This is a genomic window from Clostridium sp. (genome assembly GCF_036646415.1).
Classification (GTDB): domain Bacteria; phylum Bacillota; class Clostridia; order Clostridiales; family Clostridiaceae; genus Clostridium_J.
Window position 1 is genome coordinate 57,672 of sequence record NZ_JAVXMF010000006.1, and the last position, 57,671, is coordinate 115,342.

Consider the following 57,671-nt stretch of genomic DNA (forward strand, 5'->3'; position numbering starts at 1 on the left):
ATAACAGATCTTAAAAGACAACTTAAATTTGAATACTTTGGTGTTTCTAGAGCTTGGAAGTAAACTAATGTGTTTAAGTTTATTCCAATTACAAAGTAACTTACACTTCCTATTCTAAGTGCTGTATATGCAAGTTTTGCAATTTCAGCATCTACTGTAAATATACCTATAAGGGTTGGTCCAAATAGAAAACTTATTACAACAAATAATCCACTGATTGCTAGAGATGATATACATGTTATTCTAAAGAATCCTAACATCTTTTCTCCATCCCTTTTCCCAAAATTATAACTAATAAGAGGTTGTACACCTAACGTTAAGCCATAAAGCACCATATATGTATTGGTTGTTATGTAGTTAAGTATGCTATAAGCTGAAACTCCTGTTTCTCCAATAAATTTAACTAAAACAATATTATGAAGTAATACTATTATTGAATAGCTTCCTTGTGCAAAAAACGATGGAAATCCTATGAGACAAAATTCTTTTAAATCGTTTTTATTTATTTTTACATTGCCAAATGTTAAGTTGCCTTTCTTCATTATGAAATGTGGAAGTAACACAGATACTGTAACTATTTGACCTAGCCCTGTAGCTATTGCAGCTCCCTTAATGCCTAATCCCAATTTAAATATAAATACATAATCTAATATAATATTAGTTATTGCTCCTGCAATTGTTGATATCATTGCAAGTTTTGGTTTCCCATCATTTCTAGCAAAGCTACTTAGTACTATCCCTATCAAGTTAGGAATACAAAACATTGCATAAAATCTTAAATAATCTACTGCTAATCCCTTTAGATTTGCTGTTGCACCTAGTATAGTTACTATTTCCTCTGTGAATATGATACATACGATACTTATAATACCACTGACTATTAAAAGAAACTTAAACACTTGTCTAAAACTACTTACTGCTTTATCTATATTTTTTGCACCTATGTTTTTAGATACTAAAGCTCCTCCACCTATTGCAAACATTGAAGCTAGCCCAAATAACATAACTGTAAATGGAAGTACAATATTTACTGCCGCTAATGCTAAATCGCCTACACCTTGTCCAACAAATATTCCATCTATTACTGTATATAAAGACGATATAAACATTGCAAGCGCAGATGGTACTGCATACTTGAAAAATTCTTTTAACATACTTTCTTTTTTCATATTTTATTCTCCTTCATTATCCTTTTTTCTTTTATGTTGCTGTTCTTTTATGTCACCTTTTCTATGATAAACTCTCTTCTTAGTATAGAGTCAATAGTTAATTTCAATATATTTGATTTTTAGTTTATCTAAGGCTTTTAAATTTCTTTATTTTTAGGTTTTATGCTTTTTTATTTCTCATTTTCTTTATACTTTAGGGCAATAAAAAAGGACTTACTATTAAGTAAATCCAATTCAATTATACAAAAATACCTATAGATCAAACACTTTTTATAAGAGTCTAATCTATAGGTATCGTAATGTTCTACTTATTGCATTGACCCTGACTTAAACAACCTTTGCACCCGCTGCAACAAGAGCCACCTTTTTTCTTTTGTGTATATGTGTAGTATGCAACACCTGAAAATAATCCAATTACTATAGTTCCAATAATTGCTGTTGCCATAACGCTCCCCTCCTTATTAGTGTATACTATCTTGTATGCCAATCTTCCCAATATCATGTACATGTTCTGCCATATGAATATTTTTCAATTTTCTAAGCCTCTGTAGTTCTTTTTAGAACCCTTTGACTACTGTATTGATTTTTATAAGGTCTAATCACCATATATAGAAGTCCAGCTAACACCACAATTGCAACTGCTGTACCCATGCTGAATCCTTTTCCTGTAAATAATATACCAAACTGATATACTATAAGTGAAACTGCATAAGCAAAACCTGTCTGATAACCTACTGCTATAAGTGTCCATTTAGCATTTCCCATTTCACGTCTAATTGCACCGATTGCTGCAAAACAAGGTGCACAAAGCAGATTAAATATAAGGAATGAGTAAGCAGAGATTACTGTAAATGACTGTGCAAGTGCTGGCCAAATTTCCGTACCATTTTCTGCTACTTCTGCAAATCCAAATAATACACCAAATGTACCAACTACATTTTCCTTTGCAATAAGACCAGTAATTGTTGCAACGGCTGATTCCCATGTTCCGAACCCTAATGGGGCAAAAATTGGAGCGATTAACTTACCAATAGCCGCAAGCATTGATTCTGACGTCTCTACCATCTGCATACTAGCATTGAAAGTGCTCAAGAACCAAATCACCCCACATGATAGGAAAATAATAGTACCGGCTTTCATTATGAAAGATTTTCCTCTGTCCCACATATGAATTAGCACACCTTTTGCGCCAGGAATATGATATGTTGGAAGTTCCATTACAAAAGGAGCCGGATCACCTGCAAAGCCTTTTGTTTTCTTTAGGATAATTCCTGAAACAATAACTGCAGCAATACCAATAAAATAAGCTGATGGCCCTACCCACCATGAGCCATTAAATAACGCCCCTGCAATAAGTGCAATTATTGGAAGTTTTGCTCCACAAGGTATAAAACTTGTAGTTATTATTGTCATTTTACGATCTTTTTCATTTTCAATAGTACGTGAAGCCATAATACCAGGCACACTACAACCTGTCCCAATCAACATAGGTATAAATGACTTACCAGAAAGTCCAAACTTTCTAAAAATCCTGTCCATGATAAATGCAACACGTGCCATATATCCGCAATCCTCGAGGATAGCAAGGAAAAGGAATAGTACAAGCATCTGTGGCACGAATCCAATTACTGCACCAACCCCTCCTACAATTCCATCAAGGATAAGTGAATTTAGCCATTCAGCAGTGCCTACTGATACCAAGAATGTCTCTATAGCTGGAGGAATAATATCGCCAAACAGCACATCATTTGTCCAGTCTGTTACCCATGTGCCTACAGTAGAAACGGAAATAAAATAGACTAAAAACATAACTGCTGCAAAAATTGGGAGTGCTAAAAAGCGATTAGTTACTACATGGTCAATTTTATCAGAAGTGGTTGTTTTGGACTTATTCTTCTTTTTAACACACATTTTGATAACTCCAGTTATATATGTGTAACGCTCATTTGTTACAATACTCTCACCATCATCATCTAACTTGTCTTCACACTCTTTTATTATTTCTTCAATACCATTATTCAAAACCTTTAACTGCTCCATAACCTTCTCATCACCCTCAAATACCTTGATGCCGTACCAACGAAGATTATCAATTTTATTATCCTCTGATAAAATTATTTCAATATTCTCAAGTGCTTTCTCAACATCCCTTGAAAAAGTATGCTGTGGCACAGTTTTCACTTTATTTTCCCCTAGGGCAATGGCTTTTTCCACCACTTCCTTACATCCTTCACCTTTAAGTGCAGAAGTTTCTACAACCTTACATCCAAGTGCTTTAGAAAGCTTTTCAATATCAATAACATCCCCATTCTTGTGCAATATATCCGTCATATTTAGGGCAATAACAACAGGAATACCAATTTCCATAATCTGTGTGGTCAAATATAGATTACGCTCTATATTTGTACTATCTACAATATTAATAATAACATCTGGTTTATCATTTAAAAGATAGTTTCTAGATATTACTTCTTCCAATGTATAAGGCGAAAGAGAATAGATACCTGGTAGATCTATAATTTCAACCTCCTTATTTCCTTTAAGCTTACCACTCTTTTTCTCTACTGTAACTCCTGGCCAATTTCCAACATACTGTGAGCTTCCTGTCAGTTCATTAAACATAGTTGTCTTACCGCAGTTTGGATTTCCAACAAGCGCAATTTTTATATTCATGTATTGTTTCCCCCTTCAATTATTTAGCTTTTACTAACTTACTCTTCTAAAATATTCTTCTCTTAATAGCTGGTAAAAATCTATTTTACCTCAATCATTTCGGCATCTGCTTTTCTAAGACTTAACTCATATCCACGAACATTCACTTCAATAGGATCACCTAATGGTGCCACCTTACGAACTAAAACTTCTACACCTCTTGTGATTCCCATATCCATAATTCTACGCTTTATAGCACCTTCACCATGAAGCTTTACAACTGTAACTGTATCCCCGCATTTAATCATTTTTAATGTATTCATACATCTTTTCCTCCTATACTAAAATTCTATTAACCATACTCTTATCCAGTGCAATACGAGTATCTTTTATCTTTAAAATCATATTTCCAGCTATATCTGAAATAACAGTAACATATGCCCCCATTACAAATCCGAGACTTTTCAGAAATTTACGTGTTTCATCTGTACCTTTAATCCTCTTTATAACAGTGGTTTCACCTATTCCTACCATGGTAAGTGGCATTTAAATCCCTCCCTTTATTTTCAACCTAAGCTAAGCTTATTTTATTTATGAATTATTATTTTAAATTCTAAATATCTTGTTTTGCTTTCTTTTAAATTTATTCCTTACTTTAAACCTTTCTTATGATAATGATTATCATTACTATATGTATACTATATCTCAATTGATATGTTAAGTCAATAGCTTTATTGATAAATTTACTAATCTTTGTAAATTCACTTCCATTAAATAGTCACAAATCTAATGGCAATAAAAAACCTGATACACTAAAATCATGTATCAGGTTCTAAATTTTTCTATATATCTTATCTATGTTTGTAATGGGTTTATTCTTCCCACTCACCTATTAATTCTTTATAATATTTATCTGTTTCTTCCTTGCTTTCACCATTAATAAAAACATATTTATCTTCCACCTTAATAGCAATGTATGGAGAATTTCCTGTGTATACATATAACTTAGACTTACCATAATCTTTTATATTATAATTTCCTAAACTATATCTTGCAGTTCCAATTCCATTTGTTCTCACCATTATTGAAATATTGTCTACAAGTTCTATATCCTGAATATCCTTTATTTCAAAGGATGTGCCATATACTGGAGCAGATATTTTAACTACTTCATCTTCTATAGATAAATTAAACTTACTAAAATCAAAGATAAAGAACATGAATAGCAAAACTGCAGGAATAATTATAGCAATTGCGTATGAACCATAGGTCATTATCTTTCCTTTTTTAGTAGCTAGATTATATTCAAAGCCATATCCAACTCGCTTTTCTACCATTGTCCTTTGATCATTTGGATTATTATAAACATTATTCTTCCAATACTCATCATTGTCTTTATATATACCTCTAAACCATTCCTTCTCTCTCTTTAAATCCATAAGTTTTCTATTGTACTTAATGAAAACTTTATTACTACCATAGATTAGAACTATAATCCATAAAAATAAATATAAAAATTGAAATGAATTATATGTTATGAAAAATGTAGGTATAAAAGCTATACTACCAATTACCACAAATTTTATATTTTCTCGTTTATATGAATCTACAATTACCAATACTTCTTCATTTTTAAGTTCTGAATAGGGAAGGGTTATACCAATCAAAATATCATTTTTAGCTTTAGCTACACTGTTATTATTCACATAGATTGAAATTATAAAAATCAACCCTACAAACCCTAAAATTATTCCTATGACTAACATATATAATCGCCCTCTTCTTTATATACTTTATATTATATATTATAGTGCAAATTATACATATTTTATATATTTTTCAATAATTTTCTTAAAGAGCTCTAAATTATCATCCCTTGATTTCTTTCAAATTTATGTCTTAATATACTGGACAATTTTACATGTATATTTCCAATTAAAATATTATCAACTGTTTGAGATCTTACATTATCATAAAGATCAAAAATAGTTTTTGCTTTATGATATTCGTTATATACCTTCCAATATCCACAGCCTAAACACTTCTCTTCTGTACAATCAATAAAAGCCTTAACATCATCAATAGGATATCCAAGAAATACACCTAATTCATGAGGACAATTATGTACCCTATATCTATCTTTTAATTTCATCACTATTTCTTCTAATGTAGACTCTTCTTTATACCCTATCGATGTTAAAAAACTTAAATTCTTTGGCTTACCTAATACCCTCTGTAATAAGTACTCATCATATATGAATAATATTAAAGAATTGTGTGTTTCCCTTAATTCTATATATTTTAATCCTAATTCATCTAAACAACCGTCTCCATAAGTGTTCCATAAATAGTATGTTTTCTTTTTATCATCTTTTTTTATGTTTAAAGTAATTGATGGTTTTAGTTTTGCACTTATTAAAGCAATATTATAAGATATAAATGTTTCAAGGTACTCTCTATTTTCTAATTGATTTAATAATTTATAAAAGCTACTTAACTTCTTTACCATCATTTACTCCTCTATTCTTTACTGATTTAAGAGGTAAACTTCCCTCTTTTTATATTTTGATAATGATTATCATTACCATATTTATAATATATCTCAATTGATATATAAAGTCAATGAGTTTTTAATTTCTTTGGATTAACATTCCAAATGAATTCTTTTACCCATAAGATTTTTCAGTTTTCAGCGCACAAAAATAGACACCATTTCTGATGCCCACCTATTTCCTCCCAACCAGGACCAATTACAAAATGACATTCCCCTTTTCTAAGTAGCTTCCACATAACTCATTTTTCATAAAAACCTCTACCCCATACCCATCTCTTCTTATAAGTAATTCATGGTACTTAGGACAGTAAGTATTATTATTCACACCACTTTATGGTTCAAGATTATTCACCTTCCTTGTACCTTATAACTTCAAAATAGTATCTATTTACAAAATATAAAGGAATCATTGTACCATGATCTAGCTCATAGCTTCTATTAAATTTTCTTAATAAATCTGAATCAACAACACCTACACTGATATATTCTTCATTTGATATAGCTATAGTATCGCTTATAAATTATATAGCTCAATATATTATTTACTACTTAACATATACTTATCCAAAATCATTCCCATCAATATTCCAACTGTATAACATAAGATATCACTCCATAAAAATCCAAACCCCAAGACTAATCCTCCAAGGATAGTACTTCTTATATTATCAATCCAAGGAGAATGATACAGTTGACTTAATTCAATCCCATATGAAAATACTATAGAGCAAACAGCAATAAAAATAGTTGATTTTTTATTAAAAATAAAAGCTATTACTAGAAAAACCATGAGAGCCCATAGTACATCCCCTAAATAGGTTGAAATAAATATTGGCAAGTTATTCAATTTTCTTGAAAGCAATCCCAAACCCATAACTACTAGGGTAAAAATAAAATATATATACCTATTCCTTTTCATTTTTCCTCCTTTATACTCCTTTTTCAAAGCTTCTAGTTTATTTTACATTTTTACTTATTATATTTACATATATTCCAATAACAACAAGTAAACCTGCCAATATTTTTATAACAGATATAGACTCACCTAACATAAAAAATGCTAATATCATAGAAAATACAGGCACTAAATTTATATATAAAGAAGTTTTAGTGGGACCAATTTTTTTAATAGACATTTGTTGAATTAAATATCCAAATATAGATGGGAAAATCGCCATATAAATTACAGACATCCAACCATTAATAGTTGTTTTAGGAATGTATACCCATGGCTTTTCCATTATAACTAAAGGCAATAACATTATTACACAAGTTAAAAATGCATAACTAGTTATTTTTATAGGTGAATATATTTCAAGTGCTTTTTTAGAGAGAATACCATATACTGCCCAACACACAACAGCTATCATCATTAATATATCCCCTATATTAAATTTAAAATTAAGTAATACATCTATGTTTCCATTAGTAATTATAAGCATAACTCCAAACAAAGATATTATTATACCAATTATGTTTTTGTAACTTATATTTTCTTTTAAAAATATACATGCTAGCACTGTAGTTACTATAGGATTTGTTGCACCTATTAATGATGAATTTGTAGCTGTTGTATATTTTAATGATAAAAAGAAAAACACATGATAGCCTATCATTCCTACAACTCCTAAAATTAAAAACATTTTTAAATCTTTTTTAGTTATTTTCCAATTTTCTTCCACTTTAATCATTATTGAAAATATTATTACTGTTGCTATTAAAAATCTGAAAAACACTAAAGAGAATACTGGGAATTCTTCAATTGAAAACTTACCAGCTACAAATGCACCTGCCCAAAATATAGTGGCTAGTAACATCATATATTTATCAAGTTTTTGTCTAAAATTATCTTTCATCATAACCCCTCTTTCTTTTGTAACACCTACAATAACAATACCATGTTTAGTTATTTATTCAATATTTAAACTTACAAAAAAAGTAGCTAGTAAACTTTTTACCAACTACTTTTCTATAATTATAACTATACTTTATTTAATCATCATAACTGCTAAACCTTGAACTATACCAATTGCAGCTCCCAAGATAAAACCTAAAACTTCAATATGCTTTAATTCCTTTTTAGCTACATCTATAATTATTCTTTCAAGCTCTTGCAAATCTAATTCATTTATTTTTTCTTCAACCATCTTTTGAATATCTACTTTATCCTTAATATGAGCAATAGCTCCATTCTCCACTTCATTTAAAGCTCCATCAACCTCTTGCTCTATGATGCTATCAATGGGGCCTTGTACCATCATTCTAAATGGTGCTGGCACAAAATCCATCTTTCCAGCCACTAAAGTTCTTATTTTGTTTTTAACTAATGCACTAAACATAAGCTTGTCATCATCTGTAATTGCATTGTTAATTATATCATCAATTGATAATAATTCCTTTGCCACTACCTCACCAATATTTTTTGCTATTTCATTTTTTCTCTTTGGAATTAACCCTACTATTTCAAAATTTATTACTGGAATTCTAATTGGGTTTATTGGTCTAAACATAAGCTTTATAGCTAATATGTTTGTTACCCAACCAATTAATCCCCCTACTATTGCTAATAATGCTACTACAACTAAATTATTCATGATTGCCTCCTATGTATTATAAAATTACTATTAACATTCTACACTATTTCTTAAATAAATAAAACTAGTACCTATTTATATTGATTCTATATATTTCATAATTTACTTGTTTAAAACCTGAATATTATTACTCCATGACCTATAAACTTTAGTTAAAAGCTTTCGCTGAACTTGCTACATACATTACAGAAATATAGATATACTACTATTATTATAAATTTTATATCAATATAAGGTGGTAATAATATATGAAAAGAGTTTTAATTACTGGTTCTGGTACAGGTCTTGGAAAAGATGCTGCTATTTCATTAAGTTCTAGAGGTCATTATGTATATGCAACTACTCATACTTTAGAGGAAGCCGATGAGTTAAATAAAATATCTAAAGAAAATCATCTTCCACTTGAAAGTTTTAAGTTAGACATTTTATCTGCTAGCGAAAGATCTTTAGTTGATAATTTACCTATCGATGTGTTAATAAATAATGCAGCCATTGGTGACTCTGGTTCTGTATGTGAAATAAATGTTGATACATATAGACAAACTTTTGAAACTAATGTATTTTCTAGTATTGAATTAACTCAAAGAGTTCTTAAGAATATGATTAGAAAAGGCTCTGGTCGTATTATTTTTATATCTTCCTTATCTGGAAGAGTAACTTTACCCTTTCTTTCACCTTATACAGCTACTAAGTTTGCTATTGAATCAATTGCTATATCTTTAAAGAAAGAATTGAGAGAGTTAAAATCTGCAGATATAGATGTAACTATTATAGAACCTGGAGCTTATGCAACTGGATTTAATCAAAAGAATATATCAAAGCAATTTACTTGGATGAGAAAAGGCTCCTATTTTGGGTCAAATATTGATTCTCTTGAAAAAAAGCAATTTAGATACTTTCAATTAAATGAGACTGAAAACACTAATTCCATTATTAATGAATATATAAAGGCTGTTGAAGATACTAAAGTTAAGGATAGATATGTGGCACCCTGTATTCAAGGTACATTTATTCAGATTAAAAGAATTTTAGGTAAATGATAAAAACTTCTTCCCGTGGTTTTTGTTCAAAAAAATAATCCACGACAATTGTCGTGGATTTCATGGTGGTGCGAATCATACCCTTTTGAATTCATTACATCTCTTTATTTCAAAGATAGTTACATCATTTACTAATCATAATTTCTATGTTTTATATCTATGTTTAAATCCTACTAAAAAGCACCTCTTGACTTTCTAGAATATGTATTGCATTAACTTCAGCACTTACTAAAGGGAAAACTTCCATAGATTTTTTGTCTCTTTCATAAAGATATCTATATCCCACTTTTTCTCACTTCGAATTTTACTATCTGAGTCATTTACTATTATTTTACCATCATCAGTGATTCCTGTTAATAGTATATAATGCCCTGAATCTGTAAATTCTCCTGGTCCCATAGTCGCAATTATTGGTTCTCCATTTCTTAAGGTTGATAAAATAACTGATTCATCTAATGGTAACTCCTTACTTTTTAACCCAAATTGTTTTGCTCCTTCACTCATAAGTTCCCAACTAGATCCTATCCCATTAACATAATAGCTATTTTCATAACTAAAATCTGCCACAGATTTAGGATTAATATCAGTATTACCAGTTAATCCAACAGCAACCATAGCGAGTGATGTGGGTCCACACCCATTAATAGCTATAAAATTATCTCCATACTTTTCATAGCCCCACCTTTCATCCCATTGTATAAATAAAGGAAACTTCCCCTTTTTATTTTCAAAATTTCCTGTCTGTTTAGTACTTTCACCATTATCCCTTGTAGCATAATTATAAACGAAATCTATTGTTTCACTTTTCTTTTCAGCTAGTTCAATAAGACTCTCAGGATATATATCCTTATTAGATAAAATTTCATTCAGTTTATCTGAAGTACTCATTTGACTACTCAAATCTTTATCTTCACTTTTATAGCTAATTTCATTTGTTTCAATATTAGAAATCCTATAAACTATTATAAGTGATAAAACTATTAGCATTCCTCCTATAACTGTCACTAATACTCTCTTTGTTTGTTTTCTTCTTCTGTTAAAATAATTCATTAAACTCGTCCTTTCAAAAATATCTTTACTTTATAACTCTAATTATATACTACTATTTTATATTAAATACTATATATATGTAACAAAGTTGTAAAAACTAAATATGCTTCCTTTAAATATGATTGTAGAATTCAATAGAAAAACCCTCGACAACACATCTCTATATTGTCGAAAGTTTGATAATTGGAGTGAGTTGTAACTATTAGTACTACCCCCTAAGATCTTCTAATTAATTATGAAAGTTTTAATTTGTTATTGCAATTTGTCAAAAATTAATTTTGTATCATCTTTTTAAATTGTAAATATCCATTTTTACGAAGTTTACATGATGGACATTCTCCGCAACCATTACCGACTATTCCATTATAACAAGTTAATGTTTCATTTTTTACAACATCTAATACTCCAAGGTCATAAGCTAATTTCCAAGTTTCTGCTTTATCTATCCACATAAGTGGTGTATGAATTACAAAATTATAATCCATAGAAAGATTTAACGTTACATTTAAAGATTTAATAAATACATCTCTGCAATCTGGATAACCACTAAAATCACTTTGTGAAACTCCTGTAACAATATTACTAATTTCTTTTTGTTTTGCAAAAACAGCTACAAATGTTAAAAACAGCATATTTCTACCATCTACACAAGAATTAGGAACACCGCCTTCAGGCTGTTCTTTGTCTACCTCTATATCCGATCTTGTTAATGAATTTGGGGCAAGTTGATTTAATAAGTTTAAATCCATATTATAATATTCTACATTATGATTTTTACATATTTCCTTTGCACATTCTAATTCTTTACTATGCTTTTGCCCATAATCAAAAGATACGGCTATTACTTCCTTATATCTTTTTTTTGCCCAAAATAAACAAGTTGTACTATCTTGACCGCCACTAAATACTACTATTGCTTTATCTTTATTTATTGCTTGTTTCATATCCTATTTCCTCCATAAGTTATTATTTGTATAGTTGTATTAATTTATTATAAAGTTTATCTTCTTCTTCGAATTTCCCTCTTAATGTTGTTGTAATAGTTTTAGTCCCTGGTTTCTTTATTCCTCTAGTAGTCATACAACCATGTTCACCTTCGATTATTACTGCAACATCTTGACTATCAGTTATATTTTGCACAATTTCTGCAATATCATTACCTATTTTTTCTTGTAGTTGAAGTCTCTTTCCAACCATCTCTGCTATTCTTGCTATCTTACTTAGTCCAATAATTTTTTTATTAGGCAAATATGCAACTGCAACTTTCATGTTGTACATTAACGCTAAATGATGTTCGCAATAAGAAAATATATCTATATCTTTCACTAAAACCATATCTTTTCTTTTTTCATCAAAAAATATATCCTCTTCAAATGTTACGTTGAACATATTAGCTATTTCATCATTTGAATATTTAATACCTTCAAATACTTCTTCATACATATTAGCTACACGCTTTGGCGTATCCTTTAACCCTTGTCTATCTGGATTTTCACCTATTGCCAAAAGTATTCCTCTTATATGTTCTTCTATTTTTTCCTTATCTATTGGCATTTTAAACACCTCTTTCATCTTTATCCCATATAATCTTATGAAGTTGCATTTGTAACCTAACTTTATTCATTTTATTTTTTTTCATAAACTCTACAATTTCTTCCATATCTATTTGATTATATACAGGACTTAAATATACGTGACATTTATTAATCAACTCATATTTATCTATTAAGGTTTTTGTCTTATTTAAATCAATAGTACTTCCAACAACAAACTTAACTGTATCATTAGAAGTTAAATGATTAAAGTTATCAAGGCACATTTTATCTTCCATATTACTTGAATCTAATTTATAATCCATTGTAAAACTTAATGATTCATGTCTATTTTTATTATATTCCTTCAAACTTATACTACCATTTGTTTCGATTTCAACTTCTATATCATCATCTTCACAAAGTATATCAATCAGTGCTTCTAAGTTATTTTGTAATAATGGTTCCCCACCTGTTAAAGTTACATTTTTAACCCCTGTATCCTTAATATAATCGTGTATTTCATTTTCATTCATTAATGTGAATTTCACATTATCTTTATTTGCCCACATTGTATCACAGTAACTACATCTTAAATTACATCCAGCAAATCTAATAAATATACTTAGTTCTCCAGACTTTAATCCTTCCCCATTAACACTTACGAACTTCTCTACAACTTTAAAATTCATCTACTCTGCTCCTTACTCTTCATATGTGGCACAATTAGTTGGTGTTTCATAAACAGAAACTGTTTTTACTTTATGCCCTTTATTTTTCACTAGATTGTAAAAATAGTAAGAAAAGTTTTCTGCTGTTGGTCTGAAATCAACTTCTATAACCTTATATTCATCTTCTAATAAGCACTTTAATGTTTCTTTTCTCATAGTATCTTTCTGAATAATAAGTGCATGATCATGAAAATCTATTATCTCTTTTAGATCTTTCTTTAAATCTCCAAAATCTACGATCATTCCATCTTGTTGTCCACCTTCTATAAGGTTATCTGACTTTATCTCAACTATGACTCTCCATCTATGACCATGAATATTAGAACATTTCCCATTATATCCACTTAAAAAATGAGCACTGTCAAAACTTTGCTCTGCTTTTAATATAAACATCTAACATCCTCCTTAATATCTACTTCCATAATAACAACATCCTATTGCTCCATTAAACTGTGGTTCTTTAACCGATATAATCTCTTTATAATCATTAGTTAAATATTCTTTTATTGCATGATTATGAGCAACTCCACCAGTTAAAACTAGCTTATTGCCATTAAACTTTGTTAACATAGGTTTTAATCTTTTATACAATGAATAATTTACACCTGCACATAATCTGTCCATATCTATACCTTCTGCTATCTTGCCTATTAGTTCAGACTCTGAAAATACTGAGCATGTTGAATTAAGTTCAACGGGATTATTAATATGTTTTGAAAGTTCATCTAAAGGAACCTCTAAAACATTTGCCATATTTTCTAAGTATCTCCCACATGATGATGCACACTTTTCATTTAACTCCAAATCCGTAGTCAATCCTTTTTCAACTTTAACAACTTTAACGTCTTGTCCACCAATATCTAATAATATAAAATCCCTTAATTCTGTTTGAAAAATAGCACCATATACATGTGCTTTTATTTCGTTAATAGCTTCAAATTCATTTAAGTAAGTGTTATTTTTACCATAGCCTGTTGAAATAGCTTTATCAACTTCACCTAACTCTAGTTTATCTAAATCTACAACTACCTTTCCATCGTATTTACAATAATCTCTATAGAAAGTCATAGTTCCTATTTTTTTCTTATATATGACTTGTAAATCTTCCATTAAAACGATTTTAACTTCTCTACTACCAAGATCTATTCCGAGTACTCTCATTAGAAACCTCCTTGTAAGTCATAAATCATATCTAAAAACGCTTCTATTCTTAACTTTGTCCTAGCATCAAGGGTGTTTAACTTATCTCCCTCAATATTTAAAATAGGTACATCTATTTTTTGTTTTAATATAATATCCTCAGCAGCTTTATGACAAAAAGCTTGTGTATAGTGGATAATTGCATCTATTTTTCTTTCCTTTATTTGTTTTTGTATCTCACCAATTCTGAAATTAATGTCATATGGATAAGTATAATCATAATATTGATCATAAATATTTTTAGCTTTACCAGCCCTTGGAAACGCAAACTCTCTTTGAACTTCATTATAAATAAATCTTGAATCAAAGTTTTCTACAAAGTCAAATATATCCCCTGTCATTGGAGGAACTCCAATATATCCAAGTCTTATTTTTTTTCTATCAGATTTTCTATTTTTTATTTCATCAACTTTTTTTTCTAATAATGATTTATAATTTTCTACATCTCCATCAAAATCACTTACACAAAGCTGAAATAAATGATTTTCAAATCCTGTAGCTTTATAATCAATATAAGTTAATTCATCAAGTTCTTTTGCCTTTTGTCTTATTTTATTTATTTTTTGTCTTACTTCTTCAACTTTTTCTTCACTTATATCAAAGGATCTCATAAACTTTTTTATTTCTTTCGTTACATCTTCCTTTGTATGACTATGAGGGAATGAAAATGGATAAGTCTTAATGCCTCTATTTTTTAAAATTTCTACCAATACCTTTGTATTAGAACAATCTCCCTCCATTACCCCAACTATTTCACTAATATTATTCTCTATGCATGCTCCGTAAATGCCTTTTATCCAAGCACACATACTTTTAGGAAATCCATCTTTTTCAGCTATATCAATATATTTTAAATAATTTTCAGAAGTTACAAATATGTTATTAAGATCAATAGGAGTATATCCTGCTGCTAATAACACTTCTATGGGTACTGTTGTAGTCAAACCTATTTTTCTCATTTTTAACTCCTCTCAGTTAATAAATTTAAATAAATCATCTATATCAAGTATTTCATTTCTTATTCTCTGTATTTTTCATGCATCTTATTTTTCCACGAAAAAAAGGGCGTACCTGCCCTATAAACGAAAAAAAGCTACTTTTAGACATAATAATCCAAAGTAGTATGCCCTGGTTTTGTTTATAGACAGGATGGATTTCGAACTGTCTTATTTTATTAGCGTAATTATATCATTTAAATAATTACTAATCAATCTAATCATCAAAATAAAAATTGGTATAATTTTCTAATATAAATACTAGTTATAGTTCTTATATTGCAATAATGAAGACGAGGGTTTACTTACCCCAAAAACAAAACGCCAACAGCATTACATTTTCGTTAAGCTGTTGACGTTTTATAATTTCTTACACCGAAAGAACTACCTTCTCCGTCTCTATGTCCTTATGCTGAATGCTATTTTCTCCACCCTCAAGATTTTCTCTTGCAATGGCTAGCATTAATTTAATCCTATTTTCTTGATTTACTCTTGTGGCACTTGGATCATAATCTATTGGTACAATATTTACCTCATGATGAAGATTCTTTATTTTTCTTACCATGCCTTTACCTACAATGTGATTTGGTAAACATCCAAAGGGTTGGGCGCAAATAATATTCTTATAGCCTAATTCATTTAATTCTATCATTTCCGCGGTAAGTAGCCATCCTTCACCCATGTTGTTTCCTAATGATACCACATCTTTAACTAAATCCTTTGTTTTTAAGAATGATGGAATTGGTATTAAGGTGGAGTTTTCCTCCACGGCTGCTATGGTTAAAGCTTCAATTTTAAGTAAATAATTCATAAACTTCTTAACCAAGAATTTATTTACTTTACTGCCTCCATAACGGTCTATATTATCAATCCTCTCATAGGTACAATAAAATATAAATCCTAGAATTCCTGGAATCATAACTTCGCAACCTTGAGATTCTAAAAATGCTTCAAGATCGTTATTTCCTAGACTTGCATATTTAATATATATTTCTCCTACAATTCCCACCTTTACTTTAGGTGTTTTATTAATTGAAACATTAGCGAAATCTTGAGTTATTTCCTCCATGTTACTTTTAATTTTCTTAAGTGAATATCCTTTGTTATCCTTGAACTGTGCTGTTAATTCCTCTATCCATTTATTTATTGTGTCATTGCTTTCACCTTTATTTATTTCATAAGGTTTCACTTGATTGCTTAAATGCATTAGAACATCTCCATATATAACAGCTGCAAGAATTTTGTGTATCATTGGCAAGGTAATTTTAAAGCCACTTCCTCTTTCCATTCCAGAAAGATTTAGTGATATTACAGGTACCTGTCCATATCCTGCCTTTTTCAAAGCCTTTCTTAAGAGAAATATATAGTTTGAAGCCCTACATCCGCCTCCAGTTTGTGTGATAATTAATGCCGTTTTGTTTACATCATATTTACCACTATTCAAAGCATCAATCATTTGACCAATAACAAGTAAGGCTGGATAACAAGTATCATTATGAACATACTTTAAGCCTGCTTGTACTACCGACTCCCCTTTATTAGTTAATAGTTCTACATGATATTTACTATTTGCAAATACATTTTTAATGAGTTCAAAGTGAATTGGAGCCATCATAGGCATCAGTATAGTATAATCCTTGCTCATTTCCTTAGTAAATGTGACTTTAACATCTTTATTCATTACAATGGTCATCCCCTTCTTGATGTATTGCTGAAAATAAACTACGAAGCCTAATCTTTACTGCTCCAAGATTAGTAATTTCATCTATTTTTATTTGGGTATATATTTTATTTGATTCTTCTAAAATATCCCTTACTTCATCAGTAGTTATTGCATCAACGCCACAGCCAAAGGATACTAGCTGAACTAAATTCATGTTAGGTTTCTCTGTGATATACTGTGCAGCCTTGTATAATCTAGAATGGTATGTCCATTGATCTAGAACATTAAGTTTTACTTTAGGAACTCTGTCACAAATAACATCCTCAGATATAATTGCAGCACCATAGCTACTAATCAGCTTATCAATGCCATGATTAATTTCACTATCTATATGATATGGTCTACCAGCTAAAACAATGATATCTCTATTTTCCTTCTCTGCCTCAGCTATAATTTCATTTCCTTTCACTTTTATTAAAGCTAAATATTTATCATATTCCTCATAGGCAAGTTTAGTAGCCTTTTTAACCTGGCTGAGAGATATATCTTTAAAATATTTTGATAACATTTCATGGAGCTTCACTGGTAAATCCTTTGGTCTATGAATTCCTACATAATCATAGATATAGGTCACCTTTGAGATATCAGCCATATTACCCTCAATAACTTCAGGATAATAGGCTACTACTGGACAGTTATAGCAATTTTCACAAGACTCTTCCTTAATATTATAGGTCATACATGGATAGAAAATTGTTTCTATACCTTTATCAATTAAGGATTGTACATGTCCATGGACCAACTTTGCTGGAAAACATACTGTATCTGAAGGTATTGTATTTTGACCATTAAGGTACAATTCTCTTGAAGAAATATCCGATCTTTCAACTTGGAACTTTAAAGCTGTAAAGAATTTATACCAAAATGGATATAGTTCATAGATATTAAGCCCCATAGGTATGCCAATTCTTCCACGATTACCGGGAGCTCCCACATAACTATCTAATAATTCTCTCTTATACTCATAAATATTTAAAGATTTTTTATTTTCCTTTTTATTTGTAGGTCTTTCACAACGATTTCCACCAATATATCTACGATTAATACCAAATTCATTCACAGTTAATCTACAGTGATTACTACATAAACCACAGTTCATAACTTTTACATTCTGGTGAAACTCTTTCAATTCCTTTTCTTTAATAATAGAACTCTGTTTTTGACCCTTACTTTTGGCAAATAAAGCAGCTCCATAGGCACCCATAAGCCCAGAAATTGTTGGTCTAAGAACATCCACCTTTAACTCTTGTTCAAAGGCACGTAATACTGCATCATTTAAGAAAGTTCCTCCTTGAACCACAATGTTTTTTCCTAAGGATTCTGTGCTACTTGCACGTATAACCTTATAAAGAGCATTTTTAACAACACTAACGGATAATCCTGCTGAAATATCTTCCATGGTTGCTCCATCCTTTTGTACTTGCTTTACTGAAGAATTCATAAACACAGTACATCTTGAACCCAAATCAACAGGATTTTTAGAAAATAACCCAAGGCGTGAAAACTCCACCATGGAGTAACCAAGAGCATTTGCGAAGGTCTGCAAGAAAGATCCACAACCGGAAGAACAAGCTTCGTTTAGAAATATATTATCTATTGCTCCATTATGTATTTTAAAGCACTTTATATCTTGTCCACCTATATCAATAATAAAATCTACACTAGGCATAAAATATTTAGCCGCTGTAAAATGTGCCACTGTTTCAACAATGCCATAGTCAATTTGGAAAGCATTTTTTATCAAAGTTTCTCCATATCCAGTTACTGCAGCTCCATCTATTTTTAATCCTGGATATTTAGCGTATAAATCTGTTAAATACGCTTTTACAACTTCTACTGCATTTCCACTGTTAGGTTTATAAAGAGAAGATACTATTTCCTTTTTCTCGTTAATTGCCACAATTTTTATGGTAGTAGATCCAGAATCTATGCCTAAGGTAACTGGGTAGTTTATATCTATATCTCCATCACAATTTATTTTATTTTTTTCATGCCTTTCCTTAAATTCTTCATACTCCACCTGATTTTTAAATAGTGGAGGAGCCATGGTGTAGTTATCCTCAACCTTATAATTATCTAATATATTAATTACTTTATTTATATCTATTTCTTCACTTGCATAATAAGCAGCGCCTAAGGCAACATAGTATAAGGCCTTACTTGGACATACCCCTTTTAATTTCAAGGTAGTATCAAAGGCTTTTCTAAGCTCTGAGTTAAAAGTTAATGGTCCACCTAAATATAGAACATTCCCCTTAATCATTCTTCCTTGTGCAAGACCTGCAATTGTTTGATTTACAACTGCAAAGAAAATACTAGCTGATAAATCACTTTTTATTACCCCCTGATTTAGTAGCGGCTGAATATCCGACTTAGCGAAAACTCCACAACGAGAAGCAATGGTATAGATTTTATTATAATCCTTTGCTTCTTCATTCATTTCCTCTGGGGACATGTTTAGTAGTGTTGCCATCTGATCAATGAAGGAACCCGTGCCCCCAGCACATGACCCATTCATCCTAACCTCCATACCATCATTTAAAAATAGTATTTTAGCATCTTCTCCCCCTAGTTCAATAATCACATCTATATCACACTCACAGTGAGTGGCTGCAATTCTTGTAGCATACACTTCCTGCACAAATGGTATCTTACATATCTCTGCCATCTTCATTGCAGCAGACCCTGAAATACTAATCTCCATAAATCTTTCTCTAGGGAATTTTTTAATAATCTTCTTCAGTACCTCGGATGTTTTTTCTGTTATCCTACAGTAGTGACGTTCATAGGATTCATATACAACATCTCCATAATTATTCAAAACTACAGCTTTAATCGTTGTTGAACCCACATCAATTCCTGCCTTCAAAGTTCTCCCCCCCATATCTAACCCGTTTAATATATATTTTGTAATCACCCTTGTACATAAATACTAAATATAGCATTTAAACCTTGTATAGTTAATACTTTACAAATTATATTATAAACTCATTTAATACTAAAAACAAAAGAAATAAAATAAATTTATATAGCAAAATATACTTAATGTAATACCTCTCATTACATTAAGTATATTTTGTTAAGTTATATATAATACCATTAATTAACCCTACTCCAAAATTCTTTTATCTTGTTAATGTCATTACTTTTATTTTTTATTGGAAGCGAGTTAAATACTACATATTTATATCTGCTTCTTGAAAAATCTCCAATCCTTGAATCAAGTATTGCTACAATACCTTTGTCCTCATGCTTTCTAATTAATCTACCTACCCCTTGTCTAAGTTTAACCACCATAAGAGGTACACTTACCTCCATTAGAAAATCCTTTGAGTTATTTCTCTTATACTCAATTATTGGATCTGGCACTGGGAATGGCAGTTTAAATATAATCAAGTTAGATAAAGCTTTGCCTGGTACATCTATTCCTTCCCAAAACGTTCCCGTAGCTAATAATACTGAATCCTCATCCTTTTTAAATTCATCAAGAATTTCATCTTGGGAAGAGGTAGCCTTCTGCCTCAATAGTTTATAGGGTAAGTTTTTATCTTTTAGTATTTTATAAACTTCATTTAAATCTTTTTTAGAGGTAAATAATATTAATGCTTTTCCCTTTGTAATGTCTAAAAGACTCACAATCTCTTCGGAACCACGCTTTATAAAATTTTCTCTATCCTCAGTTGGGTGAGGCATATTTTCTTTATAATATATAATAGCATTTTCATCATAGGGAAATGGTGAATATTTTTGTGGTGAAAGAAATCCCTCCTTCACAGGGAATCCTGTACTTTTAATAAAGTACTCATATCTTTCCTCTTCTGTGCCATAATTCTTATCTGCAATAGTTGCTGAGGTTAGTATTGTTGTCTTCATCTTATCAAAATATAATGATTTTATTTCACTATTCATATCCTTAGGGCAACCAAATATTTCTATGTGTCTCCCTTTCTCTAGCCAAAATAAATTGTTACTCCTTGAAGATTCCATTTCTCTAAAGAATTCCTTGATATTTTCTATTTCATCTATAATATCATCTGAAATACTGCTATCACTACATCTCATAATAATATTATATATGCTCTTAATCACATCTGCTGATTTTCCTACTAAGTCTCTAATATCATAAAGATTTATAAAAAACTTCTGAATATCCTCTGACATATAATTATTTTCTAACTGATATTTAATTTGTTTATCTAGATTATTAAAGATCTGATTTAACATATTCGTTAGACTTTTAATTTGCTGAAAAACATCCTCTCTCAACTCTTTATCTTTAATACCATCCTTAGCCTCCATAAGAATAGCTCTTATTTTATTCTTATTATAGCTTTCTATCAAAGAACTTCTAACCTTTTCTTCTAAATTGTGAGCCTCATCTACCACAATCAAATCTACCTCTGGATTTAAAAGTCCCTTTTGCCCTCTTCTAAGCTTCTGCAAATGTACTGTAAGTAAATCCTGATTACAAAGTATTACTCCCTCAGTATTTAGCATGTCCTGTCTAAGCTCCATGAACCTACAACTTTTAAAGTATTTGCATTTACTATGGTCTGTGATTTCTACATTTACGTCACTCCAAAGCTCTTCATCTATATCCATGTTTATATTTTTTCTATCTATTTTCCCACCATATATGTATCTATAAAGAGTCTCTGCATCCTCATCAAGACCCTTATTAACCTTAGGTTTTAAATATTTATCAGCTTTACTTTTACAAGCAAAGTGAGTCATACCCTTAGCAAGAACTATCTCAGGTCTATGGTTTATGTAGGATGATATCCTTCTTACATCTTGAATAAGCTGCTCCTGAAGAGCTATTGTAGATGTTGCAATTATTACTGGCTTATTAAAAAGTTTATTATAATAGAGTAGTGGAACTATGTATGCATAGGACTTTCCAATTCCTACACCAGCCTCAACTATAGTATGCTGTCTATCTCCTATGGAATTGCATATATCAAGAGCCATGTCTTCTTGTCCTTCTCTTTGCTCAAAGCCTAGCCTTGGAATCTTCCCCTTAAAAAAATCCCACACTAAAGTCTCTAACTCATCATACTTTGTGAATTCCCTCACAGGATTCTTCTTTTTATCTTCTGAAAACCAAAACATCTCCATCCCCCCTCTAATAATTCTTAACACTGATATTCTTTTATTCTTACCTATATTTTAACATACTTTGTTATTAAATTTACCTATTAAAAGAACCAAATAATATAATTTTTACATTATTATTCCATAACCTTAATCCTTTTTTATATGTTTCAATTCTTACTTCTATATATCTAAGAATTCCTCATACCCCTTCTTCTTCATTTCATTCTTAGGGATAAACTTTAAAGCTGCTGAGTTTATGCAATATCTAAGTCCACCCATTTCCTGTGGACCATCACAAAACACATGTCCTAAATGAGCATCTCCAGTTTCACTTCTAACCTCAGTTCTAATCATATCATAGGTTTTATCAACCTTCTCTTTTATAAATTCTCTGCTTATAGGTTTTGAGAATGCTGGCCAGCCACACCCTGAATTAAACTTTGAAGTTGATGCAAATAAGGGTTTACCTGTTGTAATATCAACATATATACCCTCCTCATAAAGGTCACAATACTCATTGCTATATGGACGTTCTGTTCCATTTTCTTGTGTTACACTATATTGCTCCTTCGTTAATATCGCTTTTAGCTCTTCTCTTGATTTTTTAACATGTTTATTTTCCATATTTATCTCCTTAAATTTAATCCTTGCTTTAACTCAATCTTTAATATTATAAGCAAAATTAAAAACATAAATTATTACCTTAACACTATTATATACCTGATTAATTTATTATTACCAATTTTAGTTTAAATCATAGCTTAGGCATCTGAAAATAAATAATAAGTCAAAGATGTGAAGGATATTTTGAGTTAGACAAGGAAACTAATTCCGCTGATAGCATAGCTATCTAAGGGTTCTGTTGACGCAGTATAACACAAAATAGTCGAACATACTGACTTATTTGTTTTTTGAAGATGCCTTAGTTAATATATACTTCAATTTCTCTATAAATAATGAAAAATAAAAAGGATGTCACCTTTTACATCCTTTTACCTTTTAATTATTAAAATTATTCTCAAATTATAATTATAATTAAGATTATGACCAATTTAAATATAATCTGCAGCTACTATAATAAATTCTTCTATATCCTTTAGATTATTGTTTATGATATCATATACAATCCCTCTATCTAACTTCATATAATCATGGACTAAAATATTTCTAAAACCAGCCATATTGCTTAAATTTCCTTTTAAGTTTTCATCTATTATTCCATTTTCATTTAATATAATAAAAATATCCCTATTGCTCTCGGGTCTTCTTAATCTTAAATCTGATATTAAATGATTTCCTATATCCATAACACACTCAATAGATAAGTGTAAAAATCTTTCACTTGATCCATATATTAAAGGACTGTTAATATACTCTTCTTCAGTGTATTTTTTAACATCTTTTAAAAATCCAATGTATTCCTTTAATTTATCCACTCTACTTATAACTAATTCTCGTTTAACCATAGTTACCCTCCAAAATATTCTCCACTTTTTATACTATCTATAATTGCCTTATCATATATATCAGTGTAATATTTAAAATCAAAATACATCCTTAAAGACAATGATTCAAACTCAGCTCTTTCCACTCTATCAAATACTACAATTCCATCTGTTATTACTTGATACTTCATTAAAAGAGATGAATTATTTAAGGAAACTATATCTACATCCTTATGAAAAAATTCTTTACCCATTTCCATTATATTACCTCTTATTAGAGCCTCATTAAAACTATCATACTTATTCTCAAAATATATTCCTATATCAATATCACTATCATCATTTGCTTCACCTCTAGCTTGAGATCCAAACAAATATGCAAATTTTACTCTATATTCTTTATCTACTAATACTAAAAATTCTTCAATCTTACTCACTAGCTCTTTCAAGGTACCCCTCCTTGTTAAGGTTTATTTAAAATGATTATATCATTAAATATCTAAATAGGTTAATACCTCCATACAAATGTTTTATAGAATCCCAATTTTCAATTCTTCAATAAACTCTCTTGCATAATCATTCATTGCTTTACACAACGGAATTGTTTCTGTCAAATAACAATGGTTACAATCAAGTATATTTTCTTCCATGTATTTAATTGTTTCTTTAAGTGTCTGACCCCGTACTGATCCTGTAATCAATGACTTTGTAATTAAGTAGTTTTTTCCACCTTCTAGTACATGAGCATCGTGCAAAATTTTACTTTCAAGTGACGTTGGAATTTCAGGTCTCTGTGATTCCCATGCAATAGCTATAATTTTTTCAATTCTATCTTCATTGTATTTTTGCAATTTCAGCCACTCACGAATTTGTTTCTCATCCGAGTATATAAAACCATGAAAATATGTTCCTAATACTAATGCTTCATAATCAATTTGATACTCTCCTATACTAATTATTTTATCAACCCATTTAAGCATAAGTTCAATATGCCACATATTATGCATAATATCCTTATTTTCATAATATGGATTTATAAATTCAATTAATTTTTCCATATTCATTTTCACTGTCTCCTATTCTCAAAACTAATATTTCTTCTCTACCTATGATTCCAAGTTCTTTTTTGTTCAGTTTAAATCACCTTTATATATCTATATTCCTTTAATATTTTTCCCACTCTTTTGTTTATCCATATTATAACATATATTTAAATATAGTTCTGTTGGTATTTAGATAATATTATAACTTCTCCTTTTGTATCAATCCCATCAAATTTATAAATATTAAATATTCTTCTGATATTGATTCAGATTACTATTTACTTAAATCACTAATTAGAGAATATTATAAACTTAGAGATGATTGTTCTCAATATAAGAAACGACTATCTGCTGACTTAAGAGTTATATTACCAAACTATAGTAGTATATTTAGAGATTCAAACTCTAAGGCTTCATTAGCTCTTCTAAATAAATATCCATCACCTTCATTAATAATAGCTGCACCAAAAGAGGATATTATTGAATTACTTAGGAGTAATGCTAAGAGAAGCGTTGAATGGTGTGAAAAAATTTATTTTCAATATCAAAGACTTCAACAGAATAGTTAAAATCACTAAGAATACTAGCCTTCTTTTCTAAACTTTCTTCAATATTATTCATTCCCTCATTAATTCTGCTTTCAACATTATAAAGTTGATTCTTTATATCTTCTACACTTTGTTGTGTATTTTTTATTATTGCATAGTTCCAAAAGTTAAATAAGATTAATATGGCAATTATTACAGATAACCATTTAATTATTCTTCTTTCGCTATCTTTAAAGTTTTTATCTTCCATTTAACGTCTTCCCCCCATGCTATAAATATTTTTCAATAAATCTTAGAAATTTCTAATATATAATTATTCTAACATTCACTTTAATATTAAATTATTAAACCCATTATCGCTTAATTCAAAGATCCGATATTAAAATTTTAATGTGAGTGACTATGATGAATATCTTGTGTGTGTTTGTGTGAATGAATACATTCTTTATGATTATGAATATGATTATGAGTTCCGATAATAGCTTTATCATGAATATGGTTATGATGACCATCATCATGGCTATGACTATGTTCATGAGTTACCACCATATGCCTATGCTGATGATTGTGTTTTTCTGTGGAAGCAAAGTATGTTCCTATAATCATAATGACTAAAGCAATAACAAAGGACAATATTGGGATTTCTCTAAAAATTATTAGTGATAATCCAACTCCTATAAATGGTGCTATTGCATAATAGGTACTTGTCTTTGCTGCTCCTAAATCTCTTTGAGCATAAATATAGAAAAATATACTTAATCCATAAGCAACAAATCCAAGTAAAAGAGCTGCTATCATGTAAGGTATATTGGTGATTCTCTCCCCTATTATAAGAGCAATTATTAGTGCCCCAATTCCTGAACCAAATCCCTTAATTACTACAACTTCTAACGGATCTTTTGCAGATAATTTTCTTGTACAGTTATTTTCAAGACCCCAACATATACATGCTAACAATACAAAAATTGAACCAAATGAAAATGAAAAACTACTTATGTCTTCTACTGATAAAATGATACTTGATAGAGTGATTAAAGAAATTGCACCCCATAATCGCTTACTAATAGATTCCTTGAATATTAATAGAGCAATTAAAGATGTTGCAACAATTTCAAAATTATTAAGAAGTGATGCATTAGCGGAAGTGGTCATATTAAGCCCAATCATTAGAAATATAGGTGCCGCAATATCTAATACCACCATTCCAATTGTGAATGGAAGTTCTTCTTTAGAAAGCTTTGCTTCAGTTTTCTCTTTATATTTCTTATGTTTAATAAATCCAACAATGGACATTCCTAATCCTGCTCCAAGATAAAGAAAAGATGCCATTAGTGTCGGTGGAATTTCATTTAACAATAATTTAGACACAGGTGAACTAATAGCATATAATGCCGCCGCTAGTATAGCAAAGGAAGTTGCCTTGTATTGTTTAATTTCCATTATAAACACCTCTCAAATATTATTTTATAAATTTATCAATATCACTTATTACTTATTTAGTACTTTTTATAGCATTTATATATGCTATAATCATATTAACAAATAATTTATATTATGTAAATATATTGAATTAAGAGGTTTTACAGTGAACAAATTCCTTAAATCAAAAGTCATAATTATCACAGTAATAATATCAATTATTTTTGTGATAGGTTATTTATTCCTAAGAGATAATCCCTTAAAACCGTTGAAAGTTTTGTAACTCAACACTATACTATAACAACTAATGATGTTGATATCTATAATGATAAGGATACATATATGTACCATTATAAAGAAATCATTTCACAAGAAAAAATGGACTTACAATTAAGATTATCTAATGAAAATGGCAAGTGGAAAATAAACGAATATAATAAATCCTATTATATTCTTAAAGACTTAACTATAGTAGGATTTTAGCAAAAGGGGGACTGTCTCATATTATTTTGAGACAGTCCCCCCTTTTACTGTTAATTAATTTTTATAATTCAGCTTCAAGCATAGCTAGAAGTTCATCAAATCTGTTGATAGTATCTTCTAGTGGCTTAGGTGTAGTCATATCAACACCAGCATTTTTAAGGATTTCTATTGGATAATTACTTGATCCAGCTTTTAGGAATCCTTTATATTTTTCTACTGCTTCTTCACCTTCTGTTAGAATTTTTTCATAGAAAGAGTTCGCTGCGGCAAAACCTGTTACATATTGATATACATAGAAATCTCTATAGAAGTGAGGTATTCTTGCCCACTCAATATCTATTTCACTATCAACTACCATTGTTTCTCCAAAGTATTTTACATTTAAGTCATGATAAATTCCACATAAATCATCACTAGATAGAGCTTCTCCTTGCTCCATTTTTTCATGGACAATTAGCTCAAACTCTGCAAACATTGTTTGTCTAAACACAGTTGTTCTAATGCCCTCAAGTTGTTGATTTATTAAGAATAATCTCTTCATTTTATCTGTTTCATTCTTTATCATATAATCAATTAATAAACATTCATTGGTAGTAGACGCCACCTCTGCACAGAATAATTCATAATCTGCATAGGTATATGGTTGATTCTTTTTTGAATAATAAGAATGAATACTATGACCCATTTCATGAATTAAAGTTGATACATCATTAACTTGATTTTTATAGTTTAATAAAACATAAGGCATGGAAGTGTAGCTTCCACTAGAGTAAGCTCCTCCTCTTTTACCTTTGTTCTCATATACATCAATCCAATCATCATTAACACCTTCATTGAATATATCTAAATACTCCTTACCCATTGGCTGTAGCGCACTTTCACATAACTTTAAGCCTTCTTCAAAGGAAATATCAAACTTTGGAGCATCAATGATTGGCACATATAGATCATACATGTGAATTTCATCTACTCCAAGTAATCTTTTCTTTAAATCTACATATTTATGAAGTGATTTAATTCTGTTATTAACAGTATCAACCACATTATGATATACCTTCGCTGGTATTTGATTTGGCTTTAAAGATGCTTCTACACATGAATTGTATTTTCTAATCTTAGTTTGAAAAATAAAATTCTTCACTGAAGCCGTATAGGAAGTTGAAATTGTGTTTTCAAATTTCTTATATGTTCCAAAAAGTGCCTTAAATGCAGCCTCCCTAATCTGTCTATTCTTATTTGTTATAAATAAAGAATAATTTGAAGCCGTAAGTTCTACATCATTGCCTTCCTCATCTTTAATGGTTGGGAATGTCATATCAGCATTGGTAAGCATAGTAAAGATGCTGCTTGGAGCTCCTAGACAATCACTAACTGTAGCTAAAATATTTTCCTCTGCTTCACTTAGAATATGTGGCTTACCATGAAAAACCTTCTTTATATATATTTCATAATGCTTTAGACCATCAGTGCTTTTAATTAATTCCTCAACTTTTTTTTCATCCATAGATAATAACTCTGGTAGGAAGAACGATGTAATTCCACTGAATTCTGCTCCAAATGTAGATATCTTATCCATCATAACTTGATACTTTGAATTTGCTGTATCTTCATCACTTCTCAAGTGAGCATATACAATTAAATCTTCATATAAACTTGTTAATTTCTCACTATTAGTTAAATATCCTAAAAATTTTTCTCCCTGGGAAAGTTGACCTTTAAATTTTAATAGACTACTAACATTTTCTTTTAACCACTTAAAATCTTCTTCCCATTTCTCATCTGAAGAATACATCTTCTCTACTTTCCACTTATACTTTTCTTCCACTTGATCTCTTGTTTTTAATTTTTCTAACTTCGCCATATCTGCACCTCCATATTAATCTATCTATTGTTAAGTTTTTCCTATTTACTATTATACCCTAATTTAATTGTCCTTTGTAAACCTTTTATATAATTTTATTAATACATTCTTTTGCTTTAAATATAGCTTTAATACTGTTTTATTTCAAAAGTAGTTAATCTCATCCTAACTATTTCTATTGCCTATTCAAAAATTCAACTTAAATATGAATGCTACTTTACTTAACATAGAAACCCTTGCTATTTTCAATAACAATCATTCTAATTCTTTCTTTTATATATGTATTTTTATAAACATCATCTGAATTAAACCTACAGCTATTCATTAAACTTATAAAAGTAATTCTTTTATTTCCTTTAATCATCCTTGCTATAGCCCTATCTATTCTTTGATTTATCACCTGAATTTCTTTTGTATACTTAATACTAATTAGAATATATTCTCTTAACTCTGGATACTTAAACACTGTAATGTTGCTTACATCTCCTACTTTAACCACACTTGCAAAAACTAATCTGCTACCTTTAGAAATTATATCTTTAATAGCATTATCAATTTGAATTTTATACTCCTTCAGTTTCTTTTCTCTATCTATATCACTATAAAAATCATATTCTTTTGTTATATAGTTTTCCATATTTAAGCTCCTTATTATGCCTTGATTTTTATATTAAATTTCTTCATCTTATGTCCTATAAACCATCATTTTTCTATATAATTTTACATATTCCTTAAAAGTTATTATATCATACTAAAAAAATTGTTTAAATTAAAAAATATAGTTATTTATTTAAACACACCTAGATATATCTTTACCACCCTTGAACCATATTGAGTAAACTTTAATACACTAATAGTAAACAATAACATGGAGTATAATTATGAGTAACTTAAATAAATGTAATATAAATCTATATCCCGCCATGGTTAACACTAGAGATGGTAGGTTTTATGGATACATTAATTCTAGTGGAAAATTTATTATAAATCCTAAATTTTCTATGGTTTACGACTTTAATGAAGATGGCATTGCTGTTGTATGTGAAAATAATCATTGTGGTGCTATTAACTTAAGAGGAGAATATATTATTCCTCCTATATATGACTCACTACAACCCTTTGTAGAAAAAAGAGCAGTATTTGTAAAAGATAATACTATGGGTGTAATTAACGAAATAGGACAAGTAATTACTAATAAGCCTTATAATTTCATATCTAACTATAGTGATTCCTTGGCTTTAGTAGGTATTTCAAATTCCTCAGGTGAGTATTTATATGGTTATATTAATAAAGATGGAGTTGAAGTTATTCCTCCAATTTTTATTAATGGAAATGACTTTCAAGACCACCATGCCTTAGTTAAGAATAAAAGTGGAATATATCAAGTTATTGATAAGTCTGGAAATATTTCTACTAGCTTCCCTTATAAATATGTTGGTAATTATGGTGAAGAACTATTTACCTTTTCTGAAGAAATTGGTGGTCTCCTTGGCTATGTGTCCATAGATGGGCGTGTAGTTATTAAACCTAAATTCACCTCTGCTCTAGCTATGCAGGATGGATATATGATAGTTAGCACTTCCCCGAATTATATTGGTGATTATGGAGTCATAAACATGACAAACCACATTATATACCCTTTTATTTATAATGATATAAATTACCTAGGAAATAACAGGTTTGCACTAGGTTTATCTAGAGGAACCCCTGATAACTTCATGAATAGTGTTTATGCAATTGGAACTGGTAAAGGTGCTACACTCACTGATTTTCTTTATCTAAATGTGGAAAAATACGAAAATAATATAGCTTCTGCCTATGACCGTATAAATACATTTTTTATAGACATGAGAGGTAGTATAATAAGTAATTTACCTGTTGTTACAGGCAGTGGAACTTTAAGTATTAAGTGCAACTTAATTTATGCAAATATAGATTTTAATCCATATTATCTTTCTAAATCTGGGGATATTATATACAAACCTAATAATAAAATCCCTTTAAATAGCCAATACACATTAATTAAATTTAAATATAAGCCCAATGTAGATTATTTAGTTTATTACCCTCAAATTCAGGGAATTAAATACCCTTTAGTAGAAGAGAGTATAAATTCAAAACTAAAAGATTTATCTAATCTTAAAAGGGTTTGTGAAAATCAAGTCTTAAATTACAACTTGTATGGAAACTTCGAAATCCTATTCTTTAAAGAAAATCTATTAGTTCTAGAAATAAATACCTACAATTATCCCTTTGGTGCTGCTCACGGATTGACTACCAGAAGTACTCCAAATATTAATTTAGTCACAGGAGAATTCTACACTCTTAATGATTTATTTAAAGGTGGAATTTACTGGACAAATGAACTAAATAAAATTATAGAAGAAATGATAAAGACTGATTCACAGTACAGTGGTGTATATGAGAATGGTTTTAAAGGTATTTCAGAAGACCAAGGTTTTTACGTAGATGCAGATAATTTATATATCTATTTTAGTCCATATGATATTGCGCCTTACTCTTCTGGCTTTGTTACTTTTAAAATACCTTTTGAAGAAATCGACCCACTTATAAATAAAAACGGAAGTTTCTATAAGTCATTTAATTAATAAACACCCTAAAATTAGTGTTGAACTTCTTAAATATACAATTAGAGGATAGATTAATCTATCCTCTAATTTGGAATAATTTTATTTATTAAAAACAGAGCCTAATATAAATACTTATATACTACTTTTCAGTGCCTGTGTAAATAAAGATTGCATCTCTTAAAAAGGCTGCCATTCCAGGTTGTTTTACATCATAGTAAGCTGTAAATCTTTCATCATCTACATACATCTGACCAAGTCCTGCATGAGCTTCTTTACTGTAACTACTCCAGTAGCAGCATATCCACTGACGGTGTAAATCTGCAACCTTTTGAGCCTGTTCCCCTGCTGGATCTCCTGTTTTAAATGCTTCCTCCAGGTTTTCCATAATTTCATTTGCAAGTTTTGTAACTTCTTCATACTTTTCTTCTGTCATACCTTTAACTTTTTCATTGGATTTATTAATCTGTTCATCACCGTATTTTTCACGAATTTCCTTACCATATTTCTTTTCATTATCATCTATCATCTTCTGTTTAAACCCTTCAAATTTTTCTTTATTACTCATTTTAATTCCTCCTTCTTGGGAAGCTATTGTTTTATCAACATTAGCTATCAACAAATCTAGTTGCTGTCTTTTTTCAAGAAGTTTCCTGCGATGCTCTACTAATGCATTGAACCCATCAAAGGAAGATTCAGTTATTATTTCTTTTATCTCCATTAAGCTTACTCCAAGCTCCCTATAAAATAATATCTGTTGTAATCTATTAACTTCTGCTTCCCCATAAATACGATATCCTGATGAATTAATCCTTGCCGGCTTAAGAATTTTTATTTCATCATAATATCTAAGGGTTCTGGTACTAACTCCTGCTAGTTCTCCTAGCTTTTGCACTGTATATTCCATGCTCTCACTTCCTTACAATATTAACTATACAGCTTTACGTAGCGTTAATGTCAATAACTTTTTCATATTAAAAAGTTCAAATCTATGAAACTATAGATTTGAACTAATATAAATATATTAAATCACTTTAAATTCATTGTTAGCTTGCTAAACTAATTTCTAACTATAACACCTTATTATCTATAGTTTTTCCATGTTCAAGTGTAACTATTTTATTTGCAAGTGCTTTTGCATCTTCTTTATCATGAGTAACAAATATAGACGTTATATTAGCCTTTTGAATTATATCCTTTAATTCAGTTCTAAGCTTTGACTTTAAATGAGCATCTAAGTTGCTAAATGGCTCATCTAACAACAGAATTGATGGACTTGGTGCTAATGCTCTAGCTATAGCTATTCTTTGTTGTTGCCCACCACTTAACTCATGTGGATACTTATTCTTATGTTCTTCTAAATTAACTAATCTCAGCATTTCTAACATTCTTTTTTCTCTTTGATTTCTATTCATATCCTTAAGTCCAAACATTATATTCTTGTCTACCGTCATATGAGGGAACAGTGCATAATCTTGAAATACCATTCCTATACCTCTTTTTTCTGGCTCCACAAATTTATATTCATTAAAAACTTCATTTCCCCCAATTGTTATACTTCCTTTATATGGTTGTTCAAGGCCTGCTATAATTCTTAGCATAGTGCTTTTCCCACTGCCACTCTCACCTAAAATAGCAACTATCTCACCTTTTTTTATATCTAAATTAAAATCATCTATATTATCAACTTTTGAATTTTTATATTTAAAATGTAATTTATTTATTCTAAGCATGTTCATCCTCCTTATCTACTACTTTGTACAAAATGAAGATAGCAATAAAACTTACAAATATTATTATCAACGATGGTACAGAAGCTTCAACCATCATCTCATCATTAGCATATTCAAATACTTTTGTGGCTAATGTATTAAAGTTAAATGGTCTAAGTAAAAGAGCTAACGGAAGTTCTTTTATTATATCTACAAATACTAGAGACACTGCACTAAGTATTGCTGGCTTTATCATGGGTAAATCCACTAAGAAAAATGTTTTAGTTTTTGAAAACCCCAGGGTTCTAGACGCTTCATAAAACTTCTTACCAATTTTATCAAATCCACCTTCTATACTTTGATATCCTACCGCTAAAAATCTTACCATATATGCAAATATAAGCATAACCAAACTCATACTTAGAATTAAAGTTGGAGCATTAGGATCAAATATTTTATAAAGCCATCCCAGTTTTTTATCTAAGTCTACAAAGAATAAAACCATAGTTATAGCTATAACAGCACCGGGTATAGAATATCCTATTAAAGTTAGCTTAGAATATAATTTAGATAAGAAATTATCATTTATCCTAGTATAATTAGCTATTATAATAGCAATAACTACTACTAACAAACTAGCTAACAGAGCTATCCATAATGAGTTATATATAAGTGTAAAGAACTCTACATTCAGTATCTTTCTATAACTCATAAATCCCCATTTAAAAAGTTGTGCTGTAGGAATTATAAATCCTAGGGCAAATATTATGCCGCAGTATAAAAATGCTAAAGTTCCATAAAATTTATTAAATTTTTTCCTACTTAAAGGTCTTATTTTAGTATTTGTGGAACTATACTTTTTTCTTCCTCTTAAAAATTTTTCACTAGTCATTATAATAAATACTGTAAGTAAAAGTATAGATGCAAGTCTTATAGCAGAATCTATATCTCCCATAGAAAACCAACTTTTAAATATAGCCGTTGAAAATGTCTGTATTCCCAAATAAGAGACTACTCCATAATCACTAAGTATTTCTAATACTACTAGCGTAACTCCAGCTACTATAACTCCTCTACTTATTGGTACTACTACTCTAAAAAATACTCCAAGAGAATTTTCTCCAAGTAATCTTGCATTTTCTATTAGTGATGCTGATTGTTTTTCTAAATAAGCTCTTACCACCATGTATACATATGGAAGTAAAAATATGGTAAATATAAATATTGCACCAGGAATACTCATTATATCAAAGTACTTTTGGCTTAATTCTAGACCTAAACTATTTCTTAAAAATGATTGTACAGTTCCTGTATAATCAAGAATACCTGAATAAGTATATGCTGCTATATATGGTGGTATTGCAAGGGGTAATATTAATGCCCATCTAAAGAATTTTCTCATTGGAAAATCATAAGCTGATACTAACCACGCTAAACTTGTGCCTATTATCATTGTAAGCATCGCTGTAGATGTACATATTATAACTGTGTTAATTACATAATCCCTTAATAAATATTCTTTTATATGATACCAAGTTTCATTTGGCTTTTGAAACAAATGTAATACTACATCTATATTCGGAATTACTATCATAAGCATAAAAATTGTACTTAGTATAGCCCATCCATTAAATCTTATTTTTTTCATATTCTCTCCCTTCCTATAACTAATAACCTATATTAGATAGGGTATTTTTCATACTTTAACTATAGCCTAGAATTAAAATAGGACTCTAGGAAAATCCTAAAGTCCTATTTTAAAGTACAAATACTTTTAATTATTACTTAGCTACTTCAACTACTGCAGTTTCAGTTTTTCCCTCTTTAGCATATTGAATTGCCGCCTCTGCTAAAGTCTTAAAATCACCCGCAGAATTAGTTGCGCCGGTTATAGTATCAATTGTTGTTGGGTCTTGTTTCTTTACAAGTTCAGCAGGATATTGAGATGAAAATTCTACAGGCCCTATTCCAGAAACTGAAGTCATTTTCTCTTGGTATTTAGCATCTTTACTTTTTAAATCTCCAGCTTCATTTACATAATCAAAAGTAGACTCCTCAATTTTACCATCAGCAACTGTAATTGCAACCTGAGCTTTCCATCCAAGGTCGTCAAATTCATTAAATTCAGCATTGTAACTTCCGTCTTTCATTCCTTTTGAACCACACCCGACTAACATTCCTGAAGTTAAAATAACCATTCCTAATAAAGCTATAACTTTTTTATTCATTGTAAATCCCCCCTAAAAATTATTATTTCCAACCTATTTGGTTAAATATTTCAACTGCTTTCTTGTTGTATTCTCCAATTTTTGTTATATCTATATCTTGTGGTTTAAACTCTCCCCAAGATCTTAATAATTCACTAGCTTCTACACTTGGATTTGCTGGGTATTCATAATTGCTGTCTGTCATAGCCTTTTGAGCTTTTTCTTCAGTCATAAATTCTATAAATTTAGTAGCATTATCTTTGTTTTTAGAATGTTTACTCATAACTACACCACTTATATTAACATTAGTGTTCTCTGGGAAGAAAACTCCAACTTTCTCTCCTGCTTTTACTTCCTCGCTATCCTCTGAATTTAACAGTTTACCTATATAGTAAGTGTTTATTATAGCAAGTTTGCCCTCTCCTGAGGCAATAGCTTTTACTTGGTCTCTATCATTTCCTTGTGGTTGTCTAGCCATATTATTAACTATACCTTCAGCCCACTCTTTTGCTTTATCTTCACCATTTAGCTCTATGAAAGATGCTAATAATGACTGATTATAGGTTGAATCTGAAGATCTTACTAATATTTCATTTTTCCACTTATCACTTGTTAAATCTTCATATGTAGATAACTCATCAGGGCTTACTTTTTCTTTATCATAGGCTATTATTCTAGCTCTTGTTGTAAGTGCTACCCATTTATTATCTTCTCCTCTTAAGTTTTCTGGTATGTTTTTATCTATTGCTTCTGATACAATAGGTTGAACTAAGTCAGCCTCTACTGCTTGATAAAGATTTGCTATATCAGCACTTGCAAATATATCCGCCTCCGTATCTTTGTCTTCTCTTTTTAATCTTTCAAGTAGTTCAGCCTCTTTGCCTTCCACTACATTAACTTTGATTCCTGTTTCTTCCTCAAATGCTTTGTATAACTCTTTGTCTACATCATAATGTCTAGCCGAATATATATTAACTACTTCTTCACCTTGATTTTCTGTTGGTTTATTAGAAGAGCTTGAAGCGCACCCTGTTAAAATTCCTGTTGTAAGAACTGCTATTCCTACTAATGATGTTATAGATTTTTTATTAAAAGCCATTTTTTAAATACCTCCATCTTATTATAATTTAATTTGAAGATAATGATAATCACTATCATCATCTAACTATTCATATAATACGATATCGATTATCATTTGTCAATGATAATATTTTTCATTTACTCTTTTTTTAACTAACTTATTATTGATCTATACTTTAATTTTAACTTTAAATCAAATTGGAATAAATTTTTCAATAAAATCTTATTTTGTTATTTAGTACTCATACAAATAAAGTAAAAGCAAGGGAATTTCAAATTCCCTTGCTTTTACTTTATTATTAATATTTATTTGAATTTATATAGATTAAGTGAATTCATATCTATATAAAAAATTTCTTCATATTTTCCTCACTCTAATTCTCACTATTTAATCTCTCTATCTCTGCTCTTTGCTCCTCTATAATCCTCTTATAATCTAATTCCTTTTCACACCATTCCTTACTAAGACCATTAATTAAAGACGCCATTTCATCTGCACTTCCTATAATTCTATTAAATAATAGAAGATTTGACTTTAGTATTTCAGGAATTTCTTTGTGTGAATACCTAAGTCTATGATCTATTTCTCCATAGCCTTCTTCAAAAATTGTCCTAACCTGTATCTCTGCAATAACTCTTTGGTTTGTTGGATAAAACTCTACTAAATAATGCACAGAGCGATATCCTGATATTCTCGGTCTTACCTCTATGTTTAAATCATCAAAAATCTTAGTGTTATCTCCATCCCTTACATTTGCAGTTATCTCAATAACATTCCAAGTATTTATAATAAAATCGTGTATATCTTGCCACTGATCCTTCAATATATGTATAACTCTTATTCCTATTAAGTCATTTATTTCATCTTTATAATTATCTACAGTAAAGTGAAACCCCTTGTGGTACTTACCTTTTCTATCCTCAGTTTTTCTTATTACCTTCTCTATTAATCTATCTGGTTCCTTAATCCTTGATTTAACGGAATGTACCATGCCATGAGAACGTAATATATTAGCTATAAAGCTTGCTTGATTCTCATAGGAATCTTTAGATGATATATAGTCATCGTATATTTCCTTAAGATTTTTATCATTGATATTATTTTTTTCAATTTCTTCCCTTACATATGGATACTTCAACAAAAATTCATCTATATTAAAACTCTTCTTCATCTGTACACACTCCTTACAACCTGCTGATATTATTATATATCATTTTCGAATGTCTTACATATAATATTTATTCAAAACCACATGTTTAGAACAAATATTTACCCCTTACATATATGAGTTTAAACTTAACTTCAGATCGAATATTAGATATACTATATATTTAATAAACAGCTCTTAATTTAACAATCAAAAGATAAAAAAAGTTCAAATCTACACTTATATAGATTTGAACTAAAATAGACTTATGAATTTAATTTTTTCTTACATAAGTAAGCTGAAATTATAGCAGTTATGGGAACTGTTAATATTATTCCTATACTTCCTGCTAACCCTTGAATTAATTCTGTTCCTAATACATCTAAATTAAATAATTGATTTGCAGTCATACTTGAAGAGTATATTAGAATTAATGTATTTAGTGATCCTCCCGCAAAGGCTAGGATTAATGTATTTGACATGGTTCCTATGACATCTCTTCCTATATTCATTCCACTTTTAAATAATCCCTTTATACTGATATCTTTATTTAATACTGATATTTCAAATATCGATGAAGATATTGACATTGACACGTCCATTACAGCTCCTAAAGCTGAAACTAATATTCCTGCAAACATTATTCCTTTTACTTTAAGTCCAGTTGTTTCTGCTATATACATAATGCTCTCTGAATCTGACATATTTATTCCCGAAAGATTTGTGAGTTCTCCAAATATATAAGCAAGAATTCCAGCTATTAGTACTCCTGTTAGAGTTCCAAGTATTGCGGAAAAGCTTTTTCTATTTATTCCTGAAACTAGTGTTAAGGTAGCTGTTATACTTACTATAGCTATTATAATTGCTGATATTATTGGACTTACTCCTCGTAACATTAAAGGTAACATTAAAAATACTACACAAATCATGGTAAATACTAATGATACAATTGATTTTAACCCCTTAAGTCCACCCACTAATAGTATTACTAAAAAGAATAGCATAGCCATAACCCATAGTATACTGCTTCTTTTAAAGCTAGATATTGTAACATCCTTTATTACTCCATCTATGAAATACATACCTATTATTACCTTACTACCTTCCTTAACTTTCATATTATATAATCGGCTTACAGTATTGGTTATTTCATATTCTTGCTCACTATAAGGGCCATCTAGTATTTTTAATCTTACTTCCTGATACCCAAGTTCTACATCATCTATATATTTATCATCTTGAAGATTTTCCCTTAATATATCTTTTACTTCTGCTTCATAGTATTCTACTCCCTTGTTTTGTTTATCTTTTAAAAATCCACTATCAAATATTAAATTTGATGAAATTATAATTATTACTCCTAAAATGATTGTAACTAATAATGGTATAATATGATGCTTGTACATTTTTGTATTCATAGAAAATTCTCCTCTTCTGATTTATTATTTTTAATCTAAGGGCACCTTAGAAGTTGAATTTACAACTAAAATGCCCTCTTTGTTATACTACTGATTTTATCCCATGTATAGCTATTCTAACTGTCTCTCTGAATCTAAGAATAACTTGTTCCTACTAGTCTTCTTTCTTCTTTCTTATTAAGAATACTCCTCCTGCAACAGCTATTACTCCTACAACACCAATTACCATTGCAGTACTTGATCCGCCTGTTTTAGGAAGACTTGGTTTGCTTGGTTTATTTGGTTTATTATCTCCAGTGTCAGGCTTAACTGAATCTGGTTTCTCTTTGCCTGGATCTGTTGGGTTCACTGGATCTACTGGCGGATCTACTGGATCTACCGGATCTACTGGTGGATCTACCGGATCTGCTTTTTTTACTAATTCAATTTCAGAAGTATTTCTTACTCTTAATCTAGCACCCTCTGGATCCATAGATGCAAGTCCAACTACTTTTACAGTATCTCCAATTTCAATTTCTGAATTCCATTTACCCTTCATAGTTTCATTAATACCATCCCAAATATAACCTTCTACATAGGCTCTTGAGATTCCACTACCATCATTGATATAAAGATTTGATTCATCCATATCTACAACTTTACCTTCTACACTCACAAGTTTTCCACCGTTAGCCTTAACCATACTGTCTCCTGTTGATACTTTAAAAGGATTTAATTTATTAATAGTTTCATCTATTATCTTCAGCTGTGCATCCTCATCTGTAATTGCAATTTCAAACTCGCCTTGATACTCATCAACTACTCCAGTAATTCTAACCTTTTGTCCAACTTGTAATTGAGTATTAGAAACACCAAACACACATATTCCGCCTGTTTCATCTTCCACATAAATTACCTCAAAGAATGAATTCTTTGGAGATACTGCTTCTGATTGAGAGGTAACTGTACCTTCAATTGTGAATTCTTGTCCCTTTAAATCTGGAACATTATCATTATCTTCATCTAATCTAATGTCTGCAATGTTTACTGTTTGGGCTACCTTCTTTGGCATCATCCAATCCATAATATTATTTGTAAGTTTTTTATTTGAATAAGTGTCACCACTGGTTCCATCTATTTCAAAATCTGAGAAAAAGGTATTACCAGCAACTATAACTTTACCGCCACTAGTTAACTCCTCTGCACCAATTACCGATACATCGCCCATTTTTGCTGGTACATTATCTTTCTTTCCATCAGCATCATTAGCAGTTGTTGTTTCATGTCCTTTTACTAAGAAATCAACCTTTTCTCCTTTTGTACCTTCTGTAAGGATTATTGAAGCACCACTATAGAAACTATACTGTTCAACTCCATTTTCTATTCCATCCACTAAATTATATTTTGGAGAAGCATATTCCTTAAGGTATAATCTATATGCTTGACCTCCATTTGTAGCATCATCAACAACCTGGTCATCATTTACTCTCAACTCAGTTCCTATAGCTTCTAAAATAGGATTCACTTGAGCTCCGTTGCTATATTCACCTTCTCCATCCTTGTAATCTGCTTTAGTAGTTACTATTATATTTCCACCATTGTCTACATATTTCTTAATAGCTTCTATTTCACTAGTCTGAAATTTGCTCTTAGATAATCCATACTCAGTATCATCAACACTTTGAGGATCTGTAATAACTAATATATTTACACCTTTAAGGATATCATCGGTTATAGGCTCTTTATTTATCTTAGTTATTGCGTTTCTGCCATCTAATAAGCTCTTAATTGCTGTATATTTTCCTGCATAATTTCCAGTTACATATTGATTGTAATGAGCACCATCTAGTAAAACCTTATAAGTGTTTTCTGGATTTACAACCTTAACTTTCACACTCTTAGTAAATACTTTTTCGTTTCCACTAACTGGTAGTGTAGTTTTGGCATAGATTGTATATTCACCTTGTTTAGTTGGTACCCAGTTTAATACAACATTTTCTGTCTTATTTGCTTCCACTATAGGTATAACTTTTTCACCGATTTTATTTTCTTCTGAGATTTCATTTGTAAAGAATTCAACCTTTAGATTATTTAAAGCTTTTGTTTCATTGTTATAAACTCCAACTGAAACTTCTACATTCTCATTTTCCAAGGCTAACTCATTATCAACTTTAACCTCAGTTAATCCCACATTACTACTATCTCCAATCCAAACTGGAGCTGTTACTGCTATATCCTTATCTGCTTGAACTACTTTAATATAGTAGTAAGTGTATTCTGGACTCAATTCAAATTCCCAGTTTGCATTGTTTGAATTAATTTCTTTAGATGTAACTTCAACTCCACCATTAGCTATAACTGAAACCTTGCTTATAGCATCGTCATCTGCTATATCAACTTTAAATGATAACTTATCTACATCTTCGCCTAATGAGCTTCCCATTATTGCACCATTTACAGTGTAATCAATTGTCATGTTGGAATCTTCTGAAGCATAAACTTGTTTATCACTCATAGCTTCATATAATGAATCCCTTGAATTGTCACCTGCAACTATTACTGTTCTAGCTGTATTGGCAGTAAACCATTTACCTTTATGATTGTCTTGATTATTTGTTGGTGCAACATGCCATCCCTTATCTAAAGCTCTTGTATAATACTCATAGCTTGGGAAGTATCCAGAACCTCTTATTGGTCCTTCTCCATTTCCAACCTCTATCAAGTTAACAACTTTGTCAGCCCCTTGGCTATAGAATCCAAAGTCAGCAAAGTCACCAAAGGTTTTTCCTGGGTGATTTAATTGTGATACTGATTGTGGTTGTGTTTGTAATGTATTGTAGTAGGTTTGAAGATCCATTGACTTATTAGTTCTAGTTTCAAATCCTGGTGTGTTAAAGGTATTCATGTGACCCCAACCACCTGTTGAACCAGACCAAGTCATTTCATAACCATATATTGCTGTAAAATCACCGTTTTTATTATACTTATTAGATATTGTTTGAGCACTAGTCCAAGCTTTACTAGCTGAACCATTACCTAAATTGCCCGCTGTATCATTATCAAACCAATTTGAATGATCTGTAACTGCTAGATAATCTGCTCCATTTTTTATAGCCCAATTATAAGCTTCATCTAGTGTACCTGTACCATCTGAAATATTAGTATGTGCGTGAAGTTGTCCAAAATAATGGCTTAGTTTACCTTTTCTAAAAGACCATTCCTTAACAGATTGGTTTCCCAAAGTATCCTTTACTTCGATTTTAACTTTATGAGTTCCATCGGCTAAGTCTTCAGTTGGAATGTATGCTACTGAAGATTTTGTAATTGTTGCCTTTTTAGTTACCTCTGTTCCATTAAAGAACACTTTAACAGTAGTTGCATCAACACCAGTTTTATCTTTCATTGATGCTTTAATTTGTGGTCTTAATTCTTCTCCAACACTATTCCCTTCTGCAGGAGCTAAATCATATATCTCTGGTCCAACCATATCTTCATCTATTATTTCTACTGAGTATGAACCCTCATTAGGTGTTCTTGTACTATTCGTACCATCTGTAGCTACTATATAATACTCTACTCCCTTAATATCTAAGTCTTCCTTAACTATTGAAGCAGTATATTTTGATTCTTCTAATTTACTCATATTTAAAGTTTTAAAATCTTCTGTTCCCTTAACTCTATAGTTCAAAGTTACAGCTTCTACTTTTTTATTGTCCATAACCTTTGATTCTATTACTAAATCAACGTCAATAGGAGCCTTTAGAATTGCTGTATGCTCTATGGCAGGTGCCTCTGTATCTGGCTCTGCCACTTTTTCGCAGGTAACCTTTATGTCATCAATTGCAAGATTTCCTGAATTCTTATTATAGGTAAGTTTTACTCTTGTTGTATCCTTTGGAATTTCAGCTTCAAAGATACCTGCCTTTGTAATATCTGGCACCGTTATCCCTTGCCACTCTCCATTCACTTTAAGTTCAACCTTTAATATTGATAATTTATCTGTACTGATACTTTGTCCTTTGTACCAAAAACTTAATTTACCCACTGAAGATAAAGTAAATTCTGGTGTTTCTAATGACTCCTCTTCATTTGCTTTTATGCTTTTTCCAAAACCAACAGATGGAGGTGCTACTCCAAAATTATCTTTACTGTCATATCCTTGAAAGCTAGTAGCTTCAGCTCCTTTTCGTACAATTGTCCATCCCTCACCTACCGGTTTTACCTCATTTTTAGTTCCTGTAAATCCCTCTGAAAATATTACAACTTCACTTTCATCACCACTTAAAGCAACTTCTAATAATGTGTCAGCAGCAAATGCATTTACACTAGGTAAAGCAATGTAAGTTACTAAAAATAACAATGCAGTCATAAAGCTTAACACTTTATGATTTCTCTTTCTCATTTTTAATTATCCCCCCTAAAAACTTTTACACTATAAATATATAGCTATATAACATTTTTAGAAGTTTTTTACATATTTTTATATATAAATAACTTTTATTAATATCAATTTAGTAAATCTTATAAAATTTAACAAAAAAAATAAAAAAGTTCAAATCTACATTTATATAGATCTGAACTAAATTACAGTTATTAAATTTTTACTTCACTCTCATATTCTTTAAACCTTATCCAACCTCTTTTAGATATATACTTTAAATATGTAACTAACCTATATAATTCTGCATCTACATCATCTTTATATATTTCTGCCATAAGCTTAGAAATGTCATAGACAGTTCTTTTTCCATCAATATATTTCCACACTGTAGAACATCTTTCATCTAACTGTAAATTAGTTTGTGGAGTTCTTTTAACCATCCATGCTAAAAACTTCTTTACTGGATCAGTTATTTTTATACATAGTATAACTTTTCCAGCTTCCTCTTTCCATTCTATATCCTTAATTTCTGGTACATAAAGTGCAAAGTTATGTTTTGTATCTTGTTGTTTACTTTCTAGTTTTTCTTTTTGAGATTTTTTTTCTCTCATGTAAAACTCCTCCTCCTAACTTATAACTAATTAATATTCATAATACATTCCACTAAAATTAATAATTATATTGTGTATATATAATAAATGTTCTTAAAATATAGTAAATCGCTTGTTCACAGATAAGTATGATCTGCAAACAAGCGAATTTACCTAACTCATAATAGATAATTCTATTTAATATTTTTTTACTTAACTATTTTATCTTTCTTACAAGCGAACATGTAAATCCATAATCCTAGTAATAAGAACATTACACAAGCAAATAGATTACTTTGAGTTATTCCTGTTAAGAAGTTTTTACCAAAGGCAATGTTTATGTTTAATGTAGCAAATCCAGCTACTACTATACCCATTAGAGCGTCTCCTGCAACTAAACCTGATGCAAGAAGAGTTCCCTTTTCCACAACTTCTGCTTTTCTTTCTTTTTCTTTTGCAAATTTTCTTTCTACAATCTCTCTTATGCATCCACCTATAAATATAGTAGCATTTAGAGTTATTGGAAGATATATACCTAATGCAACTGGTAATATTGAAAGTCCTGCTAACTCACAGAATAATGCTATTGCAGCTCCTGATCCAACTAATGTCCATGGAAGCTTAGCTGTCATTATTCCCTCAACTATCATACTCATTAATGTTGCTTGTGGTGCTGGTACCGCATCTGAACCTATACCATAAGCAGTGTTTAACATATTAATTACAAAAGCTGAGAATACAGCAGCTACTGCCAATGCTAAAAACATTCCTAATTGAACTTTTTTAGGTGTACCACCTATAATAAATGTAGTTTTTAAACTTTGTGCAACTCCTCCAGCAACTGCTATAGCCACACATACAACTCCACCTATTAATATTGCTTTATTCATATATACTTGACTTGTTCCCCCTGTAACCTTAATTACAGTGGTTACAAATAGTAATGTTGCTATAGTCATTCCTGAAACTGGATTGTTAGATGCTCCAATTATACCAACCATTCTTGCTGAAACAACAGCAAAGAAGAAACTGAATATAACTGCCATTAGACCGCCTAAGAAGCCTCCATTTATAGATGGTACTAACCAAACTAATGCAAAGCCAAAAGCTGCTGCTAAGATAACCCAAGTAAGTGGTGCTTCTAAGTCTATTCTACTAACTTTTTCTGTTCCTTTAGTTCCAATTCCACTCATAGCTTGTTTAAAGCTTGTTATAATTGTTGGAATTGCTTTTGCAAGAGAAACAAATCCTCCCATTGCAACTGCACCTGCACCTATATATCTAATGTATTTAGACCATATAGCCATAGCATCCATTTCTGAAATAAGTACTGTTGCTGGGAATACTGGATCAACTAACCCTGCTCCTAAGAATTTAATTAATGGTATTAATGTAAACCATGCTATTAAAGAACCTCCAAGCATAAGTGCTGATGCTCTAGTACCAACTATGAATCCAACTCCTAGTAATGATGCTAAGGTGTCTATTCCAATCATTGTACCTTGATAGCTTTTAAATACATAAGTTGCTTGTTCTCCCCAAAGTGCAAATCCACCTGAGAATAGTTTGTATCCTGCTCCTACTCCTAATCCAGTTGCAACTGTTTTGAAGCCTTGTCCACCTTCACTTCCTGATACAAGAACTTCTGCTGCTGCCATTCCTTCTGGATAAATTAATTCTCCATGTTCTTCAACTATTAAGTATCTTCTAAGTGGTGTAATAAAGAATACTCCCATAATACCACCAACTACAGTTACTATAACAACTGTAAAAGTACTTAATTCAAGACCCCATAAAATTAGTGCTGGTAATATAAATATAATACCTCCAGCTATAGATTCTCCCATAGCTGCTAATGAAGCTACCATGTTAGCTTCTAGAATATTATTTCTTCTAAAAACTCCTTTTAATACACCTGTTGCTATAATTGCACCTGGTATACCAGCTGATATTGTCATACCAACTTTTAATCCAAGGTATGTATTAGCTGCTGCAAAAAGACATGCTAATATAATTCCTAAGATAATTGAATACCCTGTAGCTTCTGGCATTGCTACTGATGTTGGTATAAATGGAACATAGTCTTCGCCTTTACATACGCCATAGGCATTTTGAGATAATTTTCTTTTCTCTTGACTCATAAATATTGCCCCCTTTTTCTATTTTTTTAAAAAGCACTATGTACAAATTTCTAATTAAATATGTTAAGATATTTTATTCCAAAAATAATTTATATCTTTAGTATATTTCCTCTAAAGTAGAACTTAACTTTAGAGTGTGTTTAATCTCCCACTTAAAGTTAAGCTCTAACTTCTACTCAAGGGCACGCGTCCAGTTCAGTGTCTCATAACTCCCATTTGTAGAAGCTTAGAGCCTGTAGACATCGCATAAACTACTCTAAACAAAGTATTCAATCATACTAACTAGCTATTTCCCAATGTGCCTAAATTAAACTATTAATTTCTATAATAAGCCTAATATTATTTAGATTGTATTAAGTGACTTTATTTTACTTAAACAACTATTTTATATTTTCTAATAGTTGTTTTGTGAAATTCCACATTCTTTCAACAGATGATATACTCATATGTTCATTTGGAGTGTGTACATCATATAGATTAGGACCGAAACTTATCATATCTACATCTGTCATTTTTTCTTTTAAAAGTCCACATTCAAGTCCTGCATGTATAGCATCTATTTTAGGTTCAACTCCATTTATTTCTTTATAAGTTGCTACACATAAATCTCTTATTTTAGAATTTGGTTCATATTGCCATTCTGGATAATTTGAGTCATTAACTACTTCTGCTCCAACTAAATTTGCTAAAGAATCAACTCTGTCCATAATTTCATTTTTCAATGTTTTTATTGAACTTCTTATTGCTGAAACAAATGTAATCTTTTCTTCATCAAATACTATTACTCCTAAATTAAGGCTGCTTTCAACTAATCCTTTAATATCTTCACTCATGGTTTGAATACCATTTGGAGCTAATGATAAATATGTAACTATTTTCCCAGTTACATCTTTAGTTAACTGCTTATCCATTTCAGTTTTTTCAACTGTCACATTAATATCTGGATCTTGGATTCTTAATTCAGTCTTAAATATCTTCAATGCTTTTGATGAAATTTCTTTAACTTTTTCAATATCTTTAGTTTCCACTGTTATTGTTACTTCTGATTCACGTGGAATAGCATTATTCTTAGCTCCACCACTTATATGGCAAATATTAAAATCTACTTCTTTTTTTATAGTATTTAATAATCTTCCCATAAGCTTATTGGCATTTCCTCTTTGCTTTATTATTTCCATACCGGAATGTCCACCTTTTAGACCTTTAATTTCTAATTTTAAGGCTTCATTCTGGGCTTTCTCCCACTGAGCTCTTATATTTACATAATTAGTAACTCCACCAGCGCAGCTCACTAGAAATACGCCTTCTTCTTCTGAATCAATATTCAATAATATTTTTCCATCTAAATTTTTAGGATCTACTGCAATAGCTCCATACATACCTGTTTCTTCGCCTGTTGTAACAAATAATTCTATAGCTGGATGTTGTAAATCACAAGAATCTATCACTGCTAACCCATAAGCTACTGCTATTCCATTGTCAGCTCCTAGAGTAGTTCCATTAGCATATATATAATCACCATCAATCTTAAGTTCTAATGGATCTTGCTCAAAGTTATGATTTGTATCTTTGTTTTTTTCACAAACCATATCCATATGTCCTTGAATTATTACCGTTGGTGCATCTTCATACCCCTTTGTTGCAGGCTTCTTTATGATTACGTTTAACTCTTGATCTTGTATTACTTTAAGTTGTCTTTCCTTTGCAAAATTAACTAAATAATCACTGATATCCTTTTCATTACCTGAACCATGCGGTATTTTAGTCAATTCCTCAAAATAAGCAAAAACCTTTTCTGGATTTAATCCTTTTAATACAGACACAAAAACCCCTCCATTTACTACATTCTTCATAAATAAAACAATTTATTACTTATATACGAAATGTTTTATTAAAATAAACTTATTACTACAAATCTATATTAATATTAATATAGAATAAAATCAACATAAAAATATATTAAATAAGAACAATTTATATATTTTTTAAATAATATATAAATTTATTGTGCTTTTTCACTTTACCATACTGAAATAAATGTAAAATTTTATCAATCGTTGAATGTTGGACTTTTGATATTTTTGCACTTTAATTTGTATATTACATTTTCCCATGAATTTATAATAAGAAAATAGCTATCTCAAAATAAAAATTTTGAGATAGCTATTTTTACTTTATACAGTTATAATCCATTTTTTCTTCACTATATATTATAGTAAAATTACATTAACACATCTTATATATATATTTAACCTATAAATATTAAAAACTTCAATAATATTAAAATCCAATTTTAACATTATACTAAAACATAGCTCAATACTTAAAAATCACTGCCTGCTAAATATCCCGTAGAAAAGGCTATTTGAAGATTATATCCCCCTGTTTCTGCATCTACGTCCATTAACTCACCACCGAAGAAAAGATTTTTTATAACCTTAGATTCCATAGTTGACGCATTTATTTCCTTAACATCAACTCCGCCACTTGTTACCATTGCAGCCTTTATAGTTAAAGTTTCTCTAACTGTCAACTTCATTTCTTTTATATAATCTATCAGCTTTCTTTCATCTTCCTTCTTTAGATCGTGAATTTTAGTTTCAGTTAAATTCAGTAAGCTTAGAATTTCCTTTATAAAGTTTTGAGGAAGAATTCCCTTTAGATTATTTAATATGCTTTTATTAGGATTGTTTCTAATTGCATTTGCTATTTCATCCCTAGATTTATCAACTAAAAAATCTAAACTTATTTCAACTTCACCATTAACTAACGCCTTATTAATATAGGAAGATAATTTTAAGACTCCTGGCCCTGATATTCCAAAGTGAGTAAATATCATATCTCCTTCAATCTCTATTTTTTTCTTTTTTAGTTTAGTGCTAAGAACAACTTCCTTCATAGCTACACCTTGGAGGTTTTTTACGAACTCTTCTTTTATAACTAAAGGTATTAGAGCTGGATATAACGGCTTTATAGTATGTCCATACTTGCTTAATATGCTATACATATTCCCATCAGATCCTGTAGCTGGATAACTCTTTCCTCCAGTTGCAATTATAACCTTATCACTATATATATTCTCTCCACCAGCGGTTATAATTCCCTTTATCTCATTATCTTCTACTATTAAATCTTCTACTTTAGTGTTATATTTTATTTTTACATTATGTTTTATAAGGTCATTTTTTAAAACCTCAATAACATCATCAGCTTTATCACTCTTTGTGTACACCTTCTCATCATACTCAACCTTATATCCTAAGTTATTTCTAGAAAAGTAGTTTAGTAAATCTTCATTTGAAAATGTATAAAAGGCACTATATAAAAATTTTTTATTACTTATAATCTTATCAAATAACTCTTCAATAGCTCTATTATTTGTAATGTTACATCTGCCCCCACCAGTAAGTTTTAGTTTCTTACCAATTTCTTCATTTCTCTCTATTAATATTACTTCATTAGTTTTTGCTGAGCTAAGAGCTGCCATAATACCCGCAGGTCCGCCCCCAACTACTATAACTTTTGACATAAATTATTCTCCTCACTAAGTTCTAATTATTCTTTATTTTACTTATATCATATCCTATAATAGTAAACTTTAAAACTTTTATTTAATAGATATAGTTATAATAAATAAAATAACCCAGTACTAATTTAAAATTGTACTGGGCATATCTCTTAAATTATTTGAAATGAATTGTAACATTTACGATTATTATTTTTCTACTTTTCCATTCCATATTTCATAATGTATTCTATCCTTATTAAATCTATCAACATCAGCTTTATCTTCAGCTGCATAACCTACTGGAACAACTGCAAGTGGTATTACTGTATCTGGTAAGTTAAATATTCTTTTTAATCCATCTACTCTATCTTGCTCTGGATATACACCTATCCACACTGCTCCTAAACCCATTTCTGTGACTTTAAGTAGAATATTTTCTACTGCGGCTGAACAGTCTTGTACCCAATATCCTTTATATTTTTCCTTTGCCTCATCTCCACAAACAACTATAGCCACTGGAGCAGATTTCAATGGAGCTGCATGTTGACTTACTTTCATAATATCATTCATAGTTTCTTTACTTCTTACCACAATAAAATCCCATGGTTGTTGATTTCCTGCAGATGGTGATGCCATGGCTGCCCTTAGTATTTCCTCCATTTGTTCATCTGAAATTGATTTTTCTGTATATTTTCTTATACTTTTTCTTTCTAAGATTTCATCCATATTCTTTACCTCCTTAAGTTGTTTATATTTTCAGGTATTATTAATGTGAAAATAAACTCACGATTATTTTACCCTCAAATCTTATTTATATTATTAAATATAGTTATTTAATAATATTTTTAGCTTATCTAATTTATTGTATCCTCTAAACCTTTCATAAATATTATTCCTACTTTAAAATTGATTATCTAATTCTCTATAAATGTTTTTTACATATAGTTTAATTTATTTTATGGTTTTTAGTACTAATTTCTAATAGCATTCTATTTTCATAATGAACGAGTTTTTTTCTAATATAAAAGGATTTTTTACAATAATGTAGAATCAATAACAAAATAATACAACAAGCTTCAATAAAACATTTTATAATTATACAATTTTAATTAGGACTATTAAAAAGAATAGCGAGAGGGTGTAATGTATGGGCATAAAGTTTAAATTGTTAATAAATTACTTATTGTTAATTATTTTTACAGTAAGCGTTTTATCATTTTTTATTGTTAATAAATCCAGAGACATAGTTTTTAATGAAGTAACTCAAGAAAGTCAACGTATAACGGAATTAATTGAAACTACAGTTAGTGTAAGAAATGATTTACTTTCAGAAAAAATTAAAACTGATTTGCATTTTGCAGAGGAGTTATTAAATAATTTGGGTAGAATAAAAATAGACAAAAGCAACCCTATTAAAGTTGGTAATGAAGCGGTACCAACTTTATATGCTGGTAATGATAACCTAAATTTAAGCAATTCTCTCGTAGATGATATAAAAAATTCTACTGGACAGATATCATCAATATTCTTATTAAAAGAAGATAAACTTATAAGAGTGAGTACCAATATTATTCAAGATGGAAAAAGAGTAGTCGGAACTTACATAGATAGTGATTCTTCAGTATATAAAAAAATAATTAATAATGAGCCCTGTTATGGTAGATTTTTAATTGAACATAATTCCTATATAGCTGGATATAAACCTATATTAGATGAAAATAAAAAAGTAATAGGTGCAATAGGTCTAGGGGATAAGGAATTTAATAATTATTTAGAAAAAGCATTAGATGATATTCAAATTGGACAAACAGGATATGTTTATATAATGAATTCAAAAGGAGATGTAATCATTCACCCCCATATAAAAGGTCAAAACATAGGAGAATTTGATTTTTCAAAAAAAATTATTAATAATAAAAACGGTTTAATAGACTATGAGTTTAACGGAGTACACAAATTAGCATCCTATAGATATTTTGAACCATGGGATTGGTATATTGTAACAACTGCAAATTATGATGATTTAAATTCATCCTCACGAGAAATAATAAATTTAACATTTATAGCTGGAATTGTTATTTTTATATTAGGAGTGGGAATAGCTTTATTTATGGCAAATAATTTAGTAAGACCTATTAATAAATTAAAAAATTTAATGGAGATAGCTGGAAAAGGAGATTTAACAGTTCATTCTGATATAAACACAAAAGATGAAATAGGAGTTCTATCAGATAGTTTTAATAAAATGATAAAAGAAAATAAGAGGCTACTAGAAGAAGCCGTTCAATATGACAAATTAAAAACGGAATTTATTGCCAATATATCCCACGAATTAAAAACACCTTTGAATATAATATTTTCTACAGCACAGTTATTTTCTTTAAATAAAAGTAATGATAAAATTTGCAACGAAAAATTAAATAAATATACAGACATTATTAAACAAAATTGTTATAGGTTAATAAAATTAGTTAACAATTTAATTGATATCACTAAAATAGATTCAGGATTTATGGAATTAAATTTAAAAAATCAAAATATTATAGAAGTTATTGAAAACATAACTTTATCAACAGTTGAATATGCACAAAGCAAATCAAGAACTATCATATTTGATACAGATACAGAAGAAAAAATTTTAGCTTTTGATTCTGAAAAAATGGAAAGAGTAATATTGAATCTCATTTCTAATGCAATTAAATTTACTAATCCAGGAGATAAAATAGAAGTGAGTATTTATGATAAAGGTGATAATATTTTAATCTTTATAAAGGATACTGGAATGGGCATTCCTGAAGACAAACAGAAAAATATATTTGAGAGGTTTAAGCAAGTTGATCCTCTACTAAGTAGAAGGTGTGAGGGAAGTGGAATAGGATTATCTATTGTAAAATCTTTAGTTGAAATGCACTCTGGTAATATATTGGTGAAAAGTAAATTAGGAGAGGGTTCGGAATTCATTATAGAATTACCTGTTAAAGTTGTAGATGAAAAGAATAATACTGAAATAATAGATGATTACGAACAAAGAACTGTAGAAAAAATACAAATAGAGTTTTCTGATATATATATGTAAAAATTAATATCCCTAAGTTTTAAAACTTAGGGATATTAATTTTTACATATTTTTTTAATTTGTTCTCTATAAAATATAACTATATAGTAATATTCATACCTTATCAACCTCTTCATAATCATCCTCTTTTACTCTATAAACCAAGAATATCCCTAAACATACAAGTACTAATGCGACTAGTATTTTAATATCAAATATGTTTTCTCCAAGGAAAATTGCTGATAACAAGCTTCCAAATATAGGTATAGAAAAATTAAACATTGCTATTATTCCTACTTTATTATATTTAAGTAGCTCTGACCAAACTACAAATGATACTGATGATAATAGTGCCATATAAATTAGAAGGGAAGTTGATTTAATGGTAAATCCACTTAGACTTCCTCCAAATCCAAGCCCTAGTATTGTTAAAACAATCCCACCTATAAGCAGTTGATATCCTGTAACTATGGCAGCATCTTGACTTTGCGTAATCTTTTTACCATATATGGATGATGCCGAAAGAGTAAATGCTGCTAGCATTACAAGACCTTCACCTCGGATAGTAAATGAACTTCCCGCTAATGATCCTCCATTTAAATTTACAATAACTACACCCAAAAATCCTATTATGCATCCTAATATTTTATTAAAATTCAATCTATCATTTTTATAAATAAAATGTGCAATTACAATGCTAAAAAAAGTTCCTGTTCCATTAATTATTGCTCCACTTACTCCAGTGGTATATGCTAGACCCACATAAAAAAATATATATTGAAGTGTAGTCTGCGTTATTCCTAGCAAAGCTACTTGTCCAACTTGTTTCTTTGAAAAATTAAATATATCTTTCTTTGAAATTAACTGAAGTATTAATACAAAAATACCAGCTAACATAAATCTATATCCTGCAAAAACTAACTTAGATGGTATATCATTTGATGCTATGTTAAATAACGAGTATCCGCCCTTTATTGCAGGATATGCACTCCCCCATAAAGCACAACATAAAATTGCTAATAATATAATATTCTTTCTATTTGTATAGAACTTACTTTTTTCCATATTTCTTAATCCTCTCTCTATTTCTGTTTAATTTACACAATATCACCTATCACACTACCATATTTTTTAATTTACGCCTAGTTTTAAAGAAAAAATATAAGTCTATCACCCAAAATTTCAGATGATAGACTATGTTATATTATTATTAAATTACTGAGATTCTCTTTCTTTGTATCTATATTCTTATAATATAGTTTTATTTATCCTATAAGAATTTTCCCCTCTGGATATTTATATGGTGATGGTTTTTTATTATTTAATAAAGCTAGCACTACTGTAAGCGGTCCAACCCTACCCAAATACATTAATGTAATTATCACTACTTTACCTGGACTACTTAGACGTTGTGTTACCCCTGTAGATAACCCAACAGTTCCAAATGCAGATGTTGCCTCATATAAAAGATCTAAGAACCCTTCATCTGGCTCAGTTATAGTTAAAATAATTGTTACTATAATTACTAGGCTCATACCTATTATTAATAATGTAATTGCTTTATATACTAATCCCTTTGGAAGTCTTCTACCAAAAATCTCTACATCTTCTCTTCCTCTAATAACACTAAAAACCGTACATATAATTATTCCCAGTGTTGATGTTTTTAATCCTCCTGCTGTGGAACCTGGAGAACCACCAATAAACATAAGTATTATAGTTAAGAATATTCCTGCTGTTGTCATTTCACCAGTAGATATACTATTTATACCCGCTGTTCTTGGACTTATAGCTGCTACAATTGAATTCACTACTTTATCCTTAAAATTCATATCTGCCAGTGTCGCAGCATTGTCATATTCTAATATTAGAATTCCAATTGTTCCGCCTACAATTAGTATCGTAGTAATTAATAACACTACCTTTGTGTGCAATGATAATTTTTTCTCTCTTTTATAATAGTAGAGCTCAAGTAATACAGTAAACCCTAATCCCCCAATTGCAATTAGAGAACTTACAGTTAATAAAATAATTGAATTATTATAATATCCTGTATAACTTTTAAAATTACCAAATATATCAAACCCAGCATTACAAAATGTAGATATAGAACTAAACACGCTGTAATATATACCTTTAGCAACACCAAATTCTGGTATAAACTGAGTTGATAGAATTAATGCTCCAACTAGTTGTATAACAAATGTAAAAAGCATTACCTTCTTAACCATCTTAACAAGACCTTGTATACTAAATGTATTCATAGCTTCTTGAACTAAAAGTCTGCTTTTAAGTGTAATCTTTCTTCCTACTAGCACTGATATAAATGTTGCAAAAGACATAAATCCAAGCCCACCAATTTCAATAAGCGTAATTATTATAATCTGTCCAAATACACTCCAATGTGTGCCCGTATCTAATGTAACTAGACCCGTAACACAAGTTGCTGAGGTTGATGTAAATAGTGCATCTAAAAAATTAGTTCCTTCTCCAATTGATGATGACATAGGTAATGTTAGTAAACATGCTCCAACAAAAATTAGAATAGCAAATCCTAATGCTAAAATTTGCACTTCACTAAGCCTATAAACTTTTTTATTCCCTATTCCATTCATAAAACCACTCCAAAATCATATTTAAAATTAATCTAAGAAAACTAAATAAATATATATGCCCTTATATCACTTTTCTTAAAATTATTCTCTACACATATGTTATATACCTAATGATTAATATTTTGTTAAAACATTAGATTTTTTAACCCAAAATTAACATTTCTTTTGTTCTTAATAAACTAAATCAATATTATATCTTAATATCCAAAATTAATATTTAGATATAATATTGAAACTCATAATTAATATTATATCTAATAAATACCTATTAAAGATATATCAATAAAATAAATAAGGTACTGAGCAAATAATGTAAATTTATCTACTCAGTGCCCTATTCTATTTAAGTTTAAATAAACCCGTTGGTATCTATAAGGTTTATATTATAATCTATACTAACTATTCATAGAATCATCTAATAAACTAGTTGCTTCACTATTAGATATATCCTTAGATTGACTTATTTCTTCTATTAAAACTTTCTTTGTACTATCTAATATTTGCTTTTCGTTAGTATTTAACTTATTATAATCTTTAAGTTTAGTAAGGTTAGATACAACCTCAATATAGTCCATTAATGTTCCTGACTTTAATTTTTCTGAATTTATAATAGCTCGTTCCTTAAAGTTATAACTATTTAATTCATCCATATCCATAGTAAATTCATTAATATGCTTTAATTTATAATCTATAATTTCCTCATCGCTTACTAATCTAATATTGCTTTTCTCTACTCTACTAAATGGTAACATCAACTGCATAGTATCATTTAATAAGTGTATTTTATAGTAACTTTGAACCTTGCCTTTAAACTCTCTTTCTTCTATAAAGTCTACTATTCCAACCCCTTGATTTGGATAAACAATCTTATCCCCTACATTAAACAAAAAATTACCTCCTTCTACACTCTTTACTTACAGTATACCACATAAGGATATTTTTTGTAATTTTTTATTTTATCATCAAAATTACTTACAGTCAATATCTTATTTTGCTATTTAAAATAAATTTATTTATATGTAGTAAAATTATTTATATATGAATATTTTTATTTATAATAAGGCTATTATACTATAGTAATATAAATTTAATTATTAATTGCAATTCAATTTCAATTACTGTATAATAAATATTAATTACTATCATAAATTTACCAAGAGGAGGTAACAACTATGTCAGTATATCAGATAACTTACTATAAAGCTGAAGTTCATAACCATCATGAGTGTGAACACGATCACGACCATGATGAAAACTGTAATCATGATCATGAACATGAACATCACCACCACAGCAATCTACCTAGAAAGATTAAATCTTTGGGTACATGGGCTAACATTATGCCAACAACATTTCTTTTACACACTGAAATGAATGCTAATGATATAAAACTAGCTTTAGATGAAGTAAAAGAAGATAATGAAACTTTCTTTGTTTCACAAATTACTTCTGATAATTCAGGTTCTATTCACCCTGGTGCTTTAGCTTGGATTGAAACTCATCTTAAATAGAAGTTTATATTTGAAATAACTATTAGTTATTTCATTATAGTATGATGGCTAAACCCTACAATGGTATTTAGCCATCATACTATTAATGCACTGTTTTTATTACGCACCCTTTTTTTTTTACTAATAAATATTTCTCCACCTATGCATACTATTGAACTTATTGCCATCATCTTTTTACTATGTCATTAACTATTGCTACTCTTTCTTCAGTTAATACATTAGCAATCTTAATTTCTACCATTCCATTTTTAAAAACTCTATTTTCATTAGCTTCTATAATTTTAATTACCTTTTCTGATAACTTTTCATAAGTCAGCAGGTCATCTCTATATAAATCTATAATATCTCTTAGACATGCACCTAATTCCTTTGGGTTTTTATAAACTGTTCTCATCTTAATCTCCTTCATAACCTTGTTAATAAACATTTTCATCCTATATAAAACTCAATTCTATTATATATTTTTGCATTAGTATATACAAGAACCTATTTTATTATAGCCATTCTATAGAAATTTATTATACAAATAAACTATATTTTTCAATATTTTTAAATCTACTACAAAATCACCTTCTAAACCAATCCCAAAGCTCAATTAAAAT

General features: G+C 29.7%; 49 protein-coding genes (1 of these 49 only partly in view). 4 read left to right on the forward strand and 45 right to left on the reverse strand.

The annotated features are described in order from the left end of the window. The 10 genes from RSD37_RS06265 to RSD37_RS06310 all read right to left on the reverse strand — a co-directional run. Nucleotides 1-1,169, reverse strand: partial view of an MATE family efflux transporter gene (locus tag RSD37_RS06265; protein WP_346945858.1) — the 5' portion only. It extends 151 nt beyond the left edge of the window; 1,169 of the gene's 1,320 nt are visible here — the first part of the coding sequence; it begins with the start codon at nt 1,167-1,169; the stop codon falls past the left edge of the window. Nucleotides 1,170-1,473: 304 nt separating this feature from the next. Then, the gene (locus tag RSD37_RS06270; RefSeq protein WP_346945859.1) at nt 1,474-1,614 is read right to left on the reverse strand and encodes a FeoB-associated Cys-rich membrane protein; all 141 of its coding nucleotides are present in this window, start codon (nt 1,612-1,614) and stop codon (nt 1,474-1,476) included. Nucleotides 1,615-1,706: 92 nt separating this feature from the next. Beyond that, nucleotides 1,707-3,842 (reverse strand): ferrous iron transport protein B, encoded by a 2,136-nt coding sequence (feoB, locus tag RSD37_RS06275; protein WP_346945860.1) that lies wholly within the window; start codon nt 3,840-3,842, stop codon nt 1,707-1,709. An 80-nt stretch (nt 3,843-3,922) separates the two neighbouring features. Next, a complete protein-coding gene (locus RSD37_RS06280) occupies nt 3,923-4,144 on the reverse strand; it encodes a ferrous iron transport protein A (RefSeq protein WP_346945861.1) in 222 nt (73 codons plus the stop codon). Nucleotides 4,145-4,157: 13 nt separating this feature from the next. Continuing rightward, nucleotides 4,158-4,367: a FeoA family protein gene (locus tag RSD37_RS06285; RefSeq protein ID WP_346945862.1), complete on the reverse strand. Its 210-nt coding sequence runs from the start codon at nt 4,365-4,367 to the stop codon at nt 4,158-4,160. Between the two features lie 326 nt (nt 4,368-4,693). Then, the gene (locus RSD37_RS06290) at nt 4,694-5,587 is read right to left on the reverse strand and encodes a PH domain-containing protein (protein WP_346945863.1); all 894 of its coding nucleotides are present in this window, start codon (nt 5,585-5,587) and stop codon (nt 4,694-4,696) included. 95 nt (nt 5,588-5,682) lie between these two features. Further along, on the reverse strand, nt 5,683-6,330 hold the full coding sequence (locus RSD37_RS06295) for a DUF3793 family protein (protein ID WP_346945864.1): 648 nt from the start codon (nt 6,328-6,330) through the stop codon (nt 5,683-5,685). Nucleotides 6,331-6,913: 583 nt separating this feature from the next. Further along, a complete protein-coding gene (locus RSD37_RS06300) occupies nt 6,914-7,294 on the reverse strand; it encodes a DUF2809 domain-containing protein (RefSeq protein WP_346945865.1) in 381 nt (126 codons plus the stop codon). Between the two features lie 37 nt (nt 7,295-7,331). After that, nucleotides 7,332-8,231, reverse strand: coding sequence for a DMT family transporter (locus RSD37_RS06305; protein WP_346945866.1), 900 nt, complete (start codon nt 8,229-8,231; stop codon nt 7,332-7,334). 132 nt (nt 8,232-8,363) lie between these two features. After that, entirely contained in the window at nt 8,364-8,969 is a 606-nt protein-coding gene (locus RSD37_RS06310; RefSeq protein ID WP_346945867.1) for a DUF445 family protein, read from the reverse strand. Nucleotides 8,970-9,217: 248 nt separating this feature from the next. Between RSD37_RS06310 and RSD37_RS06315 the strand changes: the two genes are divergently transcribed. Continuing rightward, nucleotides 9,218-10,009, forward strand: coding sequence for an SDR family NAD(P)-dependent oxidoreductase (locus tag RSD37_RS06315; protein ID WP_346945868.1), 792 nt, complete (start codon nt 9,218-9,220; stop codon nt 10,007-10,009). Nucleotides 10,010-10,237: 228 nt separating this feature from the next. On the opposite strand, the gene RSD37_RS06320 is transcribed toward RSD37_RS06315, so the two are convergent. The 18 genes from RSD37_RS06320 to RSD37_RS06405 all read right to left on the reverse strand — a co-directional run bounded on the left by RSD37_RS06320 (nt 10,238) and on the right by RSD37_RS06405 (nt 29,773). Beyond that, nucleotides 10,238-11,059, reverse strand: coding sequence for a C39 family peptidase (locus tag RSD37_RS06320; RefSeq protein WP_346945869.1), 822 nt, complete (start codon nt 11,057-11,059; stop codon nt 10,238-10,240). Nucleotides 11,060-11,331: 272 nt separating this feature from the next. Then, the gene (gene queC / locus RSD37_RS06325) at nt 11,332-12,003 is read right to left on the reverse strand and encodes a 7-cyano-7-deazaguanine synthase QueC (protein ID WP_346945870.1); all 672 of its coding nucleotides are present in this window, start codon (nt 12,001-12,003) and stop codon (nt 11,332-11,334) included. Nucleotides 12,004-12,025: 22 nt separating this feature from the next. Next, entirely contained in the window at nt 12,026-12,613 is a 588-nt protein-coding gene (folE, locus tag RSD37_RS06330; RefSeq protein ID WP_346945871.1) for a GTP cyclohydrolase I FolE, read from the reverse strand. A 1-nt stretch (nt 12,614) separates the two neighbouring features. Further along, entirely contained in the window at nt 12,615-13,283 is a 669-nt protein-coding gene (queE, locus tag RSD37_RS06335) for a putative 7-carboxy-7-deazaguanine synthase QueE (protein ID WP_346945872.1), read from the reverse strand. A gap of 12 nt (nt 13,284-13,295) precedes the next feature. Then, nucleotides 13,296-13,715, reverse strand: a complete 420-nt coding sequence (gene queD / locus RSD37_RS06340) for a 6-carboxytetrahydropterin synthase QueD (RefSeq protein ID WP_346945873.1) — start codon at nt 13,713-13,715, stop codon at nt 13,296-13,298. 12 nt (nt 13,716-13,727) lie between these two features. Next, entirely contained in the window at nt 13,728-14,483 is a 756-nt protein-coding gene (locus RSD37_RS06345) for an acyl-CoA dehydratase activase (RefSeq protein ID WP_346945874.1), read from the reverse strand. Then, nucleotides 14,483-15,481, reverse strand: coding sequence for a 2-hydroxyacyl-CoA dehydratase (locus tag RSD37_RS06350; protein WP_346945875.1), 999 nt, complete (start codon nt 15,479-15,481; stop codon nt 14,483-14,485). Before RSD37_RS06350 ends, RSD37_RS06345 begins: the two co-directional genes overlap by 1 nt. Before the next feature lie 406 nt (nt 15,482-15,887). After that, nucleotides 15,888-17,198: a 2-hydroxyglutaryl-CoA dehydratase gene (locus RSD37_RS06355; protein WP_346945876.1), complete on the reverse strand. Its 1,311-nt coding sequence runs from the start codon at nt 17,196-17,198 to the stop codon at nt 15,888-15,890. After that, a complete protein-coding gene (locus RSD37_RS06360; protein WP_346945877.1) occupies nt 17,191-20,109 on the reverse strand; it encodes an acyl-CoA dehydratase activase-related protein in 2,919 nt (972 codons plus the stop codon). Before RSD37_RS06360 ends, RSD37_RS06355 begins: the two co-directional genes overlap by 8 nt. Nucleotides 20,110-20,339: 230 nt before the next feature. After that, nucleotides 20,340-22,352: an ATP-dependent DNA helicase gene (locus RSD37_RS06365; protein ID WP_346945878.1), complete on the reverse strand. Its 2,013-nt coding sequence runs from the start codon at nt 22,350-22,352 to the stop codon at nt 20,340-20,342. A 165-nt stretch (nt 22,353-22,517) separates the two neighbouring features. Then, nucleotides 22,518-22,961, reverse strand: a complete 444-nt coding sequence (gene msrB, locus RSD37_RS06370) for a peptide-methionine (R)-S-oxide reductase MsrB (protein WP_346945879.1) — start codon at nt 22,959-22,961, stop codon at nt 22,518-22,520. Between the two features lie 428 nt (nt 22,962-23,389). Beyond that, complete coding sequence (locus RSD37_RS06375; protein ID WP_346945880.1) at nt 23,390-23,803, reverse strand: DUF86 domain-containing protein; 414 nt, start codon at nt 23,801-23,803, stop codon at nt 23,390-23,392. Between the two features lie 2 nt (nt 23,804-23,805). Then, nucleotides 23,806-24,231, reverse strand: coding sequence for a nucleotidyltransferase domain-containing protein (locus RSD37_RS06380; RefSeq protein WP_346945881.1), 426 nt, complete (start codon nt 24,229-24,231; stop codon nt 23,806-23,808). A gap of 81 nt (nt 24,232-24,312) precedes the next feature. Beyond that, nucleotides 24,313-24,846 carry a hypothetical protein gene (locus RSD37_RS06385; RefSeq protein WP_346945882.1) on the reverse strand — a complete coding sequence of 178 codons (534 nt, stop codon included), beginning with the start codon at nt 24,844-24,846 and terminating at the stop codon, nt 24,313-24,315. A 480-nt stretch (nt 24,847-25,326) separates the two neighbouring features. Beyond that, nucleotides 25,327-25,623 (reverse strand): hypothetical protein, encoded by a 297-nt coding sequence (locus RSD37_RS06390; protein ID WP_346945883.1) that lies wholly within the window; start codon nt 25,621-25,623, stop codon nt 25,327-25,329. A 137-nt stretch (nt 25,624-25,760) separates the two neighbouring features. Then, nucleotides 25,761-26,813 (reverse strand): DMT family transporter, encoded by a 1,053-nt coding sequence (locus RSD37_RS06395; protein WP_346945884.1) that lies wholly within the window; start codon nt 26,811-26,813, stop codon nt 25,761-25,763. A gap of 523 nt (nt 26,814-27,336) precedes the next feature. Next, nucleotides 27,337-29,136, reverse strand: coding sequence for an oligoendopeptidase F (pepF, locus tag RSD37_RS06400; RefSeq protein WP_346945885.1), 1,800 nt, complete (start codon nt 29,134-29,136; stop codon nt 27,337-27,339). A 217-nt stretch (nt 29,137-29,353) separates the two neighbouring features. Beyond that, on the reverse strand, nt 29,354-29,773 hold the full coding sequence (locus RSD37_RS06405; protein ID WP_346945886.1) for a hypothetical protein: 420 nt from the start codon (nt 29,771-29,773) through the stop codon (nt 29,354-29,356). A gap of 244 nt (nt 29,774-30,017) precedes the next feature. Between RSD37_RS06405 and RSD37_RS06410 the strand changes: the two genes are divergently transcribed. Further along, complete coding sequence (locus RSD37_RS06410; protein WP_346945887.1) at nt 30,018-31,745, forward strand: WG repeat-containing protein; 1,728 nt, start codon at nt 30,018-30,020, stop codon at nt 31,743-31,745. A 121-nt stretch (nt 31,746-31,866) separates the two neighbouring features. Here the strand turns inward: RSD37_RS06410 and RSD37_RS06415 are convergent, their stop codons facing one another. The 13 genes from RSD37_RS06415 to RSD37_RS06475 form a co-directional block, all read right to left on the reverse strand. Beyond that, nucleotides 31,867-32,631 (reverse strand): MerR family transcriptional regulator, encoded by a 765-nt coding sequence (locus tag RSD37_RS06415; RefSeq protein ID WP_346945888.1) that lies wholly within the window; start codon nt 32,629-32,631, stop codon nt 31,867-31,869. Nucleotides 32,632-32,794: 163 nt separating this feature from the next. Then, nucleotides 32,795-33,457: an ABC transporter ATP-binding protein gene (locus RSD37_RS06420; protein WP_346945889.1), complete on the reverse strand. Its 663-nt coding sequence runs from the start codon at nt 33,455-33,457 to the stop codon at nt 32,795-32,797. Continuing rightward, complete coding sequence (locus RSD37_RS06425; protein WP_346945890.1) at nt 33,450-35,084, reverse strand: iron ABC transporter permease; 1,635 nt, start codon at nt 35,082-35,084, stop codon at nt 33,450-33,452. The genes RSD37_RS06420 and RSD37_RS06425 overlap by 8 nt, the downstream gene beginning before the upstream one ends. 133 nt (nt 35,085-35,217) lie before the next feature. Next, nucleotides 35,218-35,664, reverse strand: coding sequence for an FMN-binding protein (locus tag RSD37_RS06430; RefSeq protein ID WP_346945891.1), 447 nt, complete (start codon nt 35,662-35,664; stop codon nt 35,218-35,220). A 22-nt stretch (nt 35,665-35,686) separates the two neighbouring features. After that, a complete protein-coding gene (locus tag RSD37_RS06435; RefSeq protein WP_346945892.1) occupies nt 35,687-36,742 on the reverse strand; it encodes a Fe(3+) ABC transporter substrate-binding protein in 1,056 nt (351 codons plus the stop codon). A 355-nt stretch (nt 36,743-37,097) separates the two neighbouring features. Further along, nucleotides 37,098-37,895 carry a RelA/SpoT domain-containing protein gene (locus RSD37_RS06440; RefSeq protein ID WP_346945893.1) on the reverse strand — a complete coding sequence of 266 codons (798 nt, stop codon included), beginning with the start codon at nt 37,893-37,895 and terminating at the stop codon, nt 37,098-37,100. Between the two features lie 242 nt (nt 37,896-38,137). Then, nucleotides 38,138-39,289, reverse strand: coding sequence for a YibE/F family protein (locus RSD37_RS06445; RefSeq protein WP_346945894.1), 1,152 nt, complete (start codon nt 39,287-39,289; stop codon nt 38,138-38,140). Nucleotides 39,290-39,443: 154 nt separating this feature from the next. Further along, nucleotides 39,444-43,670 carry a CehA/McbA family metallohydrolase gene (locus RSD37_RS06450; RefSeq protein ID WP_346945895.1) on the reverse strand — a complete coding sequence of 1,409 codons (4,227 nt, stop codon included), beginning with the start codon at nt 43,668-43,670 and terminating at the stop codon, nt 39,444-39,446. Nucleotides 43,671-43,861: 191 nt separating this feature from the next. Continuing rightward, nucleotides 43,862-44,260, reverse strand: a complete 399-nt coding sequence (locus RSD37_RS06455) for a PqqD family peptide modification chaperone (RefSeq protein ID WP_346945896.1) — start codon at nt 44,258-44,260, stop codon at nt 43,862-43,864. Between the two features lie 188 nt (nt 44,261-44,448). After that, nucleotides 44,449-46,380, reverse strand: coding sequence for an oligopeptide transporter, OPT family (locus RSD37_RS06460; RefSeq protein WP_346945897.1), 1,932 nt, complete (start codon nt 46,378-46,380; stop codon nt 44,449-44,451). 380 nt (nt 46,381-46,760) lie between these two features. Then, nucleotides 46,761-48,203, reverse strand: a complete 1,443-nt coding sequence (locus RSD37_RS06465) for an aminoacyl-histidine dipeptidase (protein WP_346945898.1) — start codon at nt 48,201-48,203, stop codon at nt 46,761-46,763. A gap of 500 nt (nt 48,204-48,703) precedes the next feature. Continuing rightward, entirely contained in the window at nt 48,704-49,909 is a 1,206-nt protein-coding gene (locus RSD37_RS06470; protein WP_346945899.1) for an NAD(P)/FAD-dependent oxidoreductase, read from the reverse strand. A 186-nt stretch (nt 49,910-50,095) separates the two neighbouring features. Further along, nucleotides 50,096-50,614: a nitroreductase family protein gene (locus RSD37_RS06475; RefSeq protein ID WP_346945900.1), complete on the reverse strand. Its 519-nt coding sequence runs from the start codon at nt 50,612-50,614 to the stop codon at nt 50,096-50,098. A 421-nt stretch (nt 50,615-51,035) separates the two neighbouring features. Here RSD37_RS06475 and RSD37_RS06480 point away from each other — a divergent pair, with 421 nt between their 5' ends. Further along, the gene (locus tag RSD37_RS06480; RefSeq protein ID WP_346945901.1) at nt 51,036-52,964 is read left to right on the forward strand and encodes a Cache 3/Cache 2 fusion domain-containing protein; all 1,929 of its coding nucleotides are present in this window, start codon (nt 51,036-51,038) and stop codon (nt 52,962-52,964) included. A gap of 93 nt (nt 52,965-53,057) precedes the next feature. On the opposite strand, the gene RSD37_RS06485 is transcribed toward RSD37_RS06480, so the two are convergent. The 3 genes from RSD37_RS06485 to RSD37_RS06495 form a co-directional block, all read right to left on the reverse strand. After that, nucleotides 53,058-54,008, reverse strand: coding sequence for a DMT family transporter (locus RSD37_RS06485; protein WP_346945902.1), 951 nt, complete (start codon nt 54,006-54,008; stop codon nt 53,058-53,060). A gap of 200 nt (nt 54,009-54,208) precedes the next feature. After that, a complete protein-coding gene (locus RSD37_RS06490) occupies nt 54,209-55,558 on the reverse strand; it encodes a TrkH family potassium uptake protein (protein WP_346945903.1) in 1,350 nt (449 codons plus the stop codon). Nucleotides 55,559-55,953: 395 nt separating this feature from the next. Beyond that, on the reverse strand, nt 55,954-56,445 hold the full coding sequence (locus RSD37_RS06495) for a CarD family transcriptional regulator (RefSeq protein WP_346945904.1): 492 nt from the start codon (nt 56,443-56,445) through the stop codon (nt 55,954-55,956). A gap of 285 nt (nt 56,446-56,730) precedes the next feature. On the opposite strand from RSD37_RS06495, the gene RSD37_RS06500 reads away from it, so the two are divergent. Continuing rightward, a complete protein-coding gene (locus tag RSD37_RS06500; RefSeq protein WP_346945905.1) occupies nt 56,731-57,069 on the forward strand; it encodes a hypothetical protein in 339 nt (112 codons plus the stop codon). Nucleotides 57,070-57,235: 166 nt separating this feature from the next. Here RSD37_RS06500 and RSD37_RS06505 read toward each other — a convergent pair whose 3' ends face one another. Next, complete coding sequence (locus RSD37_RS06505) at nt 57,236-57,463, reverse strand: TIGR04540 family protein (RefSeq protein ID WP_346945906.1); 228 nt, start codon at nt 57,461-57,463, stop codon at nt 57,236-57,238. Nucleotides 57,464-57,671 lie beyond the last annotated feature (208 nt).

Bases quoted from the DNA above. Each gene is read 5' to 3' on its own strand.
- RSD37_RS06285 (WP_346945862.1), bottom strand. From the start codon at position 4,367: ATGCCACTTACCATGGTAGGAATAGGTGAAACCACTGTTATAAAGAGG.
- RSD37_RS06500 (WP_346945905.1), top strand. From the start codon at position 56,731: ATGTCAGTATATCAGATAACTTACTATAAAGCTGAAGTTCATAACCAT.
- RSD37_RS06430 (WP_346945891.1), bottom strand. From the start codon at position 35,664: ATGAATAAAAAAGTTATAGCTTTATTAGGAATGGTTATTTTAACTTCA.
- RSD37_RS06290 (WP_346945863.1), bottom strand. From the start codon at position 5,587: ATGTTAGTCATAGGAATAATTTTAGGGTTTGTAGGGTTGATTTTTATA.
- RSD37_RS06425 (WP_346945890.1), bottom strand. From the start codon at position 35,084: ATGAAAAAAATAAGATTTAATGGATGGGCTATACTAAGTACAATTTTT.
- queD (WP_346945873.1), bottom strand. From the start codon at position 13,715: ATGTTTATATTAAAAGCAGAGCAAAGTTTTGACAGTGCTCATTTTTTA.
- RSD37_RS06505 (WP_346945906.1), bottom strand. From the start codon at position 57,463: ATGAGAACAGTTTATAAAAACCCAAAGGAATTAGGTGCATGTCTAAGA.
- msrB (WP_346945879.1), bottom strand. From the start codon at position 22,961: ATGGAAAATAAACATGTTAAAAAATCAAGAGAAGAGCTAAAAGCGATA.
- feoB (WP_346945860.1), bottom strand. From the start codon at position 3,842: ATGAATATAAAAATTGCGCTTGTTGGAAATCCAAACTGCGGTAAGACA.
- RSD37_RS06405 (WP_346945886.1), bottom strand. From the start codon at position 29,773: ATGGAAAACTATATAACAAAAGAATATGATTTTTATAGTGATATAGAT.
- RSD37_RS06270 (WP_346945859.1), bottom strand. From the start codon at position 1,614: ATGGCAACAGCAATTATTGGAACTATAGTAATTGGATTATTTTCAGGT.
- RSD37_RS06440 (WP_346945893.1), bottom strand. From the start codon at position 37,895: ATGAAGAAGAGTTTTAATATAGATGAATTTTTGTTGAAGTATCCATAT.
- RSD37_RS06490 (WP_346945903.1), bottom strand. From the start codon at position 55,558: ATGAATGGAATAGGGAATAAAAAAGTTTATAGGCTTAGTGAAGTGCAA.
- RSD37_RS06350 (WP_346945875.1), bottom strand. From the start codon at position 15,481: ATGAGAAAAATAGGTTTGACTACAACAGTACCCATAGAAGTGTTATTA.
- RSD37_RS06385 (WP_346945882.1), bottom strand. From the start codon at position 24,846: ATGAATATGGAAAAATTAATTGAATTTATAAATCCATATTATGAAAAT.
- RSD37_RS06470 (WP_346945899.1), bottom strand. From the start codon at position 49,909: ATGTCAAAAGTTATAGTAGTTGGGGGCGGACCTGCGGGTATTATGGCA.
- RSD37_RS06480 (WP_346945901.1), top strand. From the start codon at position 51,036: ATGGGCATAAAGTTTAAATTGTTAATAAATTACTTATTGTTAATTATT.
- RSD37_RS06395 (WP_346945884.1), bottom strand. From the start codon at position 26,813: ATGGAAATTAAACAATACAAGGCAACTTCCTTTGCTATACTAGCGGCG.
- RSD37_RS06450 (WP_346945895.1), bottom strand. From the start codon at position 43,670: ATGAGAAAGAGAAATCATAAAGTGTTAAGCTTTATGACTGCATTGTTA.
- RSD37_RS06390 (WP_346945883.1), bottom strand. From the start codon at position 25,623: ATGGAAGATAAAAACTTTAAAGATAGCGAAAGAAGAATAATTAAATGG.
- RSD37_RS06355 (WP_346945876.1), bottom strand. From the start codon at position 17,198: ATGAATAAAGATGTTAAAGTCACATTTACTAAGGAAATGAGCAAGGAT.
- folE (WP_346945871.1), bottom strand. From the start codon at position 12,613: ATGCCAATAGATAAGGAAAAAATAGAAGAACATATAAGAGGAATACTT.
- RSD37_RS06485 (WP_346945902.1), bottom strand. From the start codon at position 54,008: ATGGAAAAAAGTAAGTTCTATACAAATAGAAAGAATATTATATTATTA.
- RSD37_RS06420 (WP_346945889.1), bottom strand. From the start codon at position 33,457: ATGCTTAGAATAAATAAATTACATTTTAAATATAAAAATTCAAAAGTT.
- RSD37_RS06435 (WP_346945892.1), bottom strand. From the start codon at position 36,742: ATGGCTTTTAATAAAAAATCTATAACATCATTAGTAGGAATAGCAGTT.
- RSD37_RS06310 (WP_346945867.1), bottom strand. From the start codon at position 8,969: ATGAATAATTTAGTTGTAGTAGCATTATTAGCAATAGTAGGGGGATTA.
- RSD37_RS06410 (WP_346945887.1), top strand. From the start codon at position 30,018: ATGAGTAACTTAAATAAATGTAATATAAATCTATATCCCGCCATGGTT.
- RSD37_RS06320 (WP_346945869.1), bottom strand. From the start codon at position 11,059: ATGAATTATTTTAACAGAAGAAGAAAACAAACAAAGAGAGTATTAGTG.
- RSD37_RS06345 (WP_346945874.1), bottom strand. From the start codon at position 14,483: ATGAGAGTACTCGGAATAGATCTTGGTAGTAGAGAAGTTAAAATCGTT.
- RSD37_RS06305 (WP_346945866.1), bottom strand. From the start codon at position 8,231: ATGAAAGATAATTTTAGACAAAAACTTGATAAATATATGATGTTACTA.
- RSD37_RS06445 (WP_346945894.1), bottom strand. From the start codon at position 39,289: ATGAATACAAAAATGTACAAGCATCATATTATACCATTATTAGTTACA.
- RSD37_RS06455 (WP_346945896.1), bottom strand. From the start codon at position 44,260: ATGAGAGAAAAAAAATCTCAAAAAGAAAAACTAGAAAGTAAACAACAA.
- queC (WP_346945870.1), bottom strand. From the start codon at position 12,003: ATGAAACAAGCAATAAATAAAGATAAAGCAATAGTAGTATTTAGTGGC.
- RSD37_RS06460 (WP_346945897.1), bottom strand. From the start codon at position 46,380: ATGAGTCAAGAGAAAAGAAAATTATCTCAAAATGCCTATGGCGTATGT.
- RSD37_RS06300 (WP_346945865.1), bottom strand. From the start codon at position 7,294: ATGAAAAGGAATAGGTATATATATTTTATTTTTACCCTAGTAGTTATG.
- RSD37_RS06295 (WP_346945864.1), bottom strand. From the start codon at position 6,330: ATGGTAAAGAAGTTAAGTAGCTTTTATAAATTATTAAATCAATTAGAA.
- RSD37_RS06375 (WP_346945880.1), bottom strand. From the start codon at position 23,803: ATGGTTAAACGAGAATTAGTTATAAGTAGAGTGGATAAATTAAAGGAA.
- RSD37_RS06475 (WP_346945900.1), bottom strand. From the start codon at position 50,614: ATGGATGAAATCTTAGAAAGAAAAAGTATAAGAAAATATACAGAAAAA.
- pepF (WP_346945885.1), bottom strand. From the start codon at position 29,136: ATGGCGAAGTTAGAAAAATTAAAAACAAGAGATCAAGTGGAAGAAAAG.
- queE (WP_346945872.1), bottom strand. From the start codon at position 13,283: ATGAATTTTAAAGTTGTAGAGAAGTTCGTAAGTGTTAATGGGGAAGGA.
- RSD37_RS06415 (WP_346945888.1), bottom strand. From the start codon at position 32,631: ATGGAATATACAGTGCAAAAGCTAGGAGAACTAGCAGGAGTTAGTACC.
- RSD37_RS06315 (WP_346945868.1), top strand. From the start codon at position 9,218: ATGAAAAGAGTTTTAATTACTGGTTCTGGTACAGGTCTTGGAAAAGAT.
- RSD37_RS06280 (WP_346945861.1), bottom strand. From the start codon at position 4,144: ATGAATACATTAAAAATGATTAAATGCGGGGATACAGTTACAGTTGTA.
- RSD37_RS06365 (WP_346945878.1), bottom strand. From the start codon at position 22,352: ATGTTTTGGTTTTCAGAAGATAAAAAGAAGAATCCTGTGAGGGAATTC.